This is a genomic window from Lelliottia sp. CFBP8978, assembly GCF_034046055.2.
Classification (GTDB): domain Bacteria; phylum Pseudomonadota; class Gammaproteobacteria; order Enterobacterales; family Enterobacteriaceae; genus Enterobacter.
Genome location: NZ_CM188253.1, coordinates 2,129,259 through 2,184,942, shown reverse-complemented (window position 1 = coordinate 2,184,942; position 55,684 = coordinate 2,129,259). Strand labels below are relative to the sequence as shown.

Here is a 55,684-nt window from a genome sequence, read left to right as displayed (position 1 = left end):
CATAACCGTATTTATCCCCTGAAAGGGATAAATAATAAATATCCCTTGTAGAGGATAATTTGATTTTATCCGTGGGAGGGGATATTGTGTCTTTATCCCAGCACGAGGATAAAAGAGGTCAAGATGAAAATTACCACATCTACGATGCTGGCAAATGCGATGCGAGATCAGCGCAAGTCTCTCCGGCTTACGCAAGCAGAGACCGCAGAACGCGTCGGGATGAAGCAAGCCACGGTCTCCGGGTTCGAGCAAAATCCGGACAGCAGTAAGCTCGAAACCTTATTTCGCCTGCTTTCAGCCCTCGATCTGGAACTGCATGTCATGCCGCGTGGCGAGACCACGGAGAAAGACCGCGGCTGGGGGCAGGAGTGGTAGATGAAAAACAGTAAGTTGACTGTCGCCATGAACGGCACGGTTGTCGGAACGTTGTATCGTAACGGTAAGGGGGCAATGTCCTGGCAGTATGCGCCATCATGGCTACAGACTCCCGGCGCGCGCGTGATTTCGCAGTCGTTGCCGTTAACACCGCGTCGTCAGGAGGGCGAAGCGGTGTATAACTTTTTCAGCAATTTGCTGCCCGACTCGCAGGCAATCATCGCGCGTATGCAGATGCGCTTTAAAGTGCCGACCGATCATCCGTTTGATTTGCTGGCAAGTGTCGGGCGCGACTGCGTGGGGGCGATCCAGCTCTATCCCGAAGATCTCCCCATTCCTGCGGTGACGCAGATGCATGCCACACCGCTGTCCGATGAGGATATTGCCGCCCTGCTGGAGGGATATCGCAACGCACCGCTGGGCATGACCGACGATCAGGATTTCCGTATATCCCTCGCCGGGGCGCAGGAAAAAACAGCCTTGCTCTGGCATCAGGGGTGCTGGCAGCGACCACACGGCAGCACGCCTACCAGTCATATTTTCAAATTACCCATCGGTAAAATTGAGCAGAATAATATCGACCTGAGCGAAAGCTGTGAGAACGAGTGGCTCTGCCTGCGTATCGCCAGCGCCTTCGGTTTTGCCGTCGCGAACGCATCGTTAGCCAGCTGGTCGGACAAAACGGTATTGATCGTCGAGCGCTTTGACCGGAAATGGTCACGCGACGGCAGCTGGCTGATGCGGCTCCCGCAAGAGGATATGTGTCAGGCACTGGGTTATTCACCGGCGCTGAAATATGAATCGCATGGCGGGCCGGGCATTGCCGAGATTATGACTCTGCTGCTGGGGTCACGGCGTTCGACGCAGGATCGTGAAACCTTTTTCCGCACCCAGATCTTCTACTGGCTGATAGGCGCAATTGACGGGCATGCTAAAAATTACAGCGTATTCATTGAACCGGAATCGGCTTATGTGATGACGCCTCTGTACGATATTCTCTCCGCCTATCCGATATTTGGTGCGAAGGGGATCGCCGCCCGGAAAGCGAAAATGGCGATGGCTTTGCAGGGGAAAAACCGCCAGTACCATTGGGCGCAGATCCAGCCTCGTCATTTTCCGGCCACTGCGGCACGGGTTGGGTTCTCTGCCCAGCGCGCGAAAACGATGATGGATGAAATGGGCACTGTGACGGCGGAGGTGATTGCCAGTGTCCGCCAGTGTTTGCCGCCAGATTTTCCGCAACACATCAGTGAGGCGATATTTCAGGGCATGGAGAAGCAAGCCGAAAGATTGCTGAAGGCAGAATGAGTGGCGCATACATTCATTTTGTCTCTTACTGTGCGTGATAATCTCAAATCAAAAAAATGACCGATTATCATTAGTCGACAGCTTTAAATTATGATAAACAATCGCTTGAATGCGCAATCATCAAAACGGGACTTATTACTGTGCTGACAACACTCATCTATCGGAGCCAGTTAAATTCATCCTGTGAACCATTCTCGCTCATTTCTTTGGTCGAAGAAGCGAAGCAGCGAAACGCAGGGGTGGATATTACCGGCATTTTGCTGTTTAACGGCGTCGATTTTTTGCAAATTCTTGAAGGCGCAGAAGAGGACGTCGTAAAGCTTTTCCACAAAATCCGCGCCGATGAACGCCATCTTGGGGTCGTCGAACTGATGCGTGATTATGGGTCGAGAAGACGTTTTGACAACGTCGGCATGCTGTTATTTGATCTGCAGGTGCAGGCGACCAAAGCGGTGCTGGAATCGGTGTTGCGCTATAGCAAACTCGACAGTTATCTGACTTCGGAAGATCGGGTATTCAAATTCATTCAGACCTTTATCACCCGGAGTCAACTGCCAGACGCCGGGGACAGGTATCGCCCCGATAGCTGGACATTAGCCTCCGGAATTGCCCCTTTTGGTCACGGCGTCGACGGCCTGATGGCTAATCAGATTTGCCAGTTTGCTTTCCAGCCGATTGTTGAGCCTTCAGAAGGAAAAATCACGTCGCTGGAAGCCCTTATCCGTGGGAACGACGGCGGCAGTCCGGAACACTTCTTTAACGCCATTCCGCCGGAAAAAGTCTATGAAGTTGACCTGCAGACCAAAGCCTACGCGTTTGCGCTGGCGGAAAAGATCGGCATTGGCGATCATAAGATTGCCATCAATCTGCTGCCGATGTCGCTGGTCAATGTTCCCAATGCGGTAGAATTTCTGCTGGAAAACATCGTAAAACATTATCTTTTGCCAGAGCAGGTGGTGGTGGAAGTGACGGAAAATGAGATGATTTCCGGCTTCAACCGGTTTAACAGCGCCATCAAGCAGCTTCGCGCGGCGGGTATTGGGCTGGCGATCGACGATTTTGGCTCCGGGTATGCCGGTCTTTCGCTCCTCACTCGCTTTCAGCCCGACAAAATCAAGATCGACCGTGAGATCGTCAGCGATATTCATCTGAGCGGACCAAAACAGGCGATTGTGAAATCCATCGTCAGCTGCTGTACCGATCTGGAAATTACGCTGGTGGCGGAAGGCATCGAGAAGATAGAAGAGTGGTGCTGGCTTGAATCCGCCGGTATCAGACGGTTCCAGGGCTTTCTTTTTGCCCGTCCGCAGCTGAATGGCGTAGGCAATATCCACTGGCCGCAGATTCAGCGCCCAGCGTCTTTCAACAACTAAACTACCGCATTGTCCTGTCTGTATTTCCCGTTCAGCTCGGATGTGCTTAAATAGCTAAACCGGTTTAATTAATGTTTAGCTTGAGGTGAGCATGAAAAAGATATGGATGCTTGGCGATGCCGTGGTCGATCTTCTGCCTGACGGAGAGGGGCGATTATTGCAATGTCCGGGAGGGGCGCCAGCCAATGTGGCGGTAGGCGTTGCGCGGCTCGGGGGTAAAAGCGGGTTTATTGGCAGAGTCGGTGACGATCCCTTTGGTCGCTATCTGCGCCACACGTTATTTACGCAGAACGTGGATACCCATTATATGCATCTCGATCCGCGGCATCGCACTTCGACGGTGGTTGTGGATTTGGATGCGCAGGGAGAGCGTTCTTTCACTTTTATGGTTCGACCGAGCGCGGACCTGTTTCTGACGCCGAGCGATCTGCCGGGTTTTCAGGAAGGTGAGTGGCTTCATGCGTGCTCCATTGCACTCAGCGCCGAACCCAGTCGTTCAACGACATTTCAGGCGATGAATACCATTAAACAGGCGGGGGGATTCGTCAGTTTCGATCCCAATATCCGCCCCGATTTATGGCAGGATGACGCTGAATTACGGGATTGTCTGATACAGGCGATGCGTATGGCAGACGTGGTGAAACTGTCCCTTGAGGAGTTGGCCTTTTTAAGCGGCATTGACGAACTGGAGCCCGCGCTGGCGCTGGTGGTCAGCCAGTGCCAGTCACCTTTAGTGATGGTGACGATGGGCAAAAAGGGTGTTGTAGCCTGGCATGACGGGAAGCTCACCACTTATCCGGGAAGCCCCGTGGAGAGCGTGGATACCACCGGTGCCGGAGATGCCTTTGTCGCCGGACTGCTGTTTGGGCTTGCCAGCGGTACGGCTGATTTATCCGCGACGATTGCGCTCGCGCAGCGCTGTGGTGCGCTTGCCACCACCTCTAAAGGTGCGATGACCGCGCTGCCTTATCACCACGAAGTCTAATTTCCCCTCATCGTTGTTCCTGCCTCAGACCGCAGCATCGCGGTCTGAATTGTCGCCCTGGTCACATTTACTAAATCGGTTTAGCAAAAAACATTGCTGATCCAAAATCGGCAGGTTTAGTATCAACAACCTAAACCGGTTTAGCAATTTAGCAACTATCAATAACCTCTTTTAGGGATGCGACAAAATGTATAAAAAACGCAGACTTGCCGTGATGATTGGCATGCTGGCCGGTAGTGCTTCGGTTTACGCTCAGACGGATATGAACAGTATTGAAGCGCGTCTCGCGCTGCTTGAACAACGTTTACAGGCAGCCGAGAGTCGCGCGCAGGCTGCAGAAAAGCGAGCCAGTGCAGCAGAACAAAAAACACAACAGCTGGTGGCCGTTCAACAGCAAACCCAGACCACCACTCAGGAGGTCGCGCAGCGTACGTCTGCTCTTGAACAAAAAGCCGATCTCGCCAGTGGCTTCGAGTTTCACGGTTATGCCCGTTCAGGCTTGCTGATGAATGATGCGGCTTCCGGCAGCAAAAGCGGTCCTTACCTGACGCCAGCCGGGGAGACGGGCGGCGCGATAGGGCGTCTGGGCAATGAAGCCGACACCTATGTTGAGCTGAACGTAGAGCATAAACAGACGCTGGAAAACGGAGCGACAACGCGCTTTAAAGCCATGCTTGCCGATGGACAGAAAACCTATAACGACTGGTCCGCCGATTCGAGCGATCTCAACATTCGTCAGGCGTTTGCCGAACTGGGCAATTTACCTGATTTCAGCGGTGCGCTTAAGGGCAGCACCTTCTGGGCCGGTAAGCGTTTTGACCGTGATAATTTTGATATTCACTGGCTCGATTCCGATGTGGTGTTCCTCGCGGGCACCGGCGGCGGGGTGTATGACGTCAAGTGGAGCGAAGATTTCCGCAGTAACTTCTCCCTTTACGGACGCAACTTCGGCAGTCAGGAAGAGATCGACAATAACGTTCAGAACTACATTCTGAGCATGAACCACTTTGCCGGTCCGTTGCAGGTGATGGTGAGCGGGATGCGCGCCAAAGATAACGACGACCGGAAAGATGCAAATGGCGATGCCATTAAAACGGACGCGGCCAATAACGGTGTTCACGCGTTGCTCGGCCTTCACAATGAGAGCTTCTACGGTTTACGTGACGGTTCCGCGAAAACCGCCTTACTGTATGGTCATGGCCTGGGCGCAGAAGTGAAAAGCCTCGGGTCCGATGGCGCACTGCTGTCCGAAGCAGACACCTGGCGATTTGCCAGCTATGGCACAACCCCGATTGGAGGCGGCTGGCACATTGCCCCGGCGGTTCTTGGCCAGAGCAGTAAAGATCGCTATGTCAAAGGCGACAGCTATGAATGGGTAACGCTCAATACGCGCTTAATCAAAGAGGTCACACAGAACTTTGCAATGGCGTTTGAGGGTAGCTATCAGTACATGGATTTGGATCCGAAAGGCTACAAAGATCGTCACGCGGTGAACGGCAGTTTCTACAAACTGACCGTGGCACCAACCCTGAAAGCCGGCAAGATCGGCGATTTCTTCAGCCGTCCTGAACTGCGTTTGTACGCCACCTGGATGGACTGGAGCAGCAAACTGGACAACTACGCCAGCGATGATGCCTTTGGCAGTAGCGGTTTCAACGCCGGCGGGGAATGGAACTTTGGGGTGCAGATGGAAACCTGGTTTTAACCCTTCACGCTCTCGCGCTGCGGGAGCGTCACTTACATCATAAAAATGAGTTCAGTCAGAGGTGTCTATGGATTTTGATAATATCGCCCGCGCGCTTATTCCGCTGCTCGGCGGCAAAGAGAACATCGCCAGTGCGGCACATTGCGCGACGCGTTTGCGTCTGGTATTGGTTGATGACACGTTGGCCGATCGGCAGGCGATCGGTCAGGTCGACGGGGTGAAAGGCTGTTTTCATAACGCAGGGCAGATGCAGGTGATTTTCGGCACCGGCGTGGTCAATAAAGTGTATGCGGCATTTATCCAGGCCACCGGTCTCGGTGAATCCAGCAAATCCGAGGCCGCTGACATTGCCGCGCGTAAGTTAAACCCGTTCCAGCGCATTGCCCGACTGCTGTCCAATATCTTTGTCCCCATCATCCCTGCCATTGTGGCGTCTGGCCTGCTGATGGGTCTGCTCGGGATGATAAAAACCTATGGTTGGGTGAATGCGGATAACGCGCTCTACATCATGCTCGATATGTGTAGTTCGGCGGCGTTTATTATTCTGCCGATCCTGATTGGTTTTACCGCTGCCCGTGAATTTGGCGGTAATCCTTATCTGGGGGCGACGCTTGGCGGAATTCTGACTCATCCGGCGCTGACCAACGCCTGGGGCGTGGCGTCGGGCTTCCAGACCATGGACTTTTTCGGCTTTGAGATTGCGATGATTGGCTATCAGGGGACGGTTTTCCCTGTGCTGCTGGCGGTGTGGTTTATGAGTCTGGTGGAGAAACAACTTCGCCGCGTCATTCCGGATGCGCTGGATTTGATTTTAACGCCATTCCTGACCGTTATTATCTCTGGCTTCATTGCCTTACTGATTATCGGTCCGGCTGGACGCGCGCTGGGCGATGGTATTTCGTTTGTGTTGAGCACATTGATTGAGCACGCCGGTTGGCTGGCAGGATTGCTGTTTGGTGGGCTCTATTCGGTGATTGTGATTACCGGCATTCACCATAGCTTCCATGCCATTGAAGCGGGACTGTTAGGTAATCCTTCAATTGGCGTTAACTTCTTGCTGCCGATTTGGGCGATGGCAAACGTCGCGCAGGGTGGGGCCTGTCTGGCGGTCTGGTTCAAAACCAACGATGCCAAAATTAAAGCGATCACCTTACCGTCCGCTTTTTCGGCCATGCTTGGGATCACTGAAGCGGCTATTTTTGGTATTAACCTGCGCTTTGTGAAGCCATTTATTGCGGCGCTCATCGGTGGCGCTGCGGGCGGGGCATGGGTGGTATCGGTCCATGTCTATATGACGGCGGTCGGATTAACGGCAATTCCGGGAATGGCGATCGTGCAGGCCTCCTCACTGCTCAACTATATCATTGGTATGGTTATCGCCTTCGCGGTCGCCTTTACGGTCTCTTTACTGCTGAAATACAAAACGGACTCTGAATAATGACGCTTCCTTCCCGCTGGCCTGCCGTGTTGCAGGCCGTCATGAAAGGGCAACCGCGTGCGCGGCAGGACAGCCACTATCCGCAGTGGCATCCTGCTCCCGTCACCGGGCTGATGAACGATCCTAATGGTTTTATCTGGTATGCCGGACGTTACCATTTGTTTTATCAGTGGAATCCCCTGGATTGCGATCATCAATATAAATGCTGGGGCCACTGGAGTTCCGCTGATTTGGTGCACTGGCAGCATGAGCCCATGGCGCTGATGCCCGACGAGGAGTATGACCGTAACGGGTGCTATTCCGGTAGCGCGGTGGTCAACAAGGGTGAGCTGACACTTTGCTATACCGGCAATGTGAAATTTGATGACGGTGGCCGTACCGCGTGGCAGTGTCTGGCGGTGCAAAATGCGGCCGGGGGATTTGATAAACTGGGCCCGGTATTACCGCTCCCGTCAGGCTATACCGGACACGTGCGTGACCCCAAAGTGTGGCAGCAAAACGGAATCTGGTACATGGTGCTGGGGGCACAGGATCAACAACAGCGTGGCAAGGTGTTGCTGTTTAAATCGACTGACTTGCAGTGCTGGCACGCATGCGGCGAAATCGCCGGGCACGGCGTGAACGGACTTCAGGACGCAGGCTACATGTGGGAGTGTCCGGATCTGTTCGAACTGGATGGCACGCATGTGTTGATCTGCTGCCCGCAGGGACTGGCGCGGGAACCGCATCGCTATCTTAATCACTATCCCTGCGCCTGGATGAGCGGTGATGTTGCCCTCGAGAGCGCCACATTTAATCACGGCCCATTACATGAGCTGGATGCCGGCTTTGAGTTTTATGCTCCGCAAACCACGCTTTCTGCTGACGGTCGCCGGATATTGATCGGCTGGATGGGCGTGCCTGATGGTGAAGAGATGCTGCAACCCACGCGAGAATACGGCTGGATCCATCAGATGACCTGTCCGCGCGAGCTACAGTTCCGCGAGGGCAAACTCTATCAACAGCCGATCCGCGAACTGACCGCACTGCGTGAAGAAGAGCACCAATGGCAAGGTCATGCCAGCGATGCGCCATGCATGGAAGCCGGACGTGTGGAATTTATCCTGATGCCGGACGGGCCGCTGGAGGTGAACTTTGCTGATACGCTCTGGCTGAGCGTGGATGAGCAGGGGATCCGCCTGCAACGGCAAAGCCTGAAAAACGATGAGATGCTGGTGCGCTACTGGCTCGGTAACGTGACGTCGCTGCGCGTTCTGTGCGATTGCTCTAGCGTTGAAATTTTCATCAATGACGGCGAAGGGGTAATGAGCAGCCGCTATTTTCCGCAGCATCCGGCGCAGATTCGCTTCGAAGGTGCGTCCGTCATCACATTACGCTACTGGTCGCTTCGCGCCTGCATGATAGAATGAGGGTTTTGGTAGCCGGATCTAAGTCGTTGTGAGAAAAACAAAACGCGTCACCATAAAAGACATCGCTGAGCTGGCGGGGGTCTCAAAAGCCACCGCCAGTCTGGTATTGAATGGCCGTAGCAAAGAGTTGCGCGTGGCGGAAGAGACCCGTGAACGAGTGATGGCGATCGCCAAACAGCACCATTATCAGCCGAGCATTCATGCGCGTTCATTGCGTGATAATCGCAGCCATACCATCGGACTGGTGGTACCCGAAATTACCAACTACGGCTTTGCGGTGTTTTCTCATGAACTGGAAACCCTGTGTCGTGAAGCGGGTGTGCAGCTGTTGATCTCCTGTACGGACGAAAACCCGGGCCAGGAAACGGTCGTGGTGAACAATATGGTTTCGCGTCAGGTGGATGGCCTGATTGTGGCTTCAAGTCTGTTAAACGACGCGGATTATCAAAAACTGAGCGAACAGCTGCCGGTCGTACTCTTCGACCGTCATATGAATGACAGTTCTTTGCCGCTGGTTATCACCGATTCCATTACGCCCACGGCTGAACTGGTGGCCGATATTGCCCGCCAGCATCCGGACGAAATCTATTTTCTCGGTGGTCAACCGAGGCTTTCACCGACGCGCGATCGCCTGGAAGGTTTTAAACAAGGCCTGGCTAACGCCGGCGTAGCGTTGCGCCCGGAATGGATCATTCACGGTAATTATCACCCAAGCTCAGGCTACGAAATGTTTGCTGAGCTTTGTGCGCGATTAGGTCGCCCGCCAAAAGCCATTTTCACCGCCGCGTGCGGTTTGCTGGAAGGGGTATTACGCTACATGGGGCAGCATCATCTGCTACAGAGCGAAATGCGTCTGGCAAGTTTCGACGATCACTACCTATATGATTCACTGACGATTCCGATTGATACGGTACGCCAGGACAATCGACAGCTGGCATGGCATTGCTTCGATTTAATTGGCAAGCTGATTGAGGGGGAAACCCCGGAACCGTTGCAACGCAAGCTGGCAGCAACGCTGCAGCGACGCTATAAAACAGTCAGGTAGATCTGTTTCCACGTTGACGCTCTTCACCTTTGTCAGCCTCTGAAACTCCATTCATTCAGGTATGTTATGCGCAATCCACTTATTTTGATGGCAACCGGTTTAATCCCGGCACTGGCTATTGCTGCCGGGGATGTTCCACCGGTTGTGAAGCATTTTGGCGAACAGCAGGGCATTGAAAACATCCGCGAAATTGATGCGCCTGGTGGCGCGAAAAGCTGGATTGGTCAATATCAGGACATGGGCGTAACGCTGTTTCTGACGCCAGACGGGAAGCATGTCATTTCTGGTTATCTTTATGATGATAAAGGTAAAAACATCAGCGAAGAGTATTTCCAGAAAGAAATTTATGTCCCGATGGGGCGTAAAATGTGGCAAACGCTGAATAACGCACAGGCATTAAAAGAGGGCGCTGATGCCGCGCCTAAGAAAGTGTTCGTCTTTGCCGATCCGTTTTGCCCGTATTGTAAAAAATTCTGGTCTGAAGCGCAGCCGTGGGTTAAAGCCGGCAAAGTGCAGCTCAATACGCTGCTGGTGGCGTTTCTGAACCCGAAAAGCGGTCCGAACGCAACGGCGATCCTCAACGCTGCCGATCCTGTTACGGCGTGGAAAGAGTACGAACTCTCAGGGGGCAAAACGTTGCCTGAACTGAAGACTAACGGATCGCGGGAGACGTTCAATCTGCTTCAGCAACATCAGAAATTAATGGACGATTTAGGCGCTAACGCCACGCCGGCCATTTATTATATGAATGACAAGAATGAGCTGCAGCAGATTGTCGGTATGCCCGATCAACAGCAATTGTTGGAGATGTTCGGCCCAAAACCAGAATAGCCGGGGTTCACGAACCCCAGCGATTTTTAAGATAGCTGACCGCTTCCTGAGCCTGCGGCTGGTTGAGATAGTCCTCACGGAACAGGATTGTGCCGTTCACGTTCGGTAAAGACTCATTCAAATCGAGCTGTTTTTTCAGTTCCGGCACGCCGCCATTTACCGTCCAGTCGGGTTCATTCTTCGAGGATTCACCCACTTTATATAAAGCAACGCCGATATAAAGGCGGGTGTTGGTGGGCTTGACGACATCCGCCCACCATTTGGCCAGCACGTCATAGCGCGCCGCTTTACGCGAGAAAGGCCAGTAAACCTGCGGAGCAATATAATCCAGCAGACCTTGCTTAACCCACAGACGCGTATCGGCAAATGCTTCGTCGTAGGCCGCTGCACCAGAGGTGTCCGAGCCCATCGGATCATGTGAGCGATTGCGCCATACGCCAGCGGGGCTGACACCGAATTCTACGTCAGGATTTAGCTGCTTAATCGTGCGTGACACTTGTTCAATCAACTGCTGCGTGTTGTGCCGACGCCAGTCCGCTTTTGAAGCAAATCCATGGCCGTATTTTTGAAAAGTCTGACTGTCATTCAGCGTGGAGGCAGGGGACTCGGCATAGAAATAGTCATCAAACTGCACGCCGTCGACAGGATAACGCGAGACCACTTCCGCCACGATGCTGGTGATCCAGTCTCGTGCTTCCGGGATACCCGGGTCGAGCACAAAGCGATCGCTGGCGGTGCGGATCCAGTCGCGGTGTAACACAAATACGCTCGCCGGATTCAGTGAAATGGTGCGATTCAGCTCCGAAACCGTTCCCGGTTTGGTATTGGTGGTCACCCGGTAAGGGTTAAACCAGGCGTGAACGCTCATCCCGCGTTTGTGTGCTTCGTCGAGCATAAAGAGCAGGGGATCGTACCCGGGATCCAGACCAATATGGCCCGTCAGCGTATCTGACCACGGTAAAATTTTTGATGGCCACAGCGCCGTTCCGTCAGGCTTGATCTGGAAGAACACCGTATTAATGCCCAGGCTTTTTAATTTATCGAGCTTATCGGTCAGCGCTTTCTGTTGCACCCTGTTGCGGGTAGCCGGGTTACTGATATTGACAGAAGAGACGGGTGGCCAGTCGAGACGAGAAACAGTTGCCAGCCAGACTCCACGCATCGTTTCATGATTGTTATGCGACTTACCCGGCAGAGGATGGCTGGATACGGGGGGAAGAGGAGTCACTAAAGAGACGGGGGGTTTTGAGGCACAGCTGGCCAGTAACAGCGCAAGTGTCATCAGTGCGACAGAACGTTTAACGTGTGTGAGCATCGGGATTAGCTCTTCTTTAGTCGACTGTTGGCCCAGGGGTCATCATTGATATCGTTGGGTTCTTCAGCGGCCACCTCTTCCAGCGAATCAAGATACAGCGCTTCGACTTCTGCGCGAGCCCAAGGTGTACGACGCAGAAACTTCAGACTCGATTTAACGCTTGGGTCGCTTTTAAAGCAGTTAATGTTGATCAATTTACCCAGTTTAACCCAGCCGTAATGAGCAACGAGGGCATTGACCTGCATTTCCAGGGTTACGCCATGCAAAGGATCTTTTGAAATATGAGCGGCCATAAGGGAGTCCGGTTGTTTCTGATAGAGTCGTCAGGAGTGCAGGGGAAGGTTACAAGAAAGTCCGGTTATCAGCAAACTATCCCTGCATTTTAAACGGTCTCTGGGTGAATTCTGGCTTACCGGTGTACAGCAAAAACACCAGAATTCACGTAGCGCATGCATTTTCGGGTTATATGATGAAAATCATCAAGTTATATTTAATATTTTGGCTCAATGACGCGTGGATGCCCGACGGGTGCTTTTTCCATCAGCTATGCTCGTGGAAGAACTGCTGGAATAAATAAAGATCAACGCTATTCCCAGGCAAACCACCGCACCGAGACGCGTCGCTGAAAAGTGAATCGCTTCATTTCCTAACCAGCCAAAATTATCAATGAGCAGACTCATTGCCAGCTGGCCAAAAATGACGGCCACAGTCGCCACTGCGGTCCCAATCCGCTGAACGGCCATCACCATAATGACAATGTACGGCACTCCGCAAAGTGCCCCAAGCAGTTGCCATTTCGGCACATCCAGCAAGGTCAGGGTCTGTTTCGGTTCGAAGAAAAAGATGAGCAGCGCCGTGACCAGTGCGCCCAGCGAGAAAGTCAGAAACGCACTGCGGAACACACCCACATGGCTGCCCAACTTGCCATTTATTGCCGCCTGAATGCTGAGAACTGCGCCACCGATGATAGCCAGAATAATCATTAATATATTCATCATGTTACCTCAGCCTTTTGCCACGAGAATCAGGGCAGCCACAATAAAAATCAGCGCGATAATACGTCTGCTGTCAATTTTTCGATGAGATGTACCGAATAAGCCATAGTGATCGATCACCAGGCTTTTAAAGACCTGGCCTGCCAGAATGCCTATCATCGTCATTGCAATACCGATAACCGGAACGGCAATCGTCAGGATAACGACATATATCGGCCCCAGGATCCCACCGAGCAGCGTCCATGAGGGCTGAGTGAAGAAAGAAGGGCTGTTTCGCGGGCTAAAGAACAGCATCAGCAGAAATGTCAGCGCCGCGCCAACGCCAAAAATGCTGAATGTTGCCCACAATCCGCCGACTTCATTGCCTAACGGCCCTAATAATCCGGCTTCAACGGACAACCCCATTCCGCCGGCAATCACCAGCAATATCAATAAAAACTGCATACAACACTCTCTTTAGTGATTCAGGCGAAGCATCGTATAGCAACGATGAATGATGAAAAACGGTATAATCCATGAAACACCTTTGCAGGAATTGAGATAATGCACGATCCCGGCGCCATAAACTTTCGCGCACTGTCGTTTTTTATCGCGGTCTTTGATGAACAGAGCTTTTCAGCCGTGGCCAGGCGGGAAGGGGTTTCAGCATCAATGATTTCGCGCGTTATTCTCCAGCTGGAAGATACGCTGGGTCAGCAACTTTTTTATCGAAATACCCGGGCGGTCATTCCGACAGAAGCGGGGCGTTTATTCATTGATTACGCCCGGACGATGACAGAGCAACTCAGCGAAGCCCGCAAAGAAATGCTGGACCGATCCCTTGAGCCCGCAGGGCTTATCCGCATTAATGCCCCGGTATTTTTTGGTCAGCGTCACATTGCTCCCTGGCTGACGGAGCTGTCAGTTCGTTTCCCGCGACTGCTGATTGAACTGACACAGACCGATGATTATATCGACCCGCATAAGGATGCCGCGGATATTATCTTCAGGATTGGTACGCTGACGGATTCTTCATTTCACGCGCGTATCTTCGGGTCGCAGCGTTATTATCTGGCGGCGTCTCCGGGGTATATTGCAAAAAACGGTGAACCCCACGTGCCTGCCGATCTGACACATCATAAGTGCCTGGTTTATAAAGGCTCGTCCGGTCCTAATCGGTGGTTATTCAGAAAACCCGGTGCGAGCTGGATTCATCATCCCGTGACGGGCTTACTGACGTCTAATAACGCAGAATCTTTATTAACCAGCGCACTTGGCGGCATGGGAATGGTGCTGTTTCCGGACTGGTTGATTGGCGATAGCCTGAAGAAAGGTGATTTAGTCAGATTTATGGCGGAGTACGATTCTGCCATTAAAACGGAGCCACAGCACATCGCGGCTATTTACCCGAACGCACGCCATCCGCCGCTCAATGTTCGAACGGTGATTGATTATTTTGTCGAGGTCTACGGTTCACCCCTTTACTGGCAATTAGACTGAAGCGGAGTGGAGATACAGATCGCCATTTCAGTTAATAACCAGAGCATAAAAATGGTCATTATTCATCTGCAACAAAGATATAGAAATAGGGGGGCATGGTATGGCAGACCACCTTATGGGGACGACCCTCATGACCAGTTCTGGATAAAACAAGGGATAGATTATGCGCGGGAGCAAGGTTATTAAGCGGTTGCATGGGTTGTTAACGATAACGCTTGCTTTACTTGTTGTGAGCCACCTTCTTTTTCAGCATTACGTCAACGGGAAGCCAGATGTTAGCCTGGCTTTCAAAAAGCAGGTTTCTGGTGATCTCTGGCTTTACGTAACGAAATTCCGGTTTTGGCATCGCCTGTATACCTGAAGACAGGGTGCAGGAATATATAAAGTCAGAAGAGCTGATCCAGGTTTTGCAGGACTGGTGTCCGTCTTTCCCCGGATATTATCTCTACTACCCGAGTCGTAAGCAGCATCCGCCCGCTTTTGCACTGATGATCGATGCGCTTCGCTACGGGGAATAACGGGTCCGCCATTCGCGGCGAACCCGTCCGGGTATTAACGGCCTACGCGAGCCTGGTGCTCAGGAGAGTAGCGTTCGCCGACGATTTTAATCGTTTCAAGCGCCTGGGTTATCTGCCGCGAGTCATCCTGCGAAAGAATGATGTCGGCAGCCCCCAGGTTTTCCTCCAGCCGGTGTAGCTTGGTGGTGCCGGGGATAGGAACAATCCACGGCTTTTGTGCCAGCAGCCATGCCAGCGCGATTTGCGCAGAGGTCACGCCTTTCTCTGCCGCCAGTTCACCCAACAACGAGACCAGCTTTTCATTGGCTTCAATCGCCTGCTCGGCGAAACGCGGCACCTGGCTTCGGTAATCATCCTTGCCAAACGTGGCTCCTGGCTTAATCGATCCCGTCAGGAAGCCTTTGCCTAACGGGCTGAAGGGCACAAAACCAATACCCAGCTCCTCCAATAACGGCAGGATCTCCTGCTCCGGTTCGCGCCACCACAGGGAGTATTCGCTTTGCAGGGCAGTGACCGGTTGTACCGCATGCGCCCGACGAATAGTTTGTGCGCCCGCTTCGGACAGACCGAAATGTTTGACTTTGCCTTCCGCGATCAGGTCTTTCACCGTTCCCGCAACATCTTCAATCGGCACATCCGGATCGACACGGTGTTGATACAGCAGGTCAATGACATCAGTCTTAAGACGGCGTAATGAGCCTTCTACTGCTTCACGGATATGCTCCGGACGGCTGTTTAAAATCTGCTGCTTGTTGTCCGCACCGAAGGTAAAACCAAACTTGGTCGCGATGACCACACGTTCACGAAACGGTTTTAAGGCTTCGCCGACAACCTCTTCATTAAGGAAGGGGCCATACACTTCGGCGGTATCGAAGAAGGTGACGCCACGTTCGACCGCAGCGCGAATGAGCTCGATAGCCTGACGAGTATCGGTCGCCGGGCCGTAGCCGTGGCTTAAGCCCATGCAGCCGAGCCCAAGCGCGGAGACTTCGAGTCCGGATTGACCCAGATAACGTTTTTGCATTGAATGAATACCTCTTTTATCGCGACTTAAACGTCAAGTTTGCGGCCAGTCAGCCATTCCACCATCGCCGGGTCGCGGTGAGAGAAGAAGGCGCTGGTTGCAGTATCGAGTGCGGCAATTTGCAGCATATCTTCAGAACTGAGTTCAAAATCGAGAATGTTGATGTTCTCTGCCATGCGTTCTTTGCGCACCGATTTCGCCAGTGAAACGATGCCGCGCTGGAAGATCCAACGCAATACAACCTGGCCGACGCTTTTGCCGTACTTCTGGCCAATTGCCGTTAGCACGGGATGCTGGAACAGACCATTTTTCCCCTCGGCAAATGGGGCCCAGGCTTCCGGCTGAATGCCACGGCTTTGATTCCATGGAACGGCATGCAGCTGCTGGTTGAAGGGGTTTACTTCAATCTGGTTTACCGCAGGGGCGACGTTGTTGAAGGCGATGAGATCGGCCAGTCGGTCAGGATGGAAGTTACTCACACCAATGGCGCGAATTTTGCCAGCCTGTTGCAGCTCTTCCATAGCACGCCACGCACCATGTACATCACCATAAGGCTGGTGAATCAAATAGAGGTCAACATAGTCCAGCTGCAGGCGATTCAGGGAGCGTTCGAACTGTGCTTTAGCGCCTTCGTAATGGGTATCCTGCAGCCACAGTTTAGTGGTGACAAACAGTTCGTTACGGGCGATACAGGTCTGTTTCAGCGCATTCCCGACCTGGGTTTCATTCTGGTAGGACGCAGCGGTATCGATCAGGCGATATCCCGTATCGATGGCATCAATAACGGCTCTTTCGCATTCAGCGGCATCCGTCATCTGGAAGACACCAAAGCCCAGCAGGGGCATTTCAATACCGTTGTTCAGTTTTACAGTTTGCATGACGTTATCCTTCAGCTGTTGTCCAGGAAAAGCATAACGCAAAGTGATTTATTCGATTAGGTGGGGTAATTAGCTAGGGTTTATTAGGTGGGCTCATTAATTGAGAGAAGGGGGGAGGGGCGGGTTTGTGCCGGGAGTGGACGTTGCTCTAATATGAAAAATTAATACCATGCCTTTAGATAAATTTTGGACTTAATCATTCATGAATGATGATCATTTTCACATATCATTGTTTTACTTTATAGTCAGCGATAAGTAGAATGCTAAAAAAACAATAAAAGAGGCATTATGACGCTCCCGATAAAAGCACTTAAAAAATCTTTGATTGCTGTTATTTTGAGTGGTGCGCTTGCCATTTCTGGATATTTTGTGGCGTTGAATGGAGTGTTTGATTTATATCAAAACATCGCAGATAATTTTTTCCAAAAAAAAGCGGAAGATAACCTCCGTGTAATTTACACTGGAGTGTCGATTAAGTACATTGAATCAATTTTTGGCGCGCCTGTGAAGGAAGAACATTCTGAAGATGGTAAGGTGAATGAATATATTTACTCCTTCAGAAAGTTCTATCTACAAGTGGTTTATGATAATAAGAGCAGAAAAGCTTCCCTGTTCCTGAATGACCAGTGGCTCGGCATGCGCCGCCAGGCCACTCGCCATCACGCAGATGGCCAGCGTTTTTAAGATTGTCTTCAATATTTCATCCTCTGTTATGTTTGCTGTTCAATCATATCTGAGTTGTCAGCGTTAATTATTTAGCGCCCCTGATAGCCCTTATTTGGCAGACTCATGAATGCGGACGATTAACTGCGTATTGTCTCTAGCCAACGGGTGACTGTTTCAGTGGTTCTTCGCTCCTGGTCGCATTCAATGACCAGCGGTTTTTCCCGCCGCGCAGCTGGCGCCAGACTGGCAAGGATGTCGTCGCTGTCTCCTTTACCGTAGCCGCCGTGAGTCATAAAGGGGATCAGTAATTACTTTCAGACACGAAAGCGTCGGATGTTAAATGTTCCTGAGGGGTTCAGGTTGGGGTCAGTTTGGAAATCGAAAATTATTGTACGTTAAGGCTAATTTTTAACCATTTCGATACTGTAGCGCTACATGGCAGTGGAAACGCCTCAATCCCCTGTCCCACAAGGACTGACCAAAAGTGGAGCACAATTCAGCGCAGTGGGGGTGGTAATCTCGCTTTAGCGGAATATGTGCTTATGACGTCAGCCGATAGTGCTGACTACACTAGCCATGAAGGGAAGCTATGGCTTGATAATGGTGTAAAATCAATAAATTGAGATAGATAACCGAACGGCATCTTTCCCGAGCCGAGCAGGAGCTCTGAAAATGGATTTAAGTTTAAAAATCCATCGGGATTACGAGTACATATTGTATTTTGCCTGTAGTTTTATCGTAGGAATAAAGTCCTATTGAAATAGGTTCTAATACAATTAATTGTTACCAATGGTATTTTTTGGAAAATTCACTATGAAGATTTTTCTACTGCCCCCTAACTTAATTGATTCAGGGTCAGTGGATCTCCGGCCAATGCAGTGACTACCATTTTAATCTTCATACTGTCCACAACCATTCGTTCAACAATAACGGTTGAACGATTTGGGTATGGGGAGGAAAAAAATTGTGGGTATATTTCATCCAGAATTTTCACATGGCCGGGATCACGCAAATAAACAATAATCTGAAGAACATTGTCACAACCACTTCCAGCGCCCTCAAGGACAGCCTTCAGATTTGAAAGGGATAGTCTTATCTGTTCTGCAATTCCCTCAGTAGAAATGGTTCCATCCGGAAGTACTGGCCCGATGGCTGTAAAGAGTAGTCCTGCACCTCGTGTAACCCAGGATGTTGTATGGTTTGGTTCTGGCATGGGGATGCCCTTAATAACCTCACGTGGCATAAATTTATCCTTAGTAAAAATGTTTGGATTCAGGTTGTAGCCATGCGCTCATATCACACGCCTTTAAGCTAAGTTGATTTATTACAATAAGTCAAACCAATTAAATTTCAATGCCATACCCAACATGTAAGCTGCAATCGACTGAAATATATAATTAAAAAATTCATGCAAAAAAAAATAATCACACCTAAAAAAATACAACAGCATGAATTGTATGCCATTTTGATAATGCTCTCGGCTTGCTTATCTATATTTTACTTGACATCAATAGATTTGCTATCTAAATGTTAATGCTGATGTGCCGTCAAATCTTCTAACTATAATTAAGTGGGTTTAAATATGGCTGTATTAACAAAACCTTCAACAGTATTGCCAGATTATATATTAACGCTTGATGAAACCATCGCGTTTGCCAGAAAAAACTTCAGAACTTTAAGCTATCTGGATAAGGCCATAGATATTATTAAGAACATAGGAATAAAAAAAAGACATCTGGTTATGCCTATGGCTCTTACATCCAGGCACGCAGGATTTGGATATAGGAACTCTGTTTTTGATATTGAAGCAAAAAGACTTATTCCACAGGCAATTCATGAAGCGCTTGCCAACGCCAGTTTAGATTGCAGGGACATATCTGCTATTATTTATGTTTCCTGCACAGGATTTTCCATGCCCTCACTGACCGCATGGATGATAAATGAATTTAATTTCCCCAGGAATACGGTTCAGATACCCATTGCTCAGATGGGGTGTGCTGCTGGGGCAGTGGCTATCAATCGTGCACAGGATTTTATTGCAGCCCACCCCGGTAGTAATGTGCTTATTGTTAGCTGTGAGTTTTGTTCTCTCAGTTACCAGCCAACAGACACCAGTATCAGCAGCCTTCTAATAGACGGTCTTTTCGGCGATGCCGTTACAGCCGCAGTAGTTACCAGTGAAGCCAGACCGGGGCTCAGATTAATTGTTAATGACAGTTATCTGGTTCCCGACAGTGAAGAGTGGATTAGCTATGATATAGAAGATACGGGATTCCATTTTCGACTTGATAAACGAGTCCCTGGAGCCATGTTGTCTCTTGCCCCAATCATGAATGATCTTGCCAGTAAGAAAAAATTGAATATTAGTGAGCTGGATTTCTACATTATCCATGCAGGAGGGCCAAGGATTCTTGAAAATATCGCTGTAACTCTAAATGTTCCTCTGGAAAAATTCAAATATAGTTTTGATACGTTGATGAATTGTGGGAATATTTCCAGTTCAGTAGTCCTTGACACTTATCGACGCATGTGTGAAGGCGAAAATATCACCGAAAACAGAAATGGAATAATTGCCGGATTCGGACCAGGTATAACCACTGAAATGAATCTTGTCACCTCATGTTAAAACGACAGGAAAATAAAAGTGAATAATTCAATGACATATTATGATACTGGGTCAGGGTTTCCTATAGTATTCGGACACAGTTATTTTTTTTCGAAAAATATGTGGGAGCCTCAGATTAAAGAGCTGTCTCAGTATTACAGGGTTATTGTACCTGATCTGTGGGCTCACGGTGACTCGCCACCACTTCCTGACATAAGAAAATCGATCGAAGATTTGGCTGATGACCATTACTCTTTAATCACATCTCTGGGAATTGATGAGTTCGCCATTGTTGGTTTGTCCGTCGGGGGGATGTGGGGAGCCGAATTAGCTTATAAATACCCACACGCTGTCAGGGCATTGGTTCTGATGGATACGGATCTTGATTCTGAGCCTGATAGTACAAAGTTAATTTACTTCAATAATTTAAATATAATTGAACAACAAGGGAAGATCCCTCCGGATATGTGTGAATATCTTGTTTCTTTGTTTTATACCCCAGACGCCAACCAAGAACTGAAAGATGAACTTTATATATTTTTGAGTACATTACCAGCTGAGAAATTAAGAAAGAGTATTATCCCTCTTGGACGGATTATTTTTGGCAGAGAAGATCGACTCAATATTCTTGGAGATATATCCTGCCCATCATTGGTGATGACGGGGGAGTTTGACGTCCCCAGACCACCAACGGAAGGAAAAAGGCTCGCTGATCTGTTATCATGCAGTCACCTGACTGTACCGGGAGCAGCACATATTAGCAATATTGAAAATCCAGGTTTTATTAACAAACAGCTAATTAAGTTTTTCAAAGAAAATATATGATCTGTCACAGGAGTGTATGTGAAATTTGATATTTAACTCGACTTCGTTAATTTATAAAGAGCCTGAATACGGCACACCTGAGAAGAGCTGTAGCCTGTTGCGTCAGCAGTTTCCCGGATACTCAGTTTCTTGATATTCCGGTAGTACAGGACTTTCTGATGCCGTTCATGATCGGCCTGTTTTCCCCGGTATTTACCCAGTGTATGGGCCCGTTCAATTCCCTGCTTTTGGCGCTGGCGGCGACTCAGCCAGTCCTTATGTGACATTGCGGCCATCAGGTCGATAAGCATATTGTTAATGGCGGTTATTACTGCGCGGGTTATAGGGTCGACCTGCGAAGGGTCTTTATCTGACAGTGCCTGCCATGAAGTGGGGACATCCAGGCTGACAATCCGCAACTCGTGTTGTTCTATCTGCTTTTTCAGCGTCATCCAGTCACTGTTGCTGAGACGGGTCAGGCGGTCTATCTGCTCGACCAGCAAAATATCATTACGGTGACTGTCCATCAGTAAGCGGCCCAGCTCCGGGCGGTCAAGTTTTGTACCGCTGATGTTCTCCCGATAGTAGCTGGCGATTTTATGCCCCCGCTCCTGGACGAACTGCTCCAGCATCTCTTTTGCCCGATCGGCGAACTGATCTTCCGTCGATGCCCTTAAATAAGCTCTGATGAACATTTTTTTCACCACATTATCGCATTTAGGTTATTGCATTTATTCTATCGCATATAGGTTATGTCATTTATCGTGTGCCGTCACGTTTTGGTTATGGCGTCAGGGTGTACCCTTATGCGATAACCATTTTTGTTAAAAATACCGCATCGAATAATTTAAGAGGGAAACTATATGGCAAGGAGGCAGATTCTTTCTCTGTCGGAAAGAGAATCATTACTGGCATTACCGAACGATGAGTTAACGCTGACCCGAATGGCCTATTTCAGTGAGCATGATCTGGCGCTTATCAGTGCTCACCGTAAACCCGCCAGCCGTTTTGGTTTTGCTGTTCTTCTTTGCTATTTGAAAAGCGTCGGCTTTGCCCCGGATAAAAAAATCCCACCCTCTGATGCGCTGCTAAAGCATATAGCCAGCAGGCTAACGGCGGAAGTAGGTATAAGACGCGCCTACGCGCTGACAATCGTCCAGACGCTTGTCTTCTTTGATGTAGGCGGGAAGGGCAAATGAAACTTCAGTTGTGGTCGGGATGTGGTGGAAGGTTGTGATCATGTCGAACGGCAAGCCGTTTGTCCCGGTCTTCAGTTCCTGATTCAGCATAAGCCCGTGCTGATAAATCGGGTCACGCAGCATGTCCAGCAGTGCGGGAAGTTTCGCGTATGTGAAATCGAGAGTTTCGTTATAGCTGTCACGTTTTGGGTTGTGCAGCTCGTGAATCAAGTGTGCCAGCGCCTCACGGGCGTTGCTGTACTGCGAACCGGGCGCAACATACACTTCAGCGGCAGTGATTTCCGGTTTTTCGACTTCGTTTGAGGCGTTTTTGATGACCGGGCGCGTAGAATTAACAGAAGGAACAGCGGCAAGAAGTGCGCCGGTAGACGTCAGGATGTTGGCTATATCATGAAAATGGTTATGCATGGTGAATACTCCTTTCGATGAGACTGAATCCCCACTTTTGAGATGGGGTGGGCTGGAGCTCAAAACCGTCGAAAGTCGGCGGACTTATTACACAGGGCAAGCCCCGCGCTATTCGTCGCACTCCAGCCCATAAATCAGCACTCACGCGACAGCACGCCGCCAGAGCATAAAATCTGGGCATAAAAAAATCACGCTGACGGGGTGAAGGCCGCTTTCGACTGTAAAGGTGTTTTGAGCACCTGCGGGAAATTTAACGCCGTTAGCAGCTTTGGTCAATAACCAGAGCACGAAAAGGGTAATTATTTATCCGCGATGGATCAAAAGGTGATCTAATTGAGGGCTTCAAGGAATAATCATGGCTTATAAATATGGAATGAATAAACGCGAATACGCTGTGACACTGACGCGCACTATCGTTAATCACATGAAAGCGGTTAATGACGCTGGTGAAGATGTGAAAATTGCATTAAGCATAGTCATAGCGAATCTGATTAATAACCCTGACTCAAATATTGAAATGGCATTAAGGGTGCAGGAGATAGCAAAAGAATACAATGTACCTGTTCAGCGACTGGATTCTGTCGTTACTTCCTGCTTATTGGTTTGGGAATTGACAGTTGCCGCAGTGGTTCCGGTGGAGAAATAGTTATGGCCGTTTTACCCTACATGCCGTCACCGGGGACATGGCTGGTTTGCAGTAACATGCGGGAAGCCCGCAGTCATGGCCAGTCGCGGAACATGGCCTTGCCGCCGACGTATTACTGGTTTTATCAGATGGTGCGTAACCATGGGCCGTGGGACTATAAGCAGCAAAGCCACACGCTTCAGAACTTCGGGAATTTTAACTTTGGGGCGGCGGGCTTTGCTGCTGGAATACCGGCGAACACATTATTAATCGGAGCTGGCTGGGCGCAGTCGCACGCGAAGACATCCCGCCCCAATTTGGGCGAGTGGTACGGAAAGCCGCCGTATGGTGATGACCCGCATGATCAGTTCTGGATAAGGCAAGGGATAGATTATGCGCGGGAGAATGGTTATTAAGTGGCTTCACCGATTGTTGACGATTGTGCTGGCGTTGATGGTCGGGGGTTTTCTGCTTTACCAGTATTACATTAACGGCCAGCCCGACGACAGCCTGGCTTTTAAAAAGCAGGTGTCCGGCGATGTCTGGCTGTACGTGACCAAATATAATGGCGGCGGTGCGACAGTATCAGACGTGTATCGGTACTATCTTGACGGGCCGATTGCTGATGATTCACAGGTGATGAAAGCCATTTCAGAGCGTCAGCCATTTCTTGTGTCTGACACTGACAGCGCCACTGTCACGGGTTACGCAAGCACGGTGAATATCAGGTTGAACGGGCGGGTTTATTCGTACACAAATTCTGATGTATTTTACGTGAACGGGGTGGCCATATTGCCCGTCATAAACATAAACGCATACGGAACACACTGACTGAAGCCCCGCATCATGCGGGGCTTTTTTATACCTGCCATTCCCACACGTCACACAATTCAATCCCCTCTAGGCATTCCGTAACCTTCCCGCATTGAGGGCGGTTACATGACGACAACAACAAAACTGACAAAGCGCGATGACCGCTTTGCACGGCTGGTGGCCGAAGCCGCTGAAGCGCCGGGTTTTTGCTATGCGAAATCGCGCGACCGTGAATACAAAGGCTTTAACGATGACTTTCAGGCTGAAAAGTTACTTAAGAATAACGACATAAATCAGGCTGTAAGCACGTACAAAAAGCACATCCTTTCGCGGGATGTTTTGTCACGTCAGGAAGCGCTTGTGAAGCTGACGCGCATTCGCTACGTCCTGAACGCGAAAGAAGAGTGGTTTACCGAAGAGGTTAACTGGTACGACAACCCGTTTTTTAACGAGACACTCGAAGAAGAACGCGTTACGTGCCTGATGTACTACCCGGACCGCTACCGTGTGTTTGTAGTTGAAACAGGGCGGGGGCTAATCTAGACTTTCATCATGGTTCGGAAAGAAAGGCCCCAAAAGGCCTTATAGAATCACTATTTTGTGTTATCCCGCGCATTTAACATAATATACATTATGCGCACTCTTCCTGTAGAGGCTCAATAGTAATGTCCGCCTGTAGCTCAATTCAGATGTCCGCATTATGATGATGCCTCACGGAGCCGATTAAACAACCGGGAGACATATCATGAGCGCAGAAAGCTCAGGAGTGTTTACTTTGAAAGAGATCAACCGGGTCAAGATTATCCAGGACGTTATTGAACATCGTATGACAACGCGTCGCGCAGCTGAGCACCTCGGTATCAGCGACAGACAATGTCGGCGACTGCTGGTTCGTTACCGCGAAGGCGGTCCGCTCAGCCTGGCCAGCCAACGATGTGGAATGCGTGGCAACCGACAATTACGGCCCGGGCTTGCAGATCAGGCTCTGGAGCTGATCAAGACGCGTTACGCTGATTTCGGGCCGACTCTGGCGCGTGAAAAGCTCGAAGAGGTTCATGGCCTGTTTCTTGGCAAAGAAACCGTGCGGCGTATTATGGTCCGGGCTGGTTTATGGATCCCCCGGAAACAACGCGCCGCAAGGATCCCTCAGCCACGTTACCGGCGTCCGTGTACAGGTGAACTAATACAAATCGATGGCTGCGATCATGACTGGTTTGAAGGCCGAGGACCAGCCTGCACCGCACTGGTCTACGTTGATGACGCAACCAGTAAAATCATGGAGCTTTATAAGTGCGGTGACCATGTTAAAGTCATCATTCTTAGCATGTTTGGATACATTTTTATTCACGCAATAAAACCAAAAGGCAGACCGGACACAATGTGGATATTGTGCTATTTTATTTCTGGAGGCGTCATCTGATTCAAAATTCTCACCAACATATGCACCATACTTTGTATATACTTCTTGCCATGTTAATTGAATTAATCCTCGACCATACCAGGGAGCATAACTGGCTCTTGTTCCTCCAATTTCTTTAGTAAGTGTTAAACCGCCGCTTTCATGACAACATTGAGCCAGGAAATGAGCTTTTTCTCTGCAAGATATAATGCCAAATTCGCGGAAACCATCATTAAATGCTGGCAAATACTGAGCCAAAATGTCCTTATCGGCTTTTGGGGCAATATCACACAATTCATCTAAAGTGATATCCCGGCCACATGCACAATTTCCTTTTGGGTTAATCGCTTCCAGGAATTCAAGCGGATGAAAATGCCATACTGACCGCACAACCGGACTTTCATCCCTGGCCTTAAATACCGATGACCAGCGCGTATCTTCACGGGTACTGTGCCAGTCGCTGTCGTGTTTCACTATCAGCCGCCGCGCATATTCCGGGATGTTCATCTGGTTCGTATGCAGTGCGCCGAACAGCAGTTCGTCCTGAGATTTATCGGGATACGGGTCGGGCGGTCTTCTGTTTTCAGCGTTGTGGATCAGGCTGTCATAAAACATTTTTGCCTGTGCCGATGCGGGTCCTTTTTCGCTGTCAAAGTGCGAGCTGATGCTTTTCAGGGCATCAATAACCCAGCGTTCATCCAGCGTGCGGGTAAAATCGGTTGTATGTTCAGCTTTAATACAGTCAAAGTTTAGCCCGGCTAAATCGTGCTGGCTGAGCTGTTCCACATCGTCCTGGTGCACCCATGTATGCGGGCGGATCTGAAAGTATGTGACCCCGGTTTTATCCGTAAACGGGTATGTGGCATCGCGCGGAATAATTTTCCCTGCATCAGCGCGGGTAATGGCGCTCATCTGCTCAAAGGTACTTTCCTCGCCCTCCCCGTTTCGCAGGTACAGCGGTCGTTTCAGCTTCAGCTTAATGAACTGTTTGCCCGTTTTGATCCCCTTCACGTTTGCCACCACATCCGGCACATGCTCGTCGAGACTCAGCAACTCGATATGGGCTTTATAGTCCGTGGTAATAATCTGCGGATAATTATCTTCGTCAGCCAGATCCTGAGCGCCGAGGAACCCGACCGGATCCCCTGCTTTCACCGTCACTTTCAGCGGGACGGGAGGCACAACCACATCATCAAACACGCCGTGATTCAGGGCGCTGTGCATCCAGTCAGGCAGGCACACGTAACATTCCCCGTCCGGCTCAAGATATTCCGGGCGCATCGAGACCCAGAGCAGATCTCCGGCGGGTTTACCGTTCTGAAGACGCTGCACCAGGGCGAACGGCTCCGGCCGTTGATCCAGCAGAAACGATTTCTGTTGCAGCACGGCCAGCGTTTCACCCTGCATCAGCGTTCTGGCGTTGCCGTGTTTATTTGCCAGCACGTCCGGCACGATTTCACGGTTATCATCGTGGCGGGAATGTTTACGCATTCGCACCCCGTGGCCTTTTTGCGTGACGCGGTAAAGGGGGCGTTTCGGAAATTCTGATAATGGTGCGATGTGCATGTAAAGCTGGTACAGCGTCAGCCAGGAGGATTCATCCTGCTCGTCGGGCTTGTACACCGATTTGACCAGCACAAAGGTGCCGGACTGGCGAAGCGATTGCGCCTGCATGCATTCAATATGCGCGTAATCGCGGTTAACCCGCCATGCCACCACCTCACCGTCCATCATGAACTGGAGCGGCACGGATTTTTCCGGCGTTTCCTGATCCAGCACCGAGGCCGGAGACGATGACGTCCCGATGTGGATCCCCCCGTGCCAGTAACGACTAATGCCCAGTAACCACCAACCGTGGGCGTTTTTGCGGATGTCGGTCAGCAGCTCGTCATAGTTCTTATAGTCCCGTCTGTCGGCTTTCCGTACCGGATAACGTATGTTCATCGTCTTTCCTTAAGTTAAATCTCCAAAACCATAATCATCGCAGGGAGTTAAGACGAAGGGGAGTAAAATTTATGCAAATTTTATTACTGTCATCACTCTGATACAGAGCAACCGGGATAACATCAGTTCCCGCTGGCGGTTCTTACCAGAAATCTTGATAAAAGAGCCAACTGAAAGCATTGCTAACGGGACGGGCAACGTCTGTCTCACCAGTTGATATTTTCCGGCCAGTCCCAGATAGCATTGTTCATCTCATTCAGCATTTTTATATCCTGCGCTTCGCGGACATATTTTCCCCATAGCGGATCAAACGAACAGAGAATATTTCTTAGCTGCTTTTTTCTGAGTTCAGGATGCAGATTGGCAAAATAGCAACATCTGCTGTCAAGATTACTTTCAATCGACCTGAAGTCGGAGTCGGAGGCACATTTGGCTGTTCTTATCAGGTCTTCCCAACTTTCAGGCATTAACTTTTTTAAAGCTGCTTCCAGAATATGCTCAAATGAATACATCAGAGATAGTTGTTTTTTATTAACCTCAATATAAGCCATTGAGCGTCGGAATAATGCTAACTGGATTAGAATCAGTGGCCATAAAAGCTCGACGCCATAAATATTATATGTGTCGTGTCCCTCATACTCATATTGCTCAATTCTGCGACAACCTTCTCTGGCCTTTCTGATATCGTAAGCAAGAGACAACATGAAGCCATCCTTACCTTCTATCAGAGGGCTTTCATCGACAAGGAAATGGATTAACTGATGCAGTTCATCCAACGCTTCTGAATCTCCCCACAGTACAAAACCCGCATTGTTCGGCGTTAACTCGTATCGGAGCATGGCAGCAATTACCCTGTTGTTTCAATTGTAGGAAAGTCTACCAGCAAAGAGAAACTGAGATCAAAGTGGACATTTTAATTGAGCCAGAAAGCGGTCATTTGAATTGAGCCTTGACACTTCCTGTCGTAGCAAAGTTGTAATGTCCGCTCTGGGCTAAGGGGGTTAAGATGTCCGGCGTGTATAATCAAGTAAGGATTACCATGACGGCTCTCGCAACGGAGTTTTTCACATTGGATGAAGTTAACCGACTCAAGATAATTCAGGACGTCATCGATCGACGCCTGACAACACAGTTGGCAGCGCAGCGGCTTGTAATCGGTCACAGTCTGTGCCATCCGGAGACGGTCCTTCACGTAGGCGTAAAGCCCCCACGACGAAGAAATCTCAGCGTTCCCTGGATCAGGACGATATGTTCAATGCACTGGTGAAACTTCAATCACGCTCTGAAGAAATATTTGGGAAGAAACAAACATAACTCAACATTATTTGCCAAGCGTTAATTATGGACAAATTGCCTCTATCCGGATTATTTTGTTAATGCCTCTAATGGTTCCTCACTTAGAAACTGGTTTAATAAATGCGTCGTAAAAATGTTAACGATTATCAAGCTTTTATCGCAGTAGCCCGAGAAAAAAGCTTCACAAAAGCTGCCGCTCAGTTAGGTGTCTCACAATCGGCGCTGAGCTACACGGTGAGGACTCTTGAAGCAGACCTTGGTCTTCGTCTTCTTACCCGTACCACGCGTAGCGTTTCTGTGACTGAAGCTGGCGAGCGGCTACTTTCCCGTATAGGACCTCATTTTGACGAAATTGAAAGTGAGATCGCCGCACTCAGCGGGTTGAGAGAAAAACCAGCCGGTACTGTGCGTATTACTGCCGTTGAACACGCCGCCGATACAATACTCTGGCCAAAACTCGCCCCTGTGCTACTTGAATATCCCGATATCAACATTGAAATTATCAGCGAGTACGGACTCAAAGATATTGTCGCTGAGCGTTATGATGCCGGAGTTCGTTTGGGCGAACAGGTTGATATGGATATGATTTCACTGCCGCTTGCCAGGGACTTCCGTTTTGCAGTGGTTGGAGCACCCTCTTATTTCATGGGGAAGACATATCCGGGAACGCCTCGTGATTTAAACGACCATAGCTGTATCAGGTTACGCCTGCCCACTCATGGCGGATTCTATACCTGGGAGTTTCGCAAGGATGGGAATGAAATTAAGGTTCGCATTGATGGACGCGCTACTTTCAGCACAATAAATATGATGAGGCAGGCCGCACTTGATGGACTGGGGCTTGCGTATCTGCCGCTAGATACCGTTGAGACTTCCCTTGAAAGCGGGACGTTAGTCCAGGTGCTGACAGACTGGTGTCCGCCCCGTCCCCCCTATCATCTTTACTACCCCAGCCGTCTACAACATTCTCCGGCATTTGCACTTGTGCTTGAAGCACTCCGCGCCCCATAACCTTTGAGCGCTGTTTGTCCTGGTCCATATGGAACTCAGTTTCTTATAACCCTATTAATAAAACCTCCTTCTAAGCCCATGCGAAATTAAGCATCTAATTTCTGAATACTAAAGAGATTAAGATGGCCGCTGAAACAATCTGTGTTCTTTCAGCGGCCAGGGCCGTCATCATGTAAATGAAGGAGTCTTGCAATGAGTAAAAAAGCAGGTGGGTTAAGCCGCCGAAATTTTATCCTGACGAGTTCAGTGGCTTCAGCAGGATTATTGATGGCGGGTCATGCTTCAGCCCTGCTCTCACCGACACCTAATACATCTGGCACCACGACACACGTAGATGGCATCACAGTCACCAGTGTCCTATTCCGCAACAATGAAATAATGATATCGGGAAACGTCTACGTTCCCCCGGGCTTCAGTGAAAACCGTCAATACGCTGCCATTGTTGTTGTCCACCCAGGCGGTGGTGTTAAGGAACAGACAGCGGGCCTTTATGCCCTCAAACTGGCTAAAGAAGGATTTATCACCCTGGCGTTTGATGCCTCCCATCAGGGGGCCAGTGGCGGATTACCGCGCTTTGTTGATGATCCCATGAAGCGAGTTGTCGATTTCTATAGCGCAGTCGATTACCTGACCACTCTTCCTTATGTCGATAATAATCGCATTGGCGCATTAGGCGTTTGTGCAGGCAGTGGTATCACGGTTAAAGCGTCGATGACGGAACGCCGAATCAAAGCGCTGGCAACTGTCAGTGCTGTGGATGTCGGAGCCGCAACCCGTAAGGGTTGGGAGGGAACAACATCAGAATCTGAACTCATTCCAACTCTGGCTGCTGTTGCTAAACAGCGCACAGTCGAAGCAGCAGGCGGCGCACCGGTTTATGTCAACTATGTGCCTAAATTGGGTGATGCCAGTGCCCCAAAAGATCTTCAGGAAGCAGCGGACTACTATCTGACCGAACGCGGAAAATATCCGACTTCTACCAATCAAATGCTGATGACAAGTATCAGTACGCTGGCGTCTTTCACCGGATTTGAAGGGGCGGATGTCTTTTTAACACAACCACTTCTGATTGTAGCTGGTAGCAAAGCTGGCTCGCTCTGGCACAGCCAGGAATTACACAAAACTGCTGCTTCTGTTCAAAAAACGCTGCATATCATTCCGGATGCAACACATATGGACCTCTATGATGGTCAGGGTGCAACGGTTGCAGCGAGTAAACTGGCTCCTTTCTTCAAGAAAAATCTCGCACAGGTATAACTATCCATGAAACAAACCCCACTACTTGAAAGATTTCCACTTGGTAAAGGTGTGACGCTGCGCAACCGTATTGTGATGGCCCCGATGACGACCTGGGCTGGTAATGATGACGGCACGGTATCTCATGAGGAAGAAGCATATTATCGTCGACGCGTTCAGGACATCGGGCTGGTCATTACTGGCTGTACGCATGTTCAGGAAAACGGCATTGGGTTCACGGGAGAGTTTGCGGCGTATGACGACAAATTTATTCCCGGTTTAAAGCGCCTTGCTATTGCTGCAAAAAGCGGTGGAGCACCGGCAATCTTACAAATATTCCATGCAGGTGTGAAAACCAGCCCTGAACTGGTTTCGGATATTGTCGCCGCAAGTGCTGTTGCTGGCGACGCCGGTCCTTTCGCACCGTCCGTAAGTCCTCGTGAACTGACATGCACTGAAGTCGAAACTGTTATTCAGGATTTCGGGGAAGCAACTCGCCGTGCAATAGAAGCAGGATTTGATGGTGTTGAGTTACATGGTGCCCATGGCTTTTTACTTCAGAACTTTTTCTCACCTCATTCCAACCGACGAGAAGATCAATGGGGCGGCTCTCTTGAAAACCGTATGCGTTTCCCTCTCGGCGTCATCGAGAGTGTGCGTAATACGATTGCTGAGCATGCAGCCAATCCCTTCCTGATGGGATACCGCATTTCACTGGATGAGCATTACGAAGATGGGTTGCGCATTGATGAGTCACTTCAGCTGGTTGACCGCCTGGTCGATGAGGGTATTGATTATCTTCACGTATCACTCGGTAATGCACTTGAAGCCAGACCCGTTGATGCACCGGATGGACCCAAAGTAATCGAACTCGTTCGCGATCATCTTGCTGCACGGATACCTCTGATTGTGGCCGGACAGTTACGCACACCAGAGCAAGCAGAGGATGCTGTTAAAGCAGGAGTATCTTTGACGGCCGTTGGTCAGGGCATGGTGATGAACCCAGACTGGGTTAAGTTCGTAGATGGCAAAGCTGAAGGAAAAATTGCTCTCAGTATTGCTGCATCAGACGTAGAGAAACTTGCTATACCCCAGAAACTGTGGCGCGTCATTGAGGAAACCACTGGCTGGTTTAACATTCGTTAGTTTTCAAATTGGCCCGAAATTTAATTCGGGCTTACTCGCTGACCACGGTATGCGTAGACGAGAGGATTATATCTTTGCCTGATTCACCCGTGCAGAGAGTTCCTGATGGCTCTCTTTCCTTTCACTGTAGCGGTCGGCCAGAAAGTCTGTGTGTCCTTTCAGAAGTAACGTCATTTTGAACAACTCTTCGGCAACGTCAACAATCCTGTCATACCAGGCTGAGGGTTTCATGCGCCCTTCATCATCAAACTCCTGCCACGCTTTCGGTACTGACGACTGGTTGGGAATGGTGAACATGCGCATCCAGCGGCCAAGTATCCGCATCTGATTTACCGTGTTAAAAGACTGCGAGCCGCCGCAGACCTGCATAACGGCCAGCGTTTTGCCCTGGGATGGACGAACAGCACCTTCACTCAGGGGTATCCAGTCAATCTGGGCCTTCATCACTGAGCTCATGGCTCCATGCCTTTCCGGGGAACTCCAGACCATCCCGTCACACCATCTGACCATCTCGCGTAGTTCAAGCACTTTGGGGTGACTCTCCGGCGCATCATCAGGTAGAGGCAGACTGGAAGGATTATAGATTTTCACCTCAGCGCCCATCGCTGTCAGCAACCGCCCTGCCTCTTCGGCTGCAAAACGGCTGTAGGAACGCTGTCGCACTGAGCCGTACAGGATGAGAATACGCGGCATGGTTTCATTGTTGGCCGAAAGTTTGCTGGCAATCGCATCATCAAAGTAATCCGGTTCGATTGCAGGTAAGTCGGTCATAAAAATCTCCCTTTCATAAGCTATGCTTTAAAAACTATCACATATGGAATATCATATGTATTGTTATTTTTTAGCGAGGTTACGCATGCTACAGCCTGTTCAGCTTTTTAAACTGCTCGCCGATGAAACCCGTTCGACTATTGTGATGCTTCTCAGGGAGTCCGGTGAGATGTGTGTGTGTGATATCTGCGGGGCAACCGCAGAATCTCAGCCCAAAATCTCACGCCACATGGCATTATTACGTGAAGCAGAGCTGGTCATCGACCGCCGAGAAGGGAAATGGGTGCATTACCGACTGTCGCCACATATGCCTGCCTGGGCTGCGGGTATTATTGATACCGCCTGGAATTGCGAACGAGAAAATATACGCAATAAGCTCAGTAACGCGGCATCGTCCGCTTGCTGAAGACGACAGATATATTCGAATAAACCAATATGAATGGAGCTTCTGATGTTACTGGCTGGTGTTATCTTTTTGTTCACGCTCGTTCTGGTTATCTGGCAACCCAGGGGGCTGGGAATCGGCTGGAGCGCTTCTCTGGGTGCTATTCTGGCACTTCTGACAGGCGTTGTTCACCTGGGCGATATTCCGGTGGTCTGGCAAATCGTCTGGAATGCCACTGCCACCTTTATCGCGGTGATCATTATCAGCCTTTTGCTTGATGAGTCGGGTTTCTTTGAGTGGGCCGCACTGCATGTGGCCCGTTGGGGAAATGGCCGTGGCCGCCTGCTCTTTACCTGGATTATCCTTCTCGGTGCGATGGTGGCCGCACTATTTGCCAATGATGGCGCGGCACTGATCCTGACACCGATAGTGATTGCGATGCTTCTCGCGCTGGGGTTCAGCCAGGGCGCGACACTCGCCTTTGTCATGGCCGCAGGATTTATTGCCGATACCGCCAGCCTGCCACTGATAGTGTCGAATCTGGTCAATATCGTTTCGGCTGATTTCTTTAAGCTGGGATTCACCGAATATGCGCGGGTCATGATCCCGGTAAACTTCGCCGCAATTGCGGCCACATTGGGTATGTTGCATCTGTTTTACCGCAAAGACATTCCTGCTCATTACGATATCGCCCTGCTAAAAAAGCCGAAAGAAGCCATTCGGGATGTGAATACCTTTAAGACAGGCTGGGTCGTTCTTGCTTTGCTGCTGCTGGGATTCTTTTGGCTGGAGCCGCTCGGCGTACCGGTTAGCTTAGTCGCCGCCGTTGGCGCTTTGATTCTTTTTGCCGTTGCGAAGAAAGGCCATGCCATTAACACTGGCAAGGTACTGCGCGGCGCTCCCTGGCAGATCGTTATCTTTTCGCTGGGCATGTATCTCGTGGTTTATGGTCTGAGAAATGCAGGCTTAACACACGCCCTCTCCTCCTTGCTGAACCAGTTGGCTGAACAGGGATTATGGACGGCGACGCTCGGGACCGGCTTCCTGACAGCCTTTCTCTCTTCGGTGATGAACAATATGCCAACCGTTCTGGTCGGAGCGCTCTCCATTGACGGCAGCACTGCGACAGGTGTCATCAAAGACGCGATGATTTATGCCAACGTCATAGGCAGCGATCTCGGCCCTAAAATTACCCCCATTGGTAGTCTGGCGACCCTGTTATGGCTGCATGTTTTGTCGCAAAAGAAGATGAAAATTAGCTGGGGATACTACTTCCGGGTCGGCATTGTGATGACCATCCCGGTGCTTTTTGTCACCCTGGCAGCACTGGTACTGCGACTTTCCGTTACACTGTAACTTATCACTTTATTTTTACCCCAGTAGAATCCATTAGCGGGGTACTAACCAGAGAGCATTACGATGAGCAATATTACTATTTACCATAATCCGGCCTGCGGAACGTCACGCAATGCCCTCGAAATGATTCGCAACAGCGGCACTGAACCTATGGTTATTTTGTATCTTGAGACACCGCCTGCCCGTAAAGAGCTGGTGAAACTGATTGAAGATATGGGTATTTCGGTTCGGGCCCTGCTGCGTAAAAATGTCGATCCTTATGAGCAGTTAGGACTGGCGGAAGATGTTTTCAGCGACGATCGGCTGATAGATTTTATGTTGCAGTACCCTATTCTGATTAACCGTCCGATTGTCGTGACCCCATTGGGGACCCGGTTATGTCGCCCTTCTGAAGTGGTATTAGCTATTTTACCAGATGAGCAGCGCGGCGCGTTTGCCAAAGAAGATGGCGAACAGGTTGTTGATTCGCAAGGTAAACCGATGACGAAATCATGACTGAACAGGGAGCGACGGCTCCCTGCTCCATTTTCGCAGGAAGCACCACGCTGATAACGTAGTTACAGAACCTCTACCAGCATAAATTCTTCAGCGACGAGTTCCATATCCTCAGCAAAGGATCCTTCGCGGGTGAAAAAAGCCTGGTGCTCTTTGCGCCAGTAAGCCAGGCTCAGATCACCTTCGCCCTCTTTGGCAGCAAACGCTTCGTCAACGTCGCAGAACTTTACCAACCGCATCGACATCATTCGAATCACACAGACCGGCTCCTGCTGACCGTTAAGAATAATATGGTAGCTGCCAATCCTCGGGGCGGGATCTTCCGCAAGGCAGGATGCTAATGATCCACAAGATGCCGTTTTTTTCTGGCTAATCACGAGTCCCGCCAGCTCATCCGCCATGTCAGGATTATCGCCAAACGACCATGCCGCGGCTCCGGGATATCTGTTCTTTACACTGTCTGTCGTGTTCATTGTTTATCCTTCTGTTTAAAGCGACGCTAGTTATCTGTTTATCGGCGAACCTGACAATGCCAAGCGGGTTCTCATTCGTTCCGCACAGATTATGATAATGTTTTCGCTGGCTTACGAGAGCAAAGACTGACAGCGCAAGAGATGAACGCCAGTCATGATAACAGCGGATCATCTACACTTGCTGAATCATCAATACGGGAGAGGCAAAATGAGTGACTGGAATCCTTCGCTTTATTTGCAGTACGGCGCTGAACGCACGCGCCCTGCCGCAGAATTACTTGCCAGGGTTATGCTGGACGATGTCACCGCGATCGTGGATTTAGGCTGCGGACCCGGAAACAGTACCGCGCTTTTACATCAGCGCTGGCCATCGGCGCAAATCACGGGCGTGGATAATTCGCCGGCTATGCTGGAAGAAGCGCGTCGCGCCCTGCCGGACTGCCATTTTATTGAGGCGGACATTCGCCGGTTCCGGCCCGAGCGTCCACTCAACCTGATCTATGCTAATGCCTCCCTGCAGTGGATCTCAAACCACTACGAGCTGTTGCCCCATTTGACCTCGCAGCTTCAGCTCAACGGCGTTCTGGCGATTCAAATGCCCGATAACCGGGATGAGCCCACTCACGTATTGATGCGTGAAGTGGCCTATGAACAGGGTTATCCCGATCGTGGACGTGAGTCGTTACCCGGCGTGCATGCCTATTTTGATATTTTAACCGACGCGGGCTGCGACGTGGATATCTGGCGCACCACCTATTACCACAAGATGAATTCCCATCAGGCGATTATTGACTGGGTAAGCGCGACCGGGTTACGCCCGTGGTTACAGGAGTTGAGCGAGAGCGAACAGCGGAATTACCTCGAGCGTTATCATCAGCTTCTCGAAGAGCAGTATCCGATCCAGGAAAACGGACAAATACTGCTGGCATTTCCACGCCTCTTTATCGTTGCCAGACGCGAGCCTTAAGCGGTATCAGAACGCATTAAACACCGACGGCGATTACGCCGTCGGGTTTGAAATCCCCACTCATTTTTATCAACAAAATGTCAGAGCAATATGCGGCTCTTATAACTCTATTGCCATATCAATACAGCGTAACTCCGCGTTCGCAAGCCGGGAAGAATAACAATTCTCCCCCAGCGCGACGAATCCTTGTTTTAGGTAGAATGACTGCGCATTCGGCGTAGATGAGAGCGTTAACCGGGCAATTCCCCGCTCAACGGCCTCTTGTTTTATCGCCTCGATAATCCGTTTTGCCATTCCTTTTCCCGCGGCTTCCGGCAATGTAAAAATGGCTTCAACGCTCTTCGCTTCAAGATCAAGATATCCGGTTGCGACCACTTCTCCGTGGTCATTTTCCACGACATAAAACGGATTCTGGGCAATCATCTGGCGATAGTTTTCCGGCATGACATCCGGCGTCCAGCGTTCAATAACGTCAGCATCGTAACTCGTGGTGCAGCCGGAGCGAATCGCCAGATTGCGGATTCGCCAGAGGGTTTCCGCTTCATCGGGCGCGGCCAGTCTTAATGTCATGATGACCCCTGTCAATTTTGATAGTGAACGAATTAACGCCAGCCCACGCAGAATGTGGTAATCATGAAAATAGCAGAAGACAAATAAAAAAATAACGCCCAAAAAAGGAGATCCGCACCATGACCGTACCTTTACTCACGACTGAGCGCCTTCTTCTCAAACCGTTGCAGGCGGAAGATGCGGCCCAAATCCAGACGCTCTACCCGCGCTGGGAAATCGTGCGTTACATGGTTGCCACCGTGCCATGGCCTTATCCGGAAAACGGTGCTGAATATTACGTGAATAACGTCGCCCTGCCGGATGTAGCAAAAGGCATCGCGTGGTTCTGGACAATCCGCCGTCATGAGACGCCCGATGAACTGATGGGGCTGATTTGCCTGTATGACGAGGATGACAATAACCGTGGTTTCTGGCTGGCACCGGAATGGCAGAGTCAGGGATATATGCGCGAAGCCAGTATCGCGGCCACGGATTACTGGTTTAATACGCTGAATAAACCGCTGTTGCGGGCGCCAAAAGCGGCCATTAATGCGCGTTCGCAACGTATCTCCGTCAGCAGCGGTATGCGCCTGGTGCGAACGGAGAAGAAAGCCTACGTCAGTGGCGAACTGGAATCTGAACTGTGGGAGATCACCCGCGACGAGTGGAACGCTTTGCAGCGTTCCTGAGGTGTATCAGGTGAGCTGGTAATGCCTGTCCGGCAAAATACGCGGCGGAATCTCTGGCTCATCGTTCATCTGCAGCAGATCGATTTCCATCGCATTGCAGATGGCATCCAGCGGCAGATCGTTATTTTCAACCCCGAACGGCTCCTCCAGCTCTTCAGCCAGCGCATCGAGTGAAATAAACGTATACGAGATCAGGACCGAAACGAACGGTGTCATATAGTGCAGATCCATCACCAGCGCAAATGGCAGCATGATGCAAAACATATACACGGTGCGGTGCAAAATGAGCGTATACGCGAACGGCACCGGCGTGTTGGCGATACGTTCACAGCCAGCCAGCACCACGGACATATCATTCAGGCGATTATTGAGACTATTGAAGAGAATGTCCGACAGCTGCCCTTCCCGTCGGCGGCTCGCCAGCCACTCGCCCATAATCAGTAAGATTCGGTTTGCAGGCGATTGTGAATCCATCGCGGCGCGCAGGTGTTGTGCCGAAAGGTAGCGTGATAATTGCCCGGCCTGAGGCTGTCTGCGCAGCGTCATGCGAAGACAGTGGGCAAACGCAATTTGCAGACGCACGAATTCACCCAGGTGAGGATCGTCCGGCAGCGTGTTTTTTACCTCGCGAAACAGCGAGCGTGACGCTATCATCAACTGCCCCCATAACTGGCGAGCCTCAACGTAGCGCGAATAACAGGCGTTATTGCGAAAGCCGAGGAAAATCGCGATCGCGACCCCGAGAATGCTAAACGGCGCCACCGTCAGCTTGATCCCCAGAGATGAGTACCACGGCAGCATGACGATAACGGCAATAGACAACAGGAAGTTGAGAAACAGCCGGGTGAAAATTTTTGACAGAACCGACCCGTGCCAGACAAAAATCAGGCGCAGCCAGTGCTGTTGAGGACGAACAATCATAGTCAGTTTCAGGCAAGAAGAGAGCGCGACTATTAAACGTGATCCCCGTCACGGTTGCAAGCGTGTTACGAACCCATTGCAACCTTTCACTGCCGGGCGATGACAGGCACAATGCCGAAGTGGTGTTTTTAAAAAAGATGGCTAATAGTATGTTGTAACTAATATGATTTCCAATAAAACCCGGCCGAAGCCGGGCGTGATGTTTAGCACAGTTGTTTCACTGCCGCTCGCATACCCTGAAGAAGAATCGCATCCAGATCCAGCGTAACTTGTTCTACCAATCCGCTCACCGATGTCAGATCCTGCTCCCAGTGCTCGCTAACGCTCAGAACCACTTTCACCAGTTCGCTGGTGCTGATCTGCTTGTCATGATGCTGCGTCCACAGCTGCTGATAACGCTCGATCCAGTGGAGGTCATCCTGCACCGGATAGCGTTCACCGTCGCGCTCGGCGCGGTAAAATGCAATGAGCGCAGCCAGCGCAAAGGTCAGTCGTGCGGGCAGTTTGCCGGTAGCCTTCTGCCCTGCCAGCAGCTGCGGCAGAATACGGGTACGGTATTTCGTCATACCGTTGAGCGCAATCGACAGTAGCTGATGTTTGATGTACGGGTTGCGGAAGCGCCCTGTCACCGCGCTGGCAAACGATTCCAGCTCATCCTGCGGTAAATCGAGTACCGGAATGATCTCCTGGTAAATCGCTTTTTCGACAAATGCGCAAATTTCAGCGTCGTTCATCGCTTCGCCAACGGTATCCAGCCCGGCCTGATAGGCAACCGGAACCAGCGCGGTATGTGCCCCGTTAAGGATGGCCACTTTCCGTTCTTTATACGGTTTGATGTCGTCAACAATCAGGACGTTGAGTGGGTATTTATCCAGACGCAATTCAGCCGCCAGTGACTTCGGTCCCTGAATAACAAACAGATAAAAATGTTCGGCTGTATCAAGGAAGCCATCGTGATAGCCCAGCTCCGTTTCCAGCGCCGCCACTTCATCGCGCGGATACCCCGTCACGATGCGGTCAACCAGCGTGGAGCAGAAGGTATTGGCTTCATTCAGCCATTGAATAAATGCAGCAGGCAGCGCCCACTCGGTGGCATAACGCAGCACCAGCTCACGCAGCGCATCACCATTGTAATCAATCAGTTCACACGGAATGATCACCCAGCCTTTATCCGCAGCTCCCGCAAAGTGGCTGTAACGCTCAAACAGTAAACGGGTTAATTTGGCCGGATAGCTGACCGCAGGGGCATCTTCAAATTTGTCGTCGGCATGGTAGCTGATACCCGCTTCGGTGGTATTCGAGAATACAAAACGCATTTCAGGATTATGCGCCAGCTGGAGAAACTCGTCGTACTGGTCATAAACACTGATTTCACGGTTCACGGAGCGGATAAGGCGCGCATCGCTCACCGCTTCGCCATTTTCATTCAGGCCGCGAATAATTGTAGTGTACAGACCGTCCTGAGTGCTGAGTGACGGCGGGAAATCGCTCTGAATTGGGCGAACAATGACCACGCCTGCATTCAGGTCTGTGTGCTCATTCAACAGGTCAACCTGCCAGTCGATGAACGCACGTAAAAAGTTACCTTCACCAAACTGGATGATACGTTCAGGATAGAGAGCACCGGGGAAATCACGACGGTTGAGTGTGTTCACAAGGGGGTTCCTTTTTTAATTAGTCATACAGCCCGATAAGATTGGTCCAATAACTTATCAAACTTTTAAACCACGAACCCCTGTTTTGATCAATTCATGACGTAATTGTGTAAATAATTATACATACTTATAAAACACAGACGTGGCCGTCATCTGGCCCGCTGGCATCAGGGCATACCGTGGTATCTCACCTACTTTTTGCCAGCCGGCACGATGGTAAAATGTTTCAGCGCGACTGCCGGTTGCCGTATCCAGCACCAGAACGCTTTTTCCCTCTGCCCGCGCCACGGCTTCGAGGGCTTCCATCAACGCCATTGCCACCCCACGTCGGCGGGCTTTTTCATGCACCAAAAGCTTGGCCACATCAGCGCGATGCGGCTGGTTTTCCGGCTGATCGGTAATGAGCTGAACCGTACCCAAAAAATCGCCCCGCTCATCGCGACAGACCAGAACCGTGCGTTCCTGCCGCCCTACGCTCTCGGCCACACCACGCCAGAAATGACGCGCATCTTCAGGGGAAAAAGGCAGCATAAAACTCACCGATGCGCCGCCGTTAACGCAGTTGTCGAGAATATCCGCCAGGGCATCAATATGGATGAGGATCTCATCCCGGGAGAGGGGTTGAACAAGCAGTGAAGAGGTCATGTGATTTCCTTTCGAGATGATCTCATCACACTGCCCTTAACAAATATTTAACGCAAGTGCGGCGATCATAGGCTTTTGTTATGTCACCCACCGAGGCTCTGCTGCTGTTTCATGGCCAGTATTTTGTCGTCGGCTCCTTTAAGCCACTGCTGCAAATCGCTGTGCTGATGGTCAAATTCGCACACGCCCCACGAGAACGTCAGACTCCACGGATGCAAATGGCGTTGATTATAAAGCGCCACCTGTTCGTTCAAATATTGCATCGCTATCCAGGCGCCCTTTTCATCGGTATCGGCAAACAGCACCGCAAACTCATCACCGCCATAGCGCACCAGCAAATCGGCCTCGCGAAACGACGCACGCATCAGATCCGCCATCGCTTTCAGGGCCATATTGCCTTCGCTATGACCGTAACGGTCGTTAATCTGTTGAAACTTATCGAGATCCATCCAGCCGATCGTTAAAGGCTCCGCCCGTCTTTTGGCCCCGGAGAGCGCGAAGGCCGCAAACTGATTAAATCCGCGTCGATTGAATAAGCCCGTCAGATCATCCGTAGTCGCGGCGCAGACCGCAGCGAACTCATCTTCCGCCAGCGAAGCGAGGTCGTTCAATACCCGTAAATCCCCGGCATCAAAATCTCGCGGCGCATAGTCCATCACGCAAAACGTTCCGGCGATAGCACCATCCGGCAGGCGCAGCGGGATCCCGGCGTAAAAACGCACGCCTGGACTGGCCGTGACCATCGGATTATCGACAAATCGTGGATCATTATGGGTATCAGAAACCACCAGCGGCGCGTGAGCAAGAATGGTATGACCGCCAAAAGAGAGGTTACGCGGTACAACTGCGGCGGCAAAACCCTCGACAGATTGTGCCCCTGGACGTGCTCATCAATGAGATTCACGCTCGCCAGGGGAACGTTAAACAGGCGTTTTGCCAGACGCGTCAGGCGATCGTAGGGCAGATGATGAGGGGATTCCAAAAGCCCGGACTCGCGCAAAGAGCGCAGACGTTCTGATTCATTGGCAGGAATAGCGGGCGCTTTCATAATAGCTCCTGACTCGCGGCTTTTTAATAGCTTAGCCTAAACAGAGCGCTTGTCAGTGGGCGAAAATTCGATTTTTGCCGCCGCGCTTGGCCTGATAAAGTGCATTATCCGCGGCCTGTAGCCAGTCGGTGACATTTCCCATCTCGCGCGTAGCCCCGGCAATACCGATACTCAGCGTGCATTTGACCGATTCTTCCGCCACGTCGTCCATCACGGCGGCCGCATCCATGATCCGCCCCGCCACGACGTGAGCCTCTTCGATAGTGGTATTCGGCAGCAGGATCACAAACTCATCGCCACCGAGACGCGCGGGTGTATCGGTCGGGCGAGTGGCGAGATGCAGAATTTGCGAAACCGTGGCGAGCATCGCATCCCCGACTTTATGCCCAAAGCGATCGTTCACCTCTTTAAAATTATCAATATCAATAAACATCAGCGCCGATTCACGGCAGGCTTGCTGTAATTGACTCAGTTCATGATCGATCCGCTTTTCCAGCAGTCGTCGATTGGCAATATCCAGCAGCGGATCCATCATCGCAATCCGCTCAAGTTCCCGGGATTTAATGCGTAAGCGGGTCGCGATATTGTTCGTCAGCACGCTGAGCGCAATAACATAGATAGCAATCAACGGTAACGTGGCAAAGAGAGTCTGCTGCGAAACAAAGGCATTCACCGCCATTCCCTGCATAAGCCAGGCGGCAAGAAACGCCACCAGCATGGCAATCGCCGCTTTCTTCATCAGCTGAAAACCACCAGCGGCCAGACGATCCGCCAGCAGGATTGTCGCAATCACTACCGAAGGCAGCGGATTAACCGCCATCATCGCGATCCAGAAGCCGCCCGCGCCTGCATCCAGCACCAGATTTTGATGTTCTGTCGCCAGCGGCGTGGCAGAAAGGCTCGCCCGCCGCCACGCAAAGGTTGGCCAGACAAAGGCATTCAGCGCCAGCAAAAGCATTAGCCATTCTGAACGTTGATGTTCAATAAGAACGGAGAGAACGGGAATGAAGCAAAGAAATGTGCCAAGGATTCGCATCAGATACATTCGTTTGACGAACCGATACCCTGGTAAGCGATGGTTTTTACTCAGTTTATCAATTCCGTTCATCACGCGATTTTTCCGATGTGTCATCCCCGGTATCTTATTGGCCTTAAAAATACGTAGCAAGCAATTTGTCAGCATTTTGATAACATCTATCCCGCATTCTGCCTGGGATGGTGACGGTTACACTTGCCCGGTACTTTTTTGAGGTTCCATGACGAGATGCGCATCATCCTGGCGCGCGCTGGTCCGGTTTCGCCCTGCTTTTTTCGAACGATAAAGATACTCATCGGCTTCAGCCATGAGTTTATTGAAGACCTCGGTCAGCTGCCATGACTCAGACTTAGCGCTCCCCAGACCAATACTCACCGTCAAAAACAGAGTTTGCTGGCGCCAGGTAAACGGATGCGATGCAATAGATTCTCTAATTCTTTCAGCAAGTAAGAATCCCTGGCGCGCATCGCCGGAGTTCACCACCACCGCAAACTCTTCGCCGCCCATACGTGCAACCATTCCCTCTTCACCGACCACCTGCTGCACTTTTTCGGCAAAGGTCGCCAGCACCTTATCGCCACATTCATGACCGTAGTTGTCATTGATGCTTTTGAAATAATCAATATCCAGCAGCATCACCGTCAGGAAACGAGGATGTCGATGAGACTCCTCGTGTTTAAGTGCTTCATACAGACCTGAGCGAGAATAGACGCGGGTCAGAAAGTCGTAATCAGCCCGCAACGACACCTGGTGAATCAGCGAATTAATGGCCGCCACGCTCACCGAGACCATCACCGGACAAATCGCCATCGTGGCAATCCCCAGACGCGCCGAGAACATCATCGGCGTTTCGAGCGGCGTAGCCACGGCAATATCAATAATGGAGCTGGCGACCAGCATGATTTCGACACCGCCGGTGACAAAGGTCAGCAGGCACGTCGCCGGGAGTGAATAGCGCACCGCGCACCAGATAAGCGCCGGAAGCGGAAACGCCAGGCTACCCGCGCCGCCAATCACCACCGAGGCGGCAACGGACACGATAAGCGCGACGACGGGCAAAAAGTGTTTCGCGCGCAACGGGCTTTTTAGCTGCGGCATTTTTATCGTCAACAGACACGGTAAAATCAGCACACCGGTAGAAAACTGCTCACTAAACCAGTCGGCATAGAGCGGCCAAAAGGTTTGACTGTCGATTCCGACCGACCCCATCGCCCCTACCAGCGCACAAAGCAGCGCCGCCACCAGACAATAATTAAACAGGCGTAACGCGTTAATCGGATCCGGAATTAAGCGGCCCTTACGTCGGTCCCGTGTCACCAGTAAGGCCACCGTGACAATAAAGACCATATTCGAGAAATTGATCACCAGCGAGGCGATGCCCCAGGTGGTGGTCACCGCGTCATACATCAGCATGGCGACATACGACACCGCATAATAGCGCAGACGGTTAAGATGGGCGTAACGGGCAAATACCCCCGCCATCACCCCGTTCAGCGGCCAAAAAAGGGATAACGCTTCCACCAGCCGCATTTCCGCACCAATAAAATAAAACAGAGTGGTGAGGACAAAAATACCGACTGCATTTCGCAGAGGGGCGACGGGTAGAAAAGGTTTGAAAGTGGTCAAAGCAGATCGCATTAAATCTCAATCCATATAATCGCTTAACGCAATTATTTCGCGGTCATCAGCCGGAATAATAAAAGAGTAGCACGGATCTCTGACATACCCGTGCGCCAGATATAACCCATCAAGCTTTGGGGTTCATTTGCAGAACCAGCCAGTGGTGAATGACCGCCACAATGTAGTGCTGTTGCTCTGCGGTTAACGCCTCGCCCTGGGGGATATGATGCCACTTCGCCAGGCATCCCCGACAACAGGTTGCCGTGGCATGTTGGGCGATAAACACCGGATGCCCGCGCATGGGCGTCTGCTTTCCGTCGTTAACCGGAAAAGCGGGCGCGAGTCGTCGGGCGATAAAATCGGCGGCGTGCTGGTCGATGGTGTCCGCCCCTTTATCCCGGCAATATTGCTGCTCTTTAGCTCCCAGACGAAACCGGGAGCGAAAGGTCGAACGCGACAGGCGCGCAAACAGGGGATCGAGCTGATTCATCAGTAGACTGAGCGTCCTAAACGCTGCGTAAGTTGTTCAAGCACAGCCACACCCGCCAGCGAGTTTCCGGCCTCATCCAGCTCAGGACTCCAGACCGCAATCGCCATCTCGTGCGGAACGATCGCCACCACACCGCCGCCGACCCCGGATTTGGCGGGCAATCCCACGCGCCAGGCAAACTCACCGGCGTTCTGATACATTCCGCTGGTCGCCATCAGGGCATTCACCTGTCGGGCCTGCATTGGCGTCACCACCACCTGCGAATGGTGCGAAGCGAACCCTTTATCGGCGAGAAACAGAAACGTGCGGGCCAGTTCGACGCAGCTCATTTTCAGCGCGCAGTAGTGGAAATAATTTTGCAGCACGGTGGCCACGTCATTATGGAAATTGCCGAAGGATTTCATCAGCCAGGCGATGGCGGCATTACGGGCAGAGTGCTCAAATTCGGAACGGGCCACGTTCGCGTCGTAACTCAGATCCGAAACTCCGCTGAGGTGGCGAACAATTTCCAGCATTCGCTGACGCGGTGCGCTAAGTCGGCTTTGCAGCATATCGCACACCACCAGCGCGCCGGCATTGATAAACGGATTACGCGGTTTGCCCTGTTCGATTTCAAGCTGAAGCAAAGAGTTAAACGGCTGGCCGGACGGATCCTTACCCACTCGCTGCCAGATCTCCTCTTCCTCATAATGACGCATCGCCACGATCAGGCTTAATACTTTAGAGATCGACTGAATAGAAAAGCGCTCGGTGGCATCTCCGGCCTGCCATAGCTGACCATCAACGGTACAAATGGCGATACCCAGCTTGTTGCCGCTGACGGATGCCAGCGCCGGAATATAATCAGCAACCTTTCCCTGCCCCAGTAACGGGCGAACCTGCGCCAGAATATCGTCCAGCATCTTATTATCAATGACCGCAGCCACACGTTGCTCCTTGCCCACAGGCCAAAAATGGCCTGCGAGTATAACAGAGGCTGATGTGTCACGTCAGGCAGGAAGACGAAAACGCGAGACCGCATGCATCAGCAGACAGGACTTATCATGCAAGCGGCTGGACGCTTCCGAGGCCGTTGTCACCAGTTCGTCAGTCTGTCTGGCCACCTGATTCAGCGCCTGAAGCTGGCGGGTCATCTGGCTGATGCTCTCTCCCTGGTTCAGGGTGGCGGCAGAAATGTCATCCAGCAGGCCGCTCAGATTGGCCACCAGCCCGGTGACCTGCTGCAAATTATGCTCCAGCCGGTTTACCGCTTTTGAGCCGTCCTCGATCCCCTGTAAAGAGTGATTGATCAACTGCTGGATGGTCTGCGTCGAATGGCTACTCTTTCTTGCCAGCAGGCCCACCTCACGGGCCACCACCGCAAAACCGCGCCCCTGGTTACCGGCATGCGCGGCCTCGATGGCGGCGTTGAGCGCCAGAATATTGGTCTGAAATGCCACGCTATCGATCATCGCGACAATGCCGCGCATCTCCGAGGCGCGCTCCACTATCGCCTGCATCGAAGCATTGACGGTGGACATCATCATATCGCCCCCCGCTGCCGTCTGACGCGCTTCGTCGGCACGCGAGCTGGCAAGCTTTGCATAACCGGTGTTGCCTTCGACATGCGTTTCCAGCGTGGCGATATGCGCGGTCACGTCACTCAGCTCCTGAGTCTGTCGCGCTGACTGCTGATAGAGCTTCTGATTCCCCTCCGCCAGCGAACCGATGTTCTCTACCATCGAGCTTGTGGCCTCGCTGACCTGAGTCACCAGCTTCTGCAGTCCACGTTGCATTGTGCTAATACTGACGCTCAGCTGCCCGATTTCACGGTTAAAGCAGGTGACCCCGGGCGGCATTGCGGAGAGATCGCCTGCCGCGAGCCGATCGATATGAGCAATCAGCCGACGCAGCGGGGTGATCACCCAGCGCGACATGCCAAACCACACCGCCACGGCAATCAGCAGCAACACCACGGGCGCGAGCAGAAACAGCGACTGGAGTCCGGACAAGCGCGCCATCAGCGACTGTCGCCCTTCGTTAGCCTGCTGTTCGCTGATCTGCTGCCAGCGGGCATAATTATCGTTAAAGTCCGTTTGAAACGCCTGGGCGGGCACAGCAAAAAAGGCGTCAATAGAATTCGTTTTGACCAGCCCTTCCGCCTGTTCGCTGATCGCGCCAAAGAACAGCTGATAGCTATTGACCAGCGCTTCGTCTTTCGGTGGTTTAAGCGCCAGCCAGCCCTTCCACGCCTGCCGCGAGGCACTGAGCGCCTTTTGCGCTTCATCCATCAGACTGTGCCAGCTCCCTTCTGAGCCGGTCTCTTTATCCTGCATAAAATAGACGCCCGAACGATTAAGCAAATCGCTCGCCGCCAGCAGGGAGACGCGCGCCAGATCCAGCTTGCTCTGCTGCTGTTGCGCCAGCTGATTATGTTGTTCATTACGTTGCGCATCGCGTAGCGATGAGGAGAGCAAAATCGACGAGGTGAGTTGCAGGGCGGAAAAGAGCGCAATAATACAAAAAATGCCGGCCAGCAGACCAAACTGGCGCTGACCAATGCGGCGGAAAATTTGCGTTAGGTTCATAATATTCTTCTGTAACAATACGTTAGACGCGTGCGAGTCTACGAAACGTAAATGACAGAACCATGACGGAAAAATGACAGAGGCCTTCAGTGCGAAGGCCTCTGTTGTGGCGGCAGACTGACGCTATACGCGGTCTTTCCATACCGTCTGAATATTGCAGAACTCATGCAAACCAAAGTGGGACAGTTCACGACCAAAGCCGCTTTTTTTCACGCCGCCAAAGGCCACGCGGGCATCGCTGGCGCTGAAGCCATTGATAAACACCCCACCGCACTCCAGCTGACGCGCAAACGCATCCGCCCGCTGTTGATCAGCCGTAAAGACGGTTGCCGATAAGCCAAAATCGCTGTCGTTAGCCAGCGCCAGCGCGTGATCCGCATCCTGCGCAATGGTGAGAGTCGCCACCGGGCCAAACAGCTCCTGACGAAACGCCGTCATCTCCGGCGTCACATTGCCGAGCACGGTTGCCGGGTAGTAATTGCCCTCACCCGCCAGCTTCTCTCCGCCCAGCAGCAAGGTTGCGCCTTCTGCCAGCGTATCCTGAACCTGCTGATGCAGTTCATCGCGTAAATCAAACCGCGCCATCGGCCCGAGATAATGCGCTTCCTCGCCGGGCGCGCCCATTTTCAGAGCCGCCGCTGCCGCCACAAAGCGCTCGGTAAACCGTGCCGCAATGCCCTCTTCCACGATAAAACGTTTGGCGGCGGCACAGACTTGTCCGGTATTCTGGTAGCGTCCGCTGACGGCGGCCTTCACTGCCAGATCCAGATCCGCATCGTTCAGGACGATAAACGGATCGGAACCGCCCAGCTCCAGTACGCATTTTTTCAGCGCGGCGGCGGCCTGAGCGCCAATTGCCGCCCCGGCGCGCACGCTGCCCGTCACGGTAATGGCGGCAATACGACGGTCATTAATCGCCTGGCTTACCCCCTCATTGGTGGCATTTACCCAGCCAAAGACCCCCGGCGGGAAACCGGCGTCATCGAAGATCTCCCCGATGAGCGCCGTAGAGCCGAGCACGTTTGGCGCATGTTTTAGCAGATAGCTATTCCCGGCCAGCAGGATGGGCACTGCACCGCGCAGCACTTGCCACAGCGGGAAATTCCACGGCATCACCGCCAGAATGGCCCCCAGCGGACGATATTCAATGACCGCTTTTTGGTTTTCAACCAGCGTCGGCTCGGCGTTAAGCATCGCGGGCCCCTGTTCGGCGTACCAGTCGCACAGCGCCGCGGATTTGGTGACTTCCGCCCGGGCCTGCAAAATCGGTTTGCCCATCTCGCGGGAGATCATTTGCGCCATCTCTTCAGCGCGAGCACGCAGGGCGACACCCAGTGCGCGGAGTTTCTGCGCCCGGTCAGCGACCGTTTCATTGCGCCACTGACGAAAACCAGCGTCGGCTAACGCCAGCGCCTGTTCCACGTCGTTTGATGTTGCCCACGGCCAGGCCGAAAGGGTTTCGCCGTTCGCCGGATTAACCGACATGGCATGAGTAGCAGGTGAATAAGTCATGGCGTTCTCCACATGATAAAAGTTGATTCATTGTGGCGAACTCTGCTATTTCTTAAAAATGAATAATATTAACCAACTTATTCACGAATCGAGAATGCTATGGATTTAACTCAGCTTGAGATGTTTAACGCCGTTGCCATGACGGGAAGCATTACCCAGGCGGCGCAGAAAGTGCACCGCGTGCCGTCGAATCTGACCACCCGTATTCGTCAGCTGGAGGCCGATCTGGGCGTCGAGCTGTTCATCCGTGAAAATCAGCGCCTGCGTCTCTCACCTGCCGGGCATAACTTCTTGCGCTACAGCAAACAGATCCTCTCGCTGGTGGAAGAGGCTCGCAGGGTGGTGGCCGGCGATGAACCGCAGGGACTGTTCGCGCTCGGCGCGCTGGAGAGTACAGCGGCCGTGCGCATTCCGGAATCGCTGGCGGAGTATAATCAGCGCTATCCGCGTATTCAGTTTGCCCTTTCGACTGGCCCTTCCGGGACGATGATCGACGGCGTGCTGGAGGGAACGCTTAGCGCTGCGTTTGTCGATGGGCCGCTCTCGCACCCGGAGCTTGAAGGTATGCCGGTCTATCAGGAAGAGATGATGCTGGTGACCGCCGCCGGACACGAGAAAGTCACCTGCGCTACGCAGGTAAGCGGGCGCGATGTGTATGCCTTCAGGGCAAACTGCTCCTACCGGCGACACCTCGAAAGCTGGTTCCACGCCAATCGCTCGACCCCGGGCCGTATTCATGAAATGGAGTCGTATCACGGAATGCTCGCCTGCGTGATCGCCGGTGCGGGCATTGCGCTGATGCCCCGCTCTATGCTCGAAAGCATGCCCGGGCATCATCAGGTTGAGGCCTGGCCGCTGGCGGAAAACTGGCGTTGGCTGACCACTTTCCTGGTGTGGCGGCGCGGGGCAATGACCCGCCAGCTGGAGGCGTTTATAGCACTGCTAAACGAACATCAGCCACCAGCACCTTCTCCATAAACAGGCTCAGCGGATCGTCGCTATAGGGGGCAAAGGCCGCGCGGGTCTGGTAGCCGCAACGCTCGTAAAGCTGGATCGCCGCATGCTGCTTAATTCCCGTTTCCAGACGCAGCGTGTGGCAGTGACGATTCTGAGCTTCATCTTCCAGCGCAGCCAGCAGCTTTTCACCCAGCCGCTGCCCGCGATGTGTCGGGTCGATGTAAACCCGTTTCATCTCGCCGCTGCCGTCACCGTTCAACACAATCGCACCGCAACCCACCGCATTGAGCTGATTGTCACGAATGACCATCATAAGCAGCGAGCCCGCACTAAGCTGGGTCAGGTCGAGCAGATGGTTGCTTTCGGCCGGATAAAGCTCCGATTGATAACGATCCAGCGCGGCAATCAGCGCCAGGATGTCGGGGTGAGAAGCGGATTCAGAGGTAATGGAATACATGGCAGGCTCCTTTTGTTGTTTGTTATCAACATAGCTGCGCCTGCCGTTCAGATACTCATACTTTTATCTTATCGCTGCCAGCGATAGCCCTGAAATGCAAATGCCCGCACTGCGGGCATGTTTAAACACGAGCAAATAACGACACGCGCAGCAAGAAAACAGCGTTACTTCAGCCGATAAAATCCATCCCTGCATCTTACCGCCGCCTGTTTATGCGGATTCGACATTAGCGCAAAAAGAGCGTGCCTTTCAGATAGAGCGTTGCTTGTCCGCTCATCAGTACGCGATCCCCTTTCAGCTCGCAGCGAATATCGCCCCCTCTGGCGGAAACCTGGCGGGCTAACATCGTCGTTTTACCCAACTTATCGCTCCAGTATGGGATGAGCATGGTATGCGCCGATCCCGTCACAGGATCCTCCCAGACGGCCTCGCCAGGCGAAAAGAACCGGCTGACAAAATCGTATTCGCCTTCCCCGCGCGCGGTAACACAGACTTTATGCTCGCCGGGGATCATGGCAGAGATAGCGGGTGTCACCGCTTCAACCTGCTGACGGTTCTCCAGCACCAGGACCCAGGCGCGGCCTTTGCGGGCTTCGACATAGCGGTCGATCCCGAGCGCCGACATCATCCGGGCGGGAGGTATCTGTTGCTCAGTGAGGCACGCCGGGAAATCCAGCGTCAGCCACTCGCCCTGACGAGTCACGATGAGGCGGCCCGAGGCGGTTTCAAAATGCAAACGTGTGTCAGGATAATCCAGCTCGTTGAACAGTACATACGCGGCGGCAAGGGTCGCGTGGCCGCAAAGATTGACTTCCTTTTGGGTGGTGAACCACCGCAACGCTATCTCGTTATCGCGGCGGACAAAAAACGCCGTTTCTGATTGATTGTGCTGTTTCGCCATACTGAGCAATGTTTCGTCCGGGAGCCACGCGTCCAGCGGGCAAACCGCCGCCGCATTGCCGCCAAAAGCTTTATCGCTAAACGCATCCACCAGATAAAAATCATTTTCCTGCATTGTCCTGCCGCCTGTTTTTATTGATCTGTTCCATATAGTCGAGGAAAACAGCGCCTTTCGCTACCACTGGCGTCAGGTATTTTTTGCGATCCATATCACATAATGATTGTATTTTAGACAGTTAAAGCTTTAAGATCGCTGTCTCATCTTTTAAGCAACGAACCCCAGTTAACTCTATGCCTTCGAACACAGTTTCCCGCAAGGTCGCGTGGCTACGTGTGGTCACGCTTGCCATTGCTGCGTTTATTTTCAATACCACCGAATTTGTTCCCGTCGGCCTGCTGTCCGATATCGCGCAAAGTTTCCAGATGGAGACTGCGCAGGTCGGCATCATGCTGACTATCTACGCCTGGGTAGTGGCATTAATGTCCCTGCCCTTTATGCTGCTCACCAGCCAGATGGAGCGGCGCAAGCTGCTGATCGGGCTGTTTGTGTTGTTCATCGCCAGCCATGTGCTCTCGTTCCTGGCGTGGAATTTTACCGTGCTGGTGATAAGCCGCATTGGTATTGCGTTTGCGCATGCTATTTTCTGGTCGATCACCGCTTCGCTGGCCATTCGTCTGGCTCCGCCGGGAAAACGCGCTCAGGCGTTAAGCCTGTTGGCGACCGGTACAGCGCTGGCGATGGTACTGGGCCTGCCGATTGGCCGCATCGTGGGGCAATATTTTGGCTGGCGGACCACCTTCTTCGCCATCGGCATGGGGGCATTAATCACCCTGCTGTGTCTGGTGAAGCTCTTGCCTAAATTACCGAGTGAACACTCCGGATCACTCAAAAGCCTGCCGCTGCTGTTCCGCCGTCCGGCACTGATGAGCATCTATCTGCTGACGGTAGTCGTCGTAACCGCCCATTACACGGCGTACAGCTACATTGAACCGTTTGTGCAGGTGGTGGCCGGGTTTAGCGCCAACTTCGCGACGGTATTGCTGTTGCTGCTGGGGGGCGCGGGCATTATTGGCAGCGTGCTGTTCGGCAAACTGGGCAATCAACATGCCTCTCTGTTGGTCAGCGGTGCAATTGGCGTACTGCTGCTGTGCCTGCTATTGCTTATGCCTGCGGCAGACAGTGAATCGGGTCTGGCGGTGCTGAGTATTTTCTGGGGTATCGCGATGATGATTATTGGCCTCGGTATGCAGGTCAAAGTGCTGGCGCTGGCACCGGATGCCACCGACGTGGCGATGTCGCTCTTTTCCGGAATTTTCAATATGGGGATTGGCGCAGGGGCGCTGCTGGGAAATCAGATCAGCCTGCATATTTCGATGTCGTCGATTGGCTATCTCGGGGCCATTCCGGCGCTGGCGGCTTTTGTCTGGTCGATTCTGATCTTCCGCAAATGGCCTGTCGCACTGGAAGAACAACCGCATCGCGGATAGATCGCAGAGAGAAAAAAGGGTGGCTCAGGCCACCCTCTCTGTTAATGGTAGGTCTTAATAATTTCCAGCACGCCGTTGATAATAAACTGCACACCCATACAGACCAGTAAAAAACCCATCAGACGGGAGATGGCTTCAATACCGCCTTTGCCCACCCAACGCATAATGGCGCCGGAGCTGCGCAAACTGGCCCACAAAATGAGGCCAATCAGCGCAAAGATGAGCGGCGGCGCGACCATCACCACCCAGGCCGAGAACGTCGAACCATCGCGCACCGTTGAAGCGGAGCTGATGATCATCGCTATCGTCCCCGGCCCCGCCGTGCTCGGCATCGCGAGAGGGACAAACGCGATATTGGCGGAAGGCTCAGACTCCATCTCTTCTGATTTACTCCGGGCTTCCGGAGACTCATGCGCTTTTTGCGCCGGGAAAAGCATACGGAAACCGATAAAGGCGACGATCAATCCCCCTGCAATACGCAACCCTGGAATCGAAATCCCGAACGTATTCATCACCACCTGACCGGCGTAATACGCCACCATCATGATGACAAAAACGTACACCGAGGCCATCAGCGACTGGCGATTACGTTCGGCGCTGTTCATGTTACCCGCGAGGCCTAAAAACAACGCCACGGTGGTTAACGGGTTTGCCAGCGGCAGTAACACCACCAAACCAAGACCAATTGCCTGAAATAATTCCATCATAGCCAGTTGTCGTCCTTATCCATAATTAACCCTCCTAGTATACGGTGAAATGGCCAGGGTGAGCCACGCTGACAACGTAAGCAGGATTTTCAGCTGGCGGACGATAACCAGGCGTTATGTTTATGATTTAAAAGACCTCAAAAAAAGTGCATGAAACGTTTTAGCAAATCGTGGCATCGGTGCTTACATTCGATTGACTTATACTTGCCTGAGCAATAATATCTGCCGTGATTAAACTACTTGCCAGGGCAACCATTGTGAAAAGCACCAGTGATCTCTTTAACGAAATTATTCCACTGGGCCGTCTTATTCATATGGTGAACCAGAAAAAAGATCGCCTGCTCAACGACTATCTGTCCCCGATGGACATCACTGCGACCCAGTTCAAAGTGCTGTGTTCCATTCGCTGCCAGGTGTGTATCACACCGGTTGAGTTAAAAAAGGTGCTCTCTGTCGATCTTGGCGCGCTCACGCGCATGCTCGATCGTCTTGTCTGCAAAGGATGGATTGAAAGACGACCTAACCCCAATGACAAACGCGGCGTTCTGGTGCAGCTCACCAGCGAAGGCGCGGCGATGTGCGAACAATGTCATGAGTTAGTAGGACAAACCCTGCATCAGGAATTAACAAAAAACTTATCGGCGGATGAAGTGGTCACTCTTGAGCATTTGCTTAAGAAAATCCTGCCGTAAACAGAAAGAGGTATTGACGATGTCCAGACGCAATAATGACGCCATCACTATTCATAGCATTTTGGACTGGATCGAAGATAACCTGGAATCGCCGCTCTCACTTGAGAAAGTGTCTGAGCGTTCAGGTTACTCAAAATGGCACCTGCAACGGATGTTTAAAAAAGAGACCGGTCATTCATTAGGGCAATACATTCGCAGCCGCAAGCTGACGGAAATTGCGCAGAAGCTGAAAGAGAGTAACGAGCCGATCCTGTATCTGGCAGAGCGTTATGGGTTTGAATCGCAACAGACCCTGACCCGCACGTTTAAGAACTATTTCGACGTGCCGCCGCATAAATACCGGATCACCAGTATGCCCGGCGAATCCCGATATCTGCATCCACTCACACACTGTAACTGCTAATCGCCTGTAATAAGACGTAACCGAGGAAATCATGAAATTTACCGCCTCCGCCGCCCTCACCTTGCTGGTGCTGGTCTCCGGCCAGACTTTTGCGGAGCAAACCACCCACGCTACGCAGCAAAACGGTCGCAACGCGATAGTTGTGTCTACCGCACACGAACAGTCGCCTTTTGATTTCAATCATATGGGTGCGGGTAGCGATAAATCCGACGAATTAGGCGTGCCCTATTACAATCAGCACGACCTCTGATTCGTTTTTGCCCCGCGTTGGCGGGGCTTTTTTCATCCCCTGACTCGCGCCGCCCGGCGCAAACGCAAGCCAAACACATTAATGTACAGCCCCGCCATAATCAGCACGGCGCCCAGCAGCTGTAATACCGTCAGTTTTTCATCCAGCAATATTGCCGCACTGGCCAGGCCTACCACCGGAACCAGCAGGGATAATGGCGCCACCCGCCACGTCTCGTAGCGCCCAAGCAGCGTGCCCCAGATGCCATAACCCACGATGGTGGCAACAAACGCCAGATACACCAGCGACAGAATGGTGGTCAGATCGATCTCCACCAGGCTTTTGAGCATCAGCGCCGGACCGTCGAACAGCAGAGACGCCACCATAAACGGGATGACCGGGATCAACGCACTCCAGACCACCAGCGACATCACCGGCGGACGGGTCTCATGCTGCATGATCAACTTATTGAAAATATTGCCACACGCCCAGCTCAGGCCTGCCGCCAGGGTCAGCATAAAGCCCAGCAAGGCCACATGTTGTCCGTTCAGACTGGCTTCGGCGAGCACCAGCACGCCAAATACCGCCAGCGTCATTCCCGCCAGCTGCTTGCCCTGCAGGCGTTCGCCAAAGACAAACGCGCCAAGAATGATGGTGAAGAAGGCCTGCGCCTGTAACACCAGCGACGCCAGACCGGCCGGCATCCCGAACTTAATGGCGCAAAACAGAAAGGCGAACTGACCGAAGCTAATCGTCAGACCGTAGCCGAGCAGCAGACGGAACGGGATTTTGGGACGGGCAACAAAAAACAGCGCCGGGAAAGCCACCAGTAAAAAACGTAA

At 51.7% G+C, this 55,684-nt stretch carries 56 protein-coding genes and 8 pseudogenes (1 of these 64 running past the window's edge); 34 read left to right on the top strand and 30 right to left on the bottom strand.

Annotated elements, in window-relative coordinates:
- Positions 1-123 precede the first annotated feature (123 nt).
- The 9 genes from SOM82_RS10290 to dsbG all read left to right on the top strand — a co-directional run bounded on the left by SOM82_RS10290 (position 124) and on the right by dsbG (position 10,469).
- Complete coding sequence (locus tag SOM82_RS10290) at positions 124-375, top strand: helix-turn-helix domain-containing protein (protein ID WP_320459502.1); 252 nt, start codon at positions 124-126, stop codon at positions 373-375.
- A complete protein-coding gene (locus tag SOM82_RS10285; RefSeq protein ID WP_320459501.1) occupies positions 376-1,683 on the top strand; it encodes a type II toxin-antitoxin system HipA family toxin in 1,308 nt (435 codons plus the stop codon).
- Positions 1,684-1,823: 140 nt separating this feature from the next.
- Positions 1,824-3,056: a diguanylate phosphodiesterase gene (locus SOM82_RS10280; protein WP_320459500.1), complete on the top strand. Its 1,233-nt coding sequence runs from the start codon at positions 1,824-1,826 to the stop codon at positions 3,054-3,056.
- Between the two features lie 91 nt (positions 3,057-3,147).
- The gene (gene cscK / locus SOM82_RS10275; RefSeq protein ID WP_320459499.1) at positions 3,148-4,041 is read left to right on the top strand and encodes a fructokinase; all 894 of its coding nucleotides are present in this window, start codon (positions 3,148-3,150) and stop codon (positions 4,039-4,041) included.
- Positions 4,042-4,228: 187 nt separating this feature from the next.
- Positions 4,229-5,746: a carbohydrate porin gene (locus SOM82_RS10270; RefSeq protein ID WP_320459498.1), complete on the top strand. Its 1,518-nt coding sequence runs from the start codon at positions 4,229-4,231 to the stop codon at positions 5,744-5,746.
- Positions 5,747-5,813: 67 nt separating this feature from the next.
- The gene (locus SOM82_RS10265) at positions 5,814-7,184 is read left to right on the top strand and encodes a sucrose-specific PTS transporter subunit IIBC (protein ID WP_320459497.1); all 1,371 of its coding nucleotides are present in this window, start codon (positions 5,814-5,816) and stop codon (positions 7,182-7,184) included.
- Entirely contained in the window at positions 7,184-8,593 is a 1,410-nt protein-coding gene (locus tag SOM82_RS10260; RefSeq protein ID WP_320459496.1) for a sucrose-6-phosphate hydrolase, read from the top strand. Before SOM82_RS10265 ends, SOM82_RS10260 begins: the two co-directional genes overlap by 1 nt.
- Before the next feature lie 28 nt (positions 8,594-8,621).
- The gene (locus SOM82_RS10255; RefSeq protein ID WP_320459495.1) at positions 8,622-9,638 is read left to right on the top strand and encodes a LacI family DNA-binding transcriptional regulator; all 1,017 of its coding nucleotides are present in this window, start codon (positions 8,622-8,624) and stop codon (positions 9,636-9,638) included.
- Between the two features lie 87 nt (positions 9,639-9,725).
- A complete protein-coding gene (gene dsbG, locus SOM82_RS10250) occupies positions 9,726-10,469 on the top strand; it encodes a thiol:disulfide interchange protein DsbG (RefSeq protein ID WP_414672106.1) in 744 nt (247 codons plus the stop codon).
- A 7-nt stretch (positions 10,470-10,476) separates the two neighbouring features.
- Here dsbG and SOM82_RS10245 read toward each other — a convergent pair whose 3' ends face one another.
- From SOM82_RS10245 to SOM82_RS10230, 4 genes are all read right to left on the bottom strand, one after another.
- The gene (locus SOM82_RS10245) at positions 10,477-11,784 is read right to left on the bottom strand and encodes a glycoside hydrolase family 10-like protein (protein WP_320459493.1); all 1,308 of its coding nucleotides are present in this window, start codon (positions 11,782-11,784) and stop codon (positions 10,477-10,479) included.
- A 5-nt stretch (positions 11,785-11,789) separates the two neighbouring features.
- Positions 11,790-12,077: a VF530 family protein gene (locus SOM82_RS10240; protein ID WP_154125459.1), complete on the bottom strand. Its 288-nt coding sequence runs from the start codon at positions 12,075-12,077 to the stop codon at positions 11,790-11,792.
- Between the two features lie 210 nt (positions 12,078-12,287).
- Positions 12,288-12,779: a DMT family transporter gene (locus SOM82_RS10235; RefSeq protein ID WP_320459618.1), complete on the bottom strand. Its 492-nt coding sequence runs from the start codon at positions 12,777-12,779 to the stop codon at positions 12,288-12,290.
- A 9-nt stretch (positions 12,780-12,788) separates the two neighbouring features.
- On the bottom strand, positions 12,789-13,223 hold the full coding sequence (locus SOM82_RS10230; protein ID WP_154125458.1) for a DMT family transporter: 435 nt from the start codon (positions 13,221-13,223) through the stop codon (positions 12,789-12,791).
- Between the two features lie 99 nt (positions 13,224-13,322).
- Here SOM82_RS10230 and SOM82_RS10225 point away from each other — a divergent pair, with 99 nt between their 5' ends.
- Positions 13,323-14,258, top strand: coding sequence for a LysR family transcriptional regulator (locus SOM82_RS10225; RefSeq protein ID WP_320459492.1), 936 nt, complete (start codon positions 13,323-13,325; stop codon positions 14,256-14,258).
- Positions 14,259-14,590: 332 nt separating this feature from the next.
- Positions 14,591-14,776 (top strand): annotated as a pseudogene (locus SOM82_RS10220) (LysR substrate-binding domain-containing protein); the annotation flags it as partial.
- Between the two features lie 34 nt (positions 14,777-14,810).
- Here the strand turns inward: SOM82_RS10220 and SOM82_RS10215 are convergent.
- Entirely contained in the window at positions 14,811-15,800 is a 990-nt protein-coding gene (locus SOM82_RS10215; protein WP_320459491.1) for an aldo/keto reductase, read from the bottom strand.
- 26 nt (positions 15,801-15,826) lie between these two features.
- Positions 15,827-16,678: an aldo/keto reductase gene (locus SOM82_RS10210; RefSeq protein ID WP_320459490.1), complete on the bottom strand. Its 852-nt coding sequence runs from the start codon at positions 16,676-16,678 to the stop codon at positions 15,827-15,829.
- Between the two features lie 288 nt (positions 16,679-16,966).
- Here SOM82_RS10210 and SOM82_RS10205 point away from each other — a divergent pair.
- Positions 16,967-17,215, top strand: a pseudogene (locus SOM82_RS10205) (hypothetical protein); the annotation flags it as partial.
- Between the two features lie 57 nt (positions 17,216-17,272).
- Here the strand turns inward: SOM82_RS10205 and SOM82_RS10200 are convergent.
- The 3 genes and pseudogenes from SOM82_RS10200 to SOM82_RS10190 all read right to left on the bottom strand — a co-directional run.
- Positions 17,273-17,374: pseudogene (locus SOM82_RS10200) on the bottom strand (alpha/beta hydrolase); the annotation flags it as partial.
- A 107-nt stretch (positions 17,375-17,481) separates the two neighbouring features.
- Positions 17,482-17,652: pseudogene (locus SOM82_RS10195) on the bottom strand (flavodoxin); the annotation flags it as partial.
- A gap of 527 nt (positions 17,653-18,179) precedes the next feature.
- Complete coding sequence (locus SOM82_RS10190) at positions 18,180-18,587, bottom strand: RidA family protein (RefSeq protein ID WP_320459489.1); 408 nt, start codon at positions 18,585-18,587, stop codon at positions 18,180-18,182.
- Positions 18,588-18,926: 339 nt separating this feature from the next.
- Here SOM82_RS10190 and SOM82_RS10185 point away from each other — a divergent pair, with 339 nt between their 5' ends.
- Both SOM82_RS10185 and SOM82_RS10180 read left to right on the top strand, forming a co-directional pair.
- Positions 18,927-19,970 (top strand): type III polyketide synthase, encoded by a 1,044-nt coding sequence (locus tag SOM82_RS10185; RefSeq protein WP_320459488.1) that lies wholly within the window; start codon positions 18,927-18,929, stop codon positions 19,968-19,970.
- A gap of 18 nt (positions 19,971-19,988) precedes the next feature.
- Positions 19,989-20,774, top strand: coding sequence for an alpha/beta fold hydrolase (locus SOM82_RS10180; protein ID WP_320459487.1), 786 nt, complete (start codon positions 19,989-19,991; stop codon positions 20,772-20,774).
- Between the two features lie 32 nt (positions 20,775-20,806).
- Here the strand turns inward: SOM82_RS10180 and SOM82_RS10175 are convergent, their stop codons facing one another.
- The gene (locus SOM82_RS10175) at positions 20,807-21,448 is read right to left on the bottom strand and encodes a recombinase family protein (RefSeq protein WP_320459486.1); all 642 of its coding nucleotides are present in this window, start codon (positions 21,446-21,448) and stop codon (positions 20,807-20,809) included.
- 168 nt (positions 21,449-21,616) lie between these two features.
- On the opposite strand from SOM82_RS10175, the pseudogene SOM82_RS10170 reads away from it, so the two are divergent.
- Positions 21,617-21,895, top strand: a pseudogene (locus SOM82_RS10170) (DUF4158 domain-containing protein); the annotation flags it as partial.
- Here the strand turns inward: SOM82_RS10170 and SOM82_RS10165 are convergent.
- The gene (locus SOM82_RS10165; RefSeq protein WP_320459485.1) at positions 21,863-22,360 is read right to left on the bottom strand and encodes an ERF family protein; all 498 of its coding nucleotides are present in this window, start codon (positions 22,358-22,360) and stop codon (positions 21,863-21,865) included. The pseudogene SOM82_RS10170 and the gene SOM82_RS10165 sit on opposite strands and share 33 nt — an antisense overlap.
- Before the next feature lie 355 nt (positions 22,361-22,715).
- Here SOM82_RS10165 and SOM82_RS10160 point away from each other — a divergent pair, with 355 nt between their 5' ends.
- The 5 genes and pseudogenes from SOM82_RS10160 to SOM82_RS10140 all read left to right on the top strand — a co-directional run.
- Positions 22,716-23,006: a hypothetical protein gene (locus SOM82_RS10160; protein ID WP_320459484.1), complete on the top strand. Its 291-nt coding sequence runs from the start codon at positions 22,716-22,718 to the stop codon at positions 23,004-23,006.
- Between the two features lie 2 nt (positions 23,007-23,008).
- On the top strand, positions 23,009-23,401 hold the full coding sequence (locus SOM82_RS10155; RefSeq protein WP_320459483.1) for a polymorphic toxin type 44 domain-containing protein: 393 nt from the start codon (positions 23,009-23,011) through the stop codon (positions 23,399-23,401).
- Positions 23,391-23,816, top strand: coding sequence for a hypothetical protein (locus SOM82_RS10150; protein ID WP_320459482.1), 426 nt, complete (start codon positions 23,391-23,393; stop codon positions 23,814-23,816). Before SOM82_RS10155 ends, SOM82_RS10150 begins: the two co-directional genes overlap by 11 nt.
- 108 nt (positions 23,817-23,924) lie before the next feature.
- Entirely contained in the window at positions 23,925-24,341 is a 417-nt protein-coding gene (locus SOM82_RS10145) for a hypothetical protein (RefSeq protein WP_320459481.1), read from the top strand.
- 202 nt (positions 24,342-24,543) lie between these two features.
- Positions 24,544-25,083 (top strand): annotated as a pseudogene (locus SOM82_RS10140) (helix-turn-helix domain-containing protein); the annotation flags it as partial.
- On the opposite strand, the gene SOM82_RS10135 reads toward SOM82_RS10140, so the two are convergent.
- Positions 24,979-26,931: a glycoside hydrolase family 19 protein gene (locus SOM82_RS10135; protein ID WP_501083563.1), complete on the bottom strand. Its 1,953-nt coding sequence runs from the start codon at positions 26,929-26,931 to the stop codon at positions 24,979-24,981. The pseudogene SOM82_RS10140 and the gene SOM82_RS10135 sit on opposite strands and share 105 nt — an antisense overlap.
- 416 nt (positions 26,932-27,347) lie before the next feature.
- Positions 27,348-27,980 carry a DUF6904 family protein gene (locus SOM82_RS10130; RefSeq protein WP_181827883.1) on the bottom strand — a complete coding sequence of 211 codons (633 nt, stop codon included), beginning with the start codon at positions 27,978-27,980 and terminating at the stop codon, positions 27,348-27,350.
- A 316-nt stretch (positions 27,981-28,296) separates the two neighbouring features.
- On the opposite strand from SOM82_RS10130, the pseudogene SOM82_RS10125 reads away from it, so the two are divergent.
- The 4 genes and pseudogenes from SOM82_RS10125 to SOM82_RS10110 all read left to right on the top strand — a co-directional run.
- Positions 28,297-28,455, top strand: a pseudogene (locus SOM82_RS10125) (ISNCY family transposase); the annotation flags it as partial.
- A 102-nt stretch (positions 28,456-28,557) separates the two neighbouring features.
- A complete protein-coding gene (locus SOM82_RS10120; RefSeq protein ID WP_320459479.1) occupies positions 28,558-29,448 on the top strand; it encodes a LysR family transcriptional regulator in 891 nt (296 codons plus the stop codon).
- A 192-nt stretch (positions 29,449-29,640) separates the two neighbouring features.
- Entirely contained in the window at positions 29,641-30,705 is a 1,065-nt protein-coding gene (locus SOM82_RS10115; RefSeq protein WP_320459478.1) for an alpha/beta hydrolase, read from the top strand.
- Between the two features lie 6 nt (positions 30,706-30,711).
- The gene (locus SOM82_RS10110; protein ID WP_320459477.1) at positions 30,712-31,830 is read left to right on the top strand and encodes an NADH-dependent flavin oxidoreductase; all 1,119 of its coding nucleotides are present in this window, start codon (positions 30,712-30,714) and stop codon (positions 31,828-31,830) included.
- A gap of 66 nt (positions 31,831-31,896) precedes the next feature.
- Here the strand turns inward: SOM82_RS10110 and arsH are convergent, their stop codons facing one another.
- The gene (gene arsH / locus SOM82_RS10105) at positions 31,897-32,601 is read right to left on the bottom strand and encodes an arsenical resistance protein ArsH (protein ID WP_320459476.1); all 705 of its coding nucleotides are present in this window, start codon (positions 32,599-32,601) and stop codon (positions 31,897-31,899) included.
- Between the two features lie 85 nt (positions 32,602-32,686).
- On the opposite strand from arsH, the gene SOM82_RS10100 reads away from it, so the two are divergent.
- The 3 genes from SOM82_RS10100 to arsC all read left to right on the top strand — a co-directional run bounded on the left by SOM82_RS10100 (position 32,687) and on the right by arsC (position 34,837).
- Positions 32,687-33,007: a transcriptional regulator gene (locus SOM82_RS10100; protein ID WP_320459475.1), complete on the top strand. Its 321-nt coding sequence runs from the start codon at positions 32,687-32,689 to the stop codon at positions 33,005-33,007.
- A 45-nt stretch (positions 33,008-33,052) separates the two neighbouring features.
- Entirely contained in the window at positions 33,053-34,342 is a 1,290-nt protein-coding gene (locus tag SOM82_RS10095) for an arsenic transporter (protein ID WP_320459474.1), read from the top strand.
- Between the two features lie 63 nt (positions 34,343-34,405).
- Positions 34,406-34,837, top strand: a complete 432-nt coding sequence (arsC, locus tag SOM82_RS10090; RefSeq protein ID WP_320459473.1) for a glutaredoxin-dependent arsenate reductase — start codon at positions 34,406-34,408, stop codon at positions 34,835-34,837.
- A 62-nt stretch (positions 34,838-34,899) separates the two neighbouring features.
- Here arsC and SOM82_RS10085 read toward each other — a convergent pair whose 3' ends face one another.
- Positions 34,900-35,310: an ASCH domain-containing protein gene (locus SOM82_RS10085; RefSeq protein WP_320459472.1), complete on the bottom strand. Its 411-nt coding sequence runs from the start codon at positions 35,308-35,310 to the stop codon at positions 34,900-34,902.
- Between the two features lie 208 nt (positions 35,311-35,518).
- Here SOM82_RS10085 and tam point away from each other — a divergent pair, with 208 nt between their 5' ends.
- The gene (gene tam / locus SOM82_RS10080) at positions 35,519-36,277 is read left to right on the top strand and encodes a trans-aconitate 2-methyltransferase (RefSeq protein WP_320459471.1); all 759 of its coding nucleotides are present in this window, start codon (positions 35,519-35,521) and stop codon (positions 36,275-36,277) included.
- Between the two features lie 99 nt (positions 36,278-36,376).
- Here tam and SOM82_RS10075 read toward each other — a convergent pair whose 3' ends face one another.
- The gene (locus SOM82_RS10075; RefSeq protein WP_320459470.1) at positions 36,377-36,847 is read right to left on the bottom strand and encodes a GNAT family N-acetyltransferase; all 471 of its coding nucleotides are present in this window, start codon (positions 36,845-36,847) and stop codon (positions 36,377-36,379) included.
- A gap of 119 nt (positions 36,848-36,966) precedes the next feature.
- On the opposite strand from SOM82_RS10075, the gene SOM82_RS10070 reads away from it, so the two are divergent.
- Positions 36,967-37,515: a GNAT family N-acetyltransferase gene (locus tag SOM82_RS10070; RefSeq protein ID WP_320459469.1), complete on the top strand. Its 549-nt coding sequence runs from the start codon at positions 36,967-36,969 to the stop codon at positions 37,513-37,515.
- Positions 37,516-37,521: 6 nt separating this feature from the next.
- Here the strand turns inward: SOM82_RS10070 and SOM82_RS10065 are convergent, their stop codons facing one another.
- From SOM82_RS10065 to sad, 10 genes and pseudogenes are all read right to left on the bottom strand, one after another.
- The gene (locus SOM82_RS10065; RefSeq protein WP_320459468.1) at positions 37,522-38,436 is read right to left on the bottom strand and encodes a bestrophin family protein; all 915 of its coding nucleotides are present in this window, start codon (positions 38,434-38,436) and stop codon (positions 37,522-37,524) included.
- A gap of 203 nt (positions 38,437-38,639) precedes the next feature.
- Complete coding sequence (locus tag SOM82_RS10060; RefSeq protein WP_320459467.1) at positions 38,640-40,091, bottom strand: tagaturonate reductase; 1,452 nt, start codon at positions 40,089-40,091, stop codon at positions 38,640-38,642.
- 117 nt (positions 40,092-40,208) lie between these two features.
- Positions 40,209-40,736, bottom strand: a complete 528-nt coding sequence (locus SOM82_RS10055) for a GNAT family N-acetyltransferase (protein WP_320459466.1) — start codon at positions 40,734-40,736, stop codon at positions 40,209-40,211.
- 83 nt (positions 40,737-40,819) lie between these two features.
- A pseudogene (locus SOM82_RS10050) lies at positions 40,820-41,784 on the bottom strand (sensor domain-containing diguanylate cyclase).
- 52 nt (positions 41,785-41,836) lie between these two features.
- Complete coding sequence (locus SOM82_RS10045; protein WP_320459617.1) at positions 41,837-42,829, bottom strand: diguanylate cyclase; 993 nt, start codon at positions 42,827-42,829, stop codon at positions 41,837-41,839.
- Between the two features lie 180 nt (positions 42,830-43,009).
- The gene (locus SOM82_RS10040) at positions 43,010-44,458 is read right to left on the bottom strand and encodes a GGDEF domain-containing protein (RefSeq protein WP_320459465.1); all 1,449 of its coding nucleotides are present in this window, start codon (positions 44,456-44,458) and stop codon (positions 43,010-43,012) included.
- Between the two features lie 109 nt (positions 44,459-44,567).
- Entirely contained in the window at positions 44,568-44,930 is a 363-nt protein-coding gene (locus SOM82_RS10035; protein WP_320459464.1) for a DUF4186 domain-containing protein, read from the bottom strand.
- Positions 44,930-45,832 (bottom strand): glutaminase B, encoded by a 903-nt coding sequence (gene glsB / locus SOM82_RS10030; RefSeq protein WP_154125908.1) that lies wholly within the window; start codon positions 45,830-45,832, stop codon positions 44,930-44,932. The genes SOM82_RS10035 and glsB overlap by 1 nt, the downstream gene beginning before the upstream one ends.
- Before the next feature lie 87 nt (positions 45,833-45,919).
- Positions 45,920-47,497, bottom strand: coding sequence for a methyl-accepting chemotaxis protein (locus SOM82_RS10025; RefSeq protein ID WP_320459462.1), 1,578 nt, complete (start codon positions 47,495-47,497; stop codon positions 45,920-45,922).
- Between the two features lie 123 nt (positions 47,498-47,620).
- The gene (gene sad / locus SOM82_RS10020) at positions 47,621-49,009 is read right to left on the bottom strand and encodes a succinate-semialdehyde dehydrogenase (RefSeq protein WP_320459461.1); all 1,389 of its coding nucleotides are present in this window, start codon (positions 49,007-49,009) and stop codon (positions 47,621-47,623) included.
- A 99-nt stretch (positions 49,010-49,108) separates the two neighbouring features.
- Here sad and ptrR point away from each other — a divergent pair, with 99 nt between their 5' ends.
- Positions 49,109-49,987 carry a putrescine utilization regulator PtrR gene (gene ptrR / locus SOM82_RS10015; RefSeq protein ID WP_320459460.1) on the top strand — a complete coding sequence of 293 codons (879 nt, stop codon included), beginning with the start codon at positions 49,109-49,111 and terminating at the stop codon, positions 49,985-49,987.
- Here ptrR and SOM82_RS10010 read toward each other — a convergent pair.
- The gene (locus SOM82_RS10010; RefSeq protein ID WP_154125415.1) at positions 49,941-50,423 is read right to left on the bottom strand and encodes a GNAT family N-acetyltransferase; all 483 of its coding nucleotides are present in this window, start codon (positions 50,421-50,423) and stop codon (positions 49,941-49,943) included. The genes ptrR and SOM82_RS10010 overlap by 47 nt on opposite strands.
- A gap of 226 nt (positions 50,424-50,649) precedes the next feature.
- Positions 50,650-51,438, bottom strand: a complete 789-nt coding sequence (locus SOM82_RS10005; RefSeq protein ID WP_320459459.1) for a PhzF family phenazine biosynthesis protein — start codon at positions 51,436-51,438, stop codon at positions 50,650-50,652.
- Between the two features lie 176 nt (positions 51,439-51,614).
- On the opposite strand from SOM82_RS10005, the gene SOM82_RS10000 reads away from it, so the two are divergent.
- Positions 51,615-52,811 carry a sugar transporter gene (locus SOM82_RS10000; protein ID WP_154125413.1) on the top strand — a complete coding sequence of 399 codons (1,197 nt, stop codon included), beginning with the start codon at positions 51,615-51,617 and terminating at the stop codon, positions 52,809-52,811.
- 41 nt (positions 52,812-52,852) lie between these two features.
- Here SOM82_RS10000 and SOM82_RS09995 read toward each other — a convergent pair whose 3' ends face one another.
- Entirely contained in the window at positions 52,853-53,518 is a 666-nt protein-coding gene (locus SOM82_RS09995; RefSeq protein ID WP_154125412.1) for a MarC family NAAT transporter, read from the bottom strand.
- A 257-nt stretch (positions 53,519-53,775) separates the two neighbouring features.
- Between SOM82_RS09995 and marR the strand changes: the two genes are divergently transcribed.
- From marR to marB, 3 genes are read left to right on the top strand one after another with little or no spacing between them, the layout of a single operon-like run.
- Positions 53,776-54,210 (top strand): multiple antibiotic resistance transcriptional regulator MarR, encoded by a 435-nt coding sequence (gene marR / locus SOM82_RS09990; protein WP_320459458.1) that lies wholly within the window; start codon positions 53,776-53,778, stop codon positions 54,208-54,210.
- 19 nt (positions 54,211-54,229) lie between these two features.
- Entirely contained in the window at positions 54,230-54,613 is a 384-nt protein-coding gene (gene marA / locus SOM82_RS09985; protein ID WP_142503360.1) for an MDR efflux pump AcrAB transcriptional activator MarA, read from the top strand.
- A 31-nt stretch (positions 54,614-54,644) separates the two neighbouring features.
- Positions 54,645-54,863, top strand: a complete 219-nt coding sequence (gene marB / locus SOM82_RS09980) for a multiple antibiotic resistance protein MarB (protein ID WP_154125411.1) — start codon at positions 54,645-54,647, stop codon at positions 54,861-54,863.
- 32 nt (positions 54,864-54,895) lie between these two features.
- Here the strand turns inward: marB and eamA are convergent, their stop codons facing one another.
- A protein-coding gene (eamA, locus tag SOM82_RS09975) for an O-acetylserine/cysteine exporter (RefSeq protein WP_320459457.1) crosses the window boundary here: on the bottom strand, positions 54,896-55,684 show its 3' portion. Its footprint extends 111 nt past the window's final position; the window shows 789 of its 900 coding nt (coding positions 112-900); the start codon falls outside the window, past its right edge; it ends in the stop codon at positions 54,896-54,898.

What these genes read in the sequence shown, in the direction of transcription:
- SOM82_RS10290 (WP_320459502.1), top strand. Translation starts at nt 124, where the DNA reads ATGAAAATTACCACATCTACGATGCTGGCAAATGCGATGCGAGATCAG.
- SOM82_RS10285 (WP_320459501.1), top strand. Translation starts at nt 376, where the DNA reads ATGAAAAACAGTAAGTTGACTGTCGCCATGAACGGCACGGTTGTCGGA.
- cscK (WP_320459499.1), top strand. Translation starts at nt 3,148, where the DNA reads ATGAAAAAGATATGGATGCTTGGCGATGCCGTGGTCGATCTTCTGCCT.
- SOM82_RS10270 (WP_320459498.1), top strand. Translation starts at nt 4,229, where the DNA reads ATGTATAAAAAACGCAGACTTGCCGTGATGATTGGCATGCTGGCCGGT.
- SOM82_RS10265 (WP_320459497.1), top strand. Translation starts at nt 5,814, where the DNA reads ATGGATTTTGATAATATCGCCCGCGCGCTTATTCCGCTGCTCGGCGGC.
- SOM82_RS10260 (WP_320459496.1), top strand. Translation starts at nt 7,184, where the DNA reads ATGACGCTTCCTTCCCGCTGGCCTGCCGTGTTGCAGGCCGTCATGAAA.
- dsbG (WP_414672106.1), top strand. Translation starts at nt 9,726, where the DNA reads ATGGCAACCGGTTTAATCCCGGCACTGGCTATTGCTGCCGGGGATGTT.
- SOM82_RS10245 (WP_320459493.1), bottom strand. Translation starts at nt 11,784, where the DNA reads ATGCTCACACACGTTAAACGTTCTGTCGCACTGATGACACTTGCGCTG.
- SOM82_RS10240 (WP_154125459.1), bottom strand. Translation starts at nt 12,077, where the DNA reads ATGGCCGCTCATATTTCAAAAGATCCTTTGCATGGCGTAACCCTGGAA.
- SOM82_RS10235 (WP_320459618.1), bottom strand. Translation starts at nt 12,779, where the DNA reads ATGAATATATTAATGATTATTCTGGCTATCATCGGTGGCGCAGTTCTC.
- SOM82_RS10230 (WP_154125458.1), bottom strand. Translation starts at nt 13,223, where the DNA reads ATGCAGTTTTTATTGATATTGCTGGTGATTGCCGGCGGAATGGGGTTG.
- SOM82_RS10225 (WP_320459492.1), top strand. Translation starts at nt 13,323, where the DNA reads ATGCACGATCCCGGCGCCATAAACTTTCGCGCACTGTCGTTTTTTATC.
- SOM82_RS10215 (WP_320459491.1), bottom strand. Translation starts at nt 15,800, where the DNA reads ATGCAAAAACGTTATCTGGGTCAATCCGGACTCGAAGTCTCCGCGCTT.
- SOM82_RS10210 (WP_320459490.1), bottom strand. Translation starts at nt 16,678, where the DNA reads ATGCAAACTGTAAAACTGAACAACGGTATTGAAATGCCCCTGCTGGGC.
- SOM82_RS10190 (WP_320459489.1), bottom strand. Translation starts at nt 18,587, where the DNA reads ATGCCACGTGAGGTTATTAAGGGCATCCCCATGCCAGAACCAAACCAT.
- SOM82_RS10185 (WP_320459488.1), top strand. Translation starts at nt 18,927, where the DNA reads ATGGCTGTATTAACAAAACCTTCAACAGTATTGCCAGATTATATATTA.
- SOM82_RS10175 (WP_320459486.1), bottom strand. Translation starts at nt 21,448, where the DNA reads ATGTTCATCAGAGCTTATTTAAGGGCATCGACGGAAGATCAGTTCGCC.
- SOM82_RS10165 (WP_320459485.1), bottom strand. Translation starts at nt 22,360, where the DNA reads ATGCATAACCATTTTCATGATATAGCCAACATCCTGACGTCTACCGGC.
- SOM82_RS10160 (WP_320459484.1), top strand. Translation starts at nt 22,716, where the DNA reads ATGGCTTATAAATATGGAATGAATAAACGCGAATACGCTGTGACACTG.
- SOM82_RS10155 (WP_320459483.1), top strand. Translation starts at nt 23,009, where the DNA reads ATGGCCGTTTTACCCTACATGCCGTCACCGGGGACATGGCTGGTTTGC.
- SOM82_RS10150 (WP_320459482.1), top strand. Translation starts at nt 23,391, where the DNA reads ATGGTTATTAAGTGGCTTCACCGATTGTTGACGATTGTGCTGGCGTTG.
- SOM82_RS10145 (WP_320459481.1), top strand. Translation starts at nt 23,925, where the DNA reads ATGACGACAACAACAAAACTGACAAAGCGCGATGACCGCTTTGCACGG.
- SOM82_RS10135 (WP_501083563.1), bottom strand. Translation starts at nt 26,931, where the DNA reads ATGATGGACGGTGAGGTGGTGGCATGGCGGGTTAACCGCGATTACGCG.
- SOM82_RS10130 (WP_181827883.1), bottom strand. Translation starts at nt 27,980, where the DNA reads ATGCTCCGATACGAGTTAACGCCGAACAATGCGGGTTTTGTACTGTGG.
- SOM82_RS10120 (WP_320459479.1), top strand. Translation starts at nt 28,558, where the DNA reads ATGCGTCGTAAAAATGTTAACGATTATCAAGCTTTTATCGCAGTAGCC.
- SOM82_RS10115 (WP_320459478.1), top strand. Translation starts at nt 29,641, where the DNA reads ATGAGTAAAAAAGCAGGTGGGTTAAGCCGCCGAAATTTTATCCTGACG.
- SOM82_RS10110 (WP_320459477.1), top strand. Translation starts at nt 30,712, where the DNA reads ATGAAACAAACCCCACTACTTGAAAGATTTCCACTTGGTAAAGGTGTG.
- arsH (WP_320459476.1), bottom strand. Translation starts at nt 32,601, where the DNA reads ATGACCGACTTACCTGCAATCGAACCGGATTACTTTGATGATGCGATT.
- SOM82_RS10100 (WP_320459475.1), top strand. Translation starts at nt 32,687, where the DNA reads ATGCTACAGCCTGTTCAGCTTTTTAAACTGCTCGCCGATGAAACCCGT.
- SOM82_RS10095 (WP_320459474.1), top strand. Translation starts at nt 33,053, where the DNA reads ATGTTACTGGCTGGTGTTATCTTTTTGTTCACGCTCGTTCTGGTTATC.
- arsC (WP_320459473.1), top strand. Translation starts at nt 34,406, where the DNA reads ATGAGCAATATTACTATTTACCATAATCCGGCCTGCGGAACGTCACGC.
- SOM82_RS10085 (WP_320459472.1), bottom strand. Translation starts at nt 35,310, where the DNA reads ATGAACACGACAGACAGTGTAAAGAACAGATATCCCGGAGCCGCGGCA.
- tam (WP_320459471.1), top strand. Translation starts at nt 35,519, where the DNA reads ATGAGTGACTGGAATCCTTCGCTTTATTTGCAGTACGGCGCTGAACGC.
- SOM82_RS10075 (WP_320459470.1), bottom strand. Translation starts at nt 36,847, where the DNA reads ATGACATTAAGACTGGCCGCGCCCGATGAAGCGGAAACCCTCTGGCGA.
- SOM82_RS10070 (WP_320459469.1), top strand. Translation starts at nt 36,967, where the DNA reads ATGACCGTACCTTTACTCACGACTGAGCGCCTTCTTCTCAAACCGTTG.
- SOM82_RS10065 (WP_320459468.1), bottom strand. Translation starts at nt 38,436, where the DNA reads ATGATTGTTCGTCCTCAACAGCACTGGCTGCGCCTGATTTTTGTCTGG.
- SOM82_RS10055 (WP_320459466.1), bottom strand. Translation starts at nt 40,736, where the DNA reads ATGACCTCTTCACTGCTTGTTCAACCCCTCTCCCGGGATGAGATCCTC.
- SOM82_RS10045 (WP_320459617.1), bottom strand. Translation starts at nt 42,829, where the DNA reads ATGTATCTGATGCGAATCCTTGGCACATTTCTTTGCTTCATTCCCGTT.
- SOM82_RS10040 (WP_320459465.1), bottom strand. Translation starts at nt 44,458, where the DNA reads ATGCGATCTGCTTTGACCACTTTCAAACCTTTTCTACCCGTCGCCCCT.
- SOM82_RS10035 (WP_320459464.1), bottom strand. Translation starts at nt 44,930, where the DNA reads ATGAATCAGCTCGATCCCCTGTTTGCGCGCCTGTCGCGTTCGACCTTT.
- glsB (WP_154125908.1), bottom strand. Translation starts at nt 45,832, where the DNA reads ATGCTGGACGATATTCTGGCGCAGGTTCGCCCGTTACTGGGGCAGGGA.
- SOM82_RS10025 (WP_320459462.1), bottom strand. Translation starts at nt 47,497, where the DNA reads ATGAACCTAACGCAAATTTTCCGCCGCATTGGTCAGCGCCAGTTTGGT.
- sad (WP_320459461.1), bottom strand. Translation starts at nt 49,009, where the DNA reads ATGACTTATTCACCTGCTACTCATGCCATGTCGGTTAATCCGGCGAAC.
- ptrR (WP_320459460.1), top strand. Translation starts at nt 49,109, where the DNA reads ATGGATTTAACTCAGCTTGAGATGTTTAACGCCGTTGCCATGACGGGA.
- SOM82_RS10010 (WP_154125415.1), bottom strand. Translation starts at nt 50,423, where the DNA reads ATGTATTCCATTACCTCTGAATCCGCTTCTCACCCCGACATCCTGGCG.
- SOM82_RS10005 (WP_320459459.1), bottom strand. Translation starts at nt 51,438, where the DNA reads ATGCAGGAAAATGATTTTTATCTGGTGGATGCGTTTAGCGATAAAGCT.
- SOM82_RS10000 (WP_154125413.1), top strand. Translation starts at nt 51,615, where the DNA reads ATGCCTTCGAACACAGTTTCCCGCAAGGTCGCGTGGCTACGTGTGGTC.
- SOM82_RS09995 (WP_154125412.1), bottom strand. Translation starts at nt 53,518, where the DNA reads ATGATGGAATTATTTCAGGCAATTGGTCTTGGTTTGGTGGTGTTACTG.
- marA (WP_142503360.1), top strand. Translation starts at nt 54,230, where the DNA reads ATGTCCAGACGCAATAATGACGCCATCACTATTCATAGCATTTTGGAC.
- marB (WP_154125411.1), top strand. Translation starts at nt 54,645, where the DNA reads ATGAAATTTACCGCCTCCGCCGCCCTCACCTTGCTGGTGCTGGTCTCC.